We start from the raw sequence: 55213 nt of genomic DNA on the forward strand, positions 1-55213 counted from the left end.
CAGACACGCAACTTGTGAATGATCCGTTGCGCTGCTTTTGGAGTTTGTAACATGACCGAGATTCTGGGAGTCCCCGTGGCCGTGCTGTCTGGCCAGTTGATGCTCGGGGTGATCAATGGTGCCTTTTACGCTCTGCTGAGCCTCGGCCTGGCGGTAATATTTGGCCTGCTGAAAATCATCAACTTCGCCCACGGTGCCATGTACATGCTCGGTGCGATGTGTACCGTACTGATTTTTGATGCCTTCGGAGTCAACTACTGGGTAGCGCTCTTCGTCGCACCCGTGATTGTTGGCTGTTTCGGCATTCTGCTGGAGTACTTCCTGTTGCGCCGCATCGCGGGCCAGGATCACATCTACAGCCTGTTGTTGACCTTCGGGATTGCACTGATCCTTCAAGGTGTTCTGACCAATATTTACGGCGTTTCCGGCCTGCGTTATTCCATGCCGGAGGTGTTCAGAGGTGGTATGAACCTCGGGTTCATGTTCCTTCCCTACTATCGAGCCTGGGTGATCGTGGCTGCCTTGCTGGTGTGCTTCGCAACCTGGTTCATGATTGAGAAAACCCGGCTTGGCTCCTACCTGCGGGCCGGCACGGAAGATTCCCAGCTGATGCAGGGTTTTGGCATCAATGTGCCACTGCTGATCAGCCTCACTTACGGTTTTGGTGTCATGCTCGCCGCCTTCGCCGGTGCGCTTGCCGCACCCATATATTCGGTATCGCCGGTAATGGGCTCCAACATACTCATCGTGGTGTTTGCCGTGGTCGTCATCGGCGGCATGGGTTCTATCGCCGGAGCCGTCGTTACCGGCCTGATGATGGGGGTAGTAGAAGGGTTCACCAAAGTGTTCTACCCGGAAGGGTCGGCAGCCGTGATCTTCCTGGTGATGGTGGTTGTCCTGTTGATTCGCCCGTCGGGCCTGTTTGGTAAGGAGGCATAGTCATGGCGAACGCAACCACGCAGACAGATATCCAGCAAAGCATTATTCAGCAGCAGAAATCCGAGCAACGCAAGAAGCAGATTTTGAATCTTGTGCTGCTGGCGCTGCTCCTATTGGCACCGGCGGTGATGTACCCCGTGTTCCTGATGAAAATCCTGTGCTTCGCCCTGTTCGCAGTGGCGTTCAACCTCCTGCTGGGTTACACCGGCCTGCTGTCTTTCGGGCACGCTGCGTTCCTGGCGGCGGGCTCATACACTACCGGTTACCTGCTCTCGAATTTCTCCGGTCTGACGACCGAAATGGGGATTCTGGTGGGCACAGCGGCGGCAACGGTGTTGGGGCTCGGCTTCGGGGTTGTGGCCATTCGCCGCCAGGGAATCTATTTCGCGATGATCACCCTGGCGTTGGCGCAACTGGTCTACTTCTTCTTCGTACAGGCCCCGTTTACCGGTGGTGAGGACGGTATGCACGGCGTACCCCGCGGCCACCTGTTCGGCTTTGTTGACCTGAGTAACAACTACGCCATGTACTATTTCGTGCTGGCGGTCTTCCTGGGAGGCTATCTGGCGGTGCAGCGCATTGTCGGCTCGCCCTTCGGGCAGGTGCTCAAGGCGATCAAGCAGAACGAGCCCAGGGCGGTGTCCCTTGGCTACAACGTGGATCGCTACAAGCTCCTCGCATTCGTGATCTCCGCAGGCCTGGCCGGCCTGGCCGGATCGGTGAAAACCGTGGTGTTCCAGCTTGCGTCTCTCAACGACGCTCATTGGCACATGTCCGGCGAAGTCATCCTGATGACTCTGTTGGGTGGTACCGGCACGTTGCTGGGCCCGGTGGTCGGCGCCACTTTCGTGGTGAACCTGGAATATCAGCTGGCCCAGGGGCCGCTGGGTGACTGGGTAGATCCCATTCTTGGCGGTATCTTCGTGCTGACGGTGATGGCTTTCCGCTCGGGTATTGTGGGTGAGATCCAGAACTTCATGCGCAAGAACATGAGTTAATCGTCGCTGGCCGCCCAACTGCCATACCCCAACGCCATGACCCGGGCCACTTCGGCCTCGGGTATGGCTGTCAGGTCGCCCAGTTCCAAGGTGTCGTAGTGAAACACATAGAGGCGGGACGTGAATTCCGCCACGGGCAGGGACGCCTCACCCCGAATCTCTCCGTTTCCCCGGGTTGAGCAGGTGATGCCCTGGCCCCAGTCCTGGCCGCTGTCGTTATTGGGGTTGAAGAAGTACACCCGCATTTCGTTTCTGGGGCTCAGGGCCACTCTCAGGATAGTAATGGCATGTCGGCCGACGAAGCGGGCGGCGCTGTCGGTAACGGCGATACCGGCAGGCTGGTGGTGAATCACCGGAATGTTGCCGTTGTAGTAGGGGTGATAGCTGGCGTAGAAGTGCCGGATGAAATCGTCGTAGTCGGTGACTTCCCCAGTGTGGATATCGGCCACTACCTTGAAGCCGTGGCTGACCCACCAGCCATAGAACTCCGGGTTGATCCAGCGGTGGGCGTCGTCGTTACGGTCTTCGCAGCGCCGCCACATCTCACCGTATATCCGGTCCAGATGGGGAATCAGGATCAGTGAAACCGGATCCACATCCACCGGAGTATCTTTGACCAGGCCCGGCTCCAGGTTCTTGGATGACACTTCCCAACCTTCAAACCGACTCAGTACCTCGTTGTCGCGGGCTGCCCAGGTGAGTACCTGCAGCAGGTAATCAGCCTCGTTGGCCGCCCACATGGACAATCCTATGGCAGACTGGCAACTGGGGTTGTTGCCCTGGCCCACGCCCAGTGGCTGGCCCAGAAGGTTGAGCACGCCGGCCAGCAGGAACACTCTTGGTGGAACCTCATCGCCGAACGCTTCTGACAGAGCCTGCTCGGTTTCCGCCGATAATTTAAGCTTGATCTGCCGCCACAGTGCCTGGGCGACCGGTGGGGTGAACAGCGAACCCCGCTCCAGCATCATGGTCAGCCCGTAGACCGCCTGACAGGTTTCCGGATGGATGGCTTCATCAATCAAGGCATCCACAAGCTGGTTGTAGCAGTAGAGGTCATCCAGCCCGGTCATTGTCAGGCCCAGGGCCGTGGGGATAAGTTCGTCCTCGTCGCTGGTACGAAGGAAACGTAAGAACACGGCATGATAAGGGGACGCAAGCCCGGTGTCGTGCATGTTGCGGGCGAACTCGCTGGCTTCCGCGGACAGTTCAACGTCGTCCATCTGGGTCAGGCGTAGCTGGTAAACGTCCAATCCGGGGTCTTCGCGGCTGCCGGGTGTTGGTGCGAACAGGGCCCGTACCAGCCGGGTGGCGTCGGCCGTGCCGGTGGTTTTCAGTTCCGGGTCGTACAGGCATTTGGCGATCTGGCCGATCATGTCGCAGATGCTGTCCACCTGCACAGGGCCTTGTTCCAGTAGCCGCCACACCTCAGCCACCAGGCTGTCCAGCAGGTTCTCGTAGCCAAGGTGGGATATCAGGTATTGGTAAAGCCCCAGCACCAAGGGGCCGAGTTGCTTGGGCCGTTCGCGATCGGCCTCGGTGAGAGTGCCAGACAGCAGGTCCAGGTTCAGGGCCATCACCTGGGTGAGGAAATGCCGGGCCTGCTCGGAGGAAATGCCAGGGTGAAAATAGTCACCGCGCACCACCGCCAGCAGCCGTATTTCGCTGATCGCCTCGACAACGGTGGTAACCGCACCGGCTTCTCGCAGTGAGTGCTTGGCCAGGGCAGGTTGCAGTATGGCGGGCTTGGACCAGTCACTGGTGCCGAATATACCGGCGGATTCCAGAGCGCGAACCCGGCGGTACAGGACATCGAAACCTCCCGGCAGCGTCATTAGAAGGCGCGCACGCTCCAGCAGCCCCAGGCTGGAGGCTTGTGGTGACGCGCTGCGGGCGCGGGCAAAGTCTGCCAGAGCGGCATCGAATTGCAATGAAGCCTGGGCAAGATCCAAGGGTTAACTCCTTTTTCGTTTTTCCTCGCTCCGTCACTGGCAGTGTAGTCGGCCCCGGGCCAGAGACAAAGCTGGCGATGATCAGGTCGTCCAGCAGAAGTCGTGTCAATCGTTTATGGTGTAGGTACAGATATACGACTCTGTCTCGGAGGCCTGTTTGATCGACTATACCCTGCTGACATTGGCCATCGCCCTGCTCGCGGTGACCGTCCTCGGCAAAGTGCGCCTTCATGACTGGTGGATCCGTGCCTGTGAGTTCCCCCGTGTTCAGATTGTCAGCCTGGCGGTATTGGTGGCGTTCGCAGCGCTATGGCTGGAGAACGATGGCCTGCAAAAGTGGGTGCTTGCGATATTGGTGGTGGTGCTTGCGTTGCAGCTGTACCGCATTTTGCCGTGGACACGCTTATGGCCCCTGCAGGTGCAATCAGCGGAGTCCGGCCAGGAAGACCGCTGTGTCACATTGATGATTGCCAACGTACTGACGCCCAACCGCAACAGCGAGGGTCTGATTCGCCAGGTCCAGGAACACCGGCCAGATGTGTTGCTGACTCTGGAATCGGATCAGTGGTGGGGCGATCAGCTGGATGCGGCTTTTGGTGACTGGCCGACCATTATCCGCGTGCCGCTGGACAACCTCTATGGCATGCATCTGTATTCGAGGCTGCCGTTGGAAGAGGCCGAGGTGAGCTACCTGATTCAGGACGATATCCCTTCGATCCACGGCTGGTTGAGGTTACCCTCGGGTGATCGTGTGAAACTGCACGCCGTGCATCCGCGCCCACCGGCACCCAGTGAAAGTGAGGAGTCCCTGTGGCGGGATGCTGAACTGTTACTGATCGGCCAACAGATTCATAAAGATGGTTACCCCGCCATTGTCGCCGGTGACCTGAACGATGTGGCCTGGTCCCGCACCACGCGGCTGTTTTGCCGCGTCAGCGGCATGCTGGACCCGCGTCGGGGGCGGGGCATGTTCAACAGCTTTCACGCCGAACGCTGGTACCTGCGCTGGCCGCTGGACCACGTCTTCACCACCGAGCATTTTACGCTGGGCAGAATTGAAAGGCTCGCCCCCTTTGGTTCCGACCACTTTCCGATACTGACCACGCTGTGCTTCCGCCCCTCAAGAGCGGATGAGCACGAGGCTCCGGAAGCGGACCGCGACGAGCACCAGGAAGCCCGTGAGAACATCCGCGAAGGCAAGATTCGGGAGCAGGATGACTAGGCGCGCTGTGGTATGTCCCTATCTTGCAAATTGCCCCGGAAAGCAGGATAAAGGAGCCTTGAAAATCTCCTGTGCCGGCCCCTCGCCACAGGCCTGTTTGAGTTTTGAAAGGCTGACCTTATGGGTTCTGGTTTTGCGAGCGCTGACGCATTCCTTCAGGCACACCCCGAACTGCAGTTTATTGACCTGCTGATCCCGGATATGAACGGCATTGTCCGCGGTAAACGCGTGGACCCTTCAACCCTGCCCAAGGTGTTTGAGCGGGGCATCGCCATGCCGGCGTCCATCTTTGCCCTGAATATCCAGGGCACCACCGTGGAAGAGACCGGTCTGGGCCTGGATATTGGCGAGGCGGACCGAGTGTGTCTGCCCATCGACGGTACGCTCACCATGGAACCCTGGCAGAAGCGGCCCACTGGCCAACTGCTGCTGACCATGTATGAGCTGGATCGTGAGACACCCTTTTTTGCGGACCCGCGCGTGGTGCTGCAGAACATCGTCAAGCGGTTCGAGGAACTGGGCCTGACCCCGGTCGCCGCCTATGAGCTGGAGTTCTACCTGATCGACCAGGAAAACCTCGCCGGCCGACCCCAGCCTCCCAAGTCGCCCATTTCCGGCAAGCGCCCGGCGGGCACCCAGGCCTACTCCATTGACGACCTGGATGAATACGCGGAATTTCTGGCGGATGTGCTGGATGCGGCCCATGAGCAGGAGTTGCCGGCGGACGCCCTGGTGGCGGAATCCGCCCCTGGCCAGTTTGAGGTGAACCTGCATTACGTGGATGACGCCGTGCAGGCCTGCGACCACGCCACCCTGCTCAAACGCCTGATCAAGAATATGGCCTACGACCATGAGATGGACACCACCTTCATGGCCAAGCCGTATCACAACCAGGCGGGTAGCGGCATGCACCTGCATGTCAGCCTGATTGATGGGGAAGGGCGCAATGTATTTGCCGGCGACGCCGAGCAACCTAACGACATGCTGCGCTGGGCCGTTGGTGGGCTTGTGGCCACCATGAACGACGCCATGGCGCTGTTCTGCCCCAACATCAACTCCTACCGCCGGTTTAGCCCGGAGTATTACGTGCCCAGTGCGGCGACCTGGGGCGTGGATAACCGCACGGCCAGCCTGCGCCTGCCGGGTGGAGATCCCGAGGCGCTGAGGATTGAGCACCGCGTTGCGGGTGCTGATGCCAACCCGTACCTGCTGATGGCGGCGGTGTTGGCGGGCATTCACTACGGTATTTCCAACCGCATCGAGCCACCGCCCGTGACCGTGGGCAATGCCCACGAACAGCACGAAGCCAGTCTGGTGAATAACCTGCGGGATGCGTTGCGGGAGCTCGGTCAGTCGCCGGTGATGGCGGACTATCTGGGAAGGGAATTTCTGGATGTGTTCGTCGCCTGCAAGGAGCACGAACTGAACGAGTTCGAGATGACCATCTCAGATCTCGAATATCTCTGGTACCTGCATACGGTTTAATGGCTTCCCGTCATCCGATAACGGCGCCACAGGGCGCCGTTTTTCGTGGGAACTATTCAAGCACCAGCCAGGTGGCCTTCAGTTCCGTGTATTTATCGAATGCATGCAGGGACTTGTCGCGCCCGTTGCCGGACTGCTTGAAACCTCCGAACGGTGCAGTCATGTCGCCGCCGTCGTAGTGGTTGATCCACACACTGCCGGCCCGCAGTGCCTTGGCCACTTTGTGGGCGGTATTGATATTGGAGGTCCATACGGCTGCTGCGAGCCCATAGATGGAATCGTTGGCAATCTCGATGGCCTCCTCGGCGGTGGTGAAACCGATCACCGAGAGCACCGGCCCGAAGATTTCCTCCGAGGCAATGCGCATGCGGTTGTTCACGCCATCGAACACCGTGGGCTGCACGAACAGACCTCCGGTCTCTGCCATCACTCGTTGACCGCCTTCCACCAGTGTTGCCCCTTCCGACTGGCCAATGCCGATGTAGTCGATGATGCGATCAAGCTGAGCCTGGTCGACGATGGCGCCGCAGGTGGTGGCTGGGTCCAGCGGATGGCCGGGGCGCCAGGTTTTCAGGGCCTCGCGGATAAGCCCAACGAATTCGGTGCGGATGCTTTCCTCCACCAGCAAACGGCTACCGGCGGTGCAGACTTCGCCCTGGTTGAAGGCGATGGCACTGGCGGCTTCGGCGGCGGCTTTTTTCAGGTCCGGGGCATCCGCAAACACGATGTTGGGGCTCTTGCCGCCGGCCTCCAGCCACACCCGTTTCATGTTGGACTGGCCGGCGTAGACCATCAGTTGCTTGGCCACGTTGGTGGAACCGGTGAACACCAAGCAGTCCACGTCCATGTGCAAGGCCAGGGCCTTACCCACGGTATGGCCGAAACCGGGGAGTACGTTGAACACGCCGTCGGGTATGCCGGCTTCGGTGGCCAGTGCAGCCAGGCGAATGGCTGTGAGCGGCGATTTTTCCGAGGGTTTGAGGATCACTGAGTTCCCGGTGGCCAGCGCCGGCGCGATTTTCCAGGCCGCCATGATCATCGGGAAGTTCCAGGGCACGATGGCGGCCACCACACCCATAGGCTCCCGGGAAATCATGCCGATCTGGTTATGGGGCGTGGGGGCGAGTTCCCCATACACCTTGTCGATGGCTTCGGCGGTCCAGCGTATGGCGCGGGCGGTGGCCGGTACGTCCACCGTACGGGCATGGCTGATGGGTTTGCCCATATCCAGGGTATCCAGCAGGGCCAGTTCGTCGCCGTGGGCTTCGATCAATTCCGCAAAGCGAATCAGCACAGCTTTGCGTTTGGCCGGGGCCAGCTCACGCCAGTCGCCGCGCTCAAAGACTTTTCGGGCGATGGCTACGGCTTTGTCCGCATCGGCTTTGTCGCAACTGGCCACTTGGGCCAGTTCGCGGCCGTTTACCGGGCTGATCGACGGAAAGGTTTCACCGTTTACCGCCCAGCGATAACTGCCCTTTACATAGGCGCGGCCCTCTATGGCGAGGGTGTCGGCCATTGCCTGCCATTCGTTCTGGCTAGTGGGTGTTCCGGAAATGGCATTGGTGGATACAGGGTCAGACATGGCGGCCTCGAAGGCAAAGGAATGTCGTCATCATAGCAGGTGTTTGAGCCGCGTCGACGGCCTTCCATATAGGTACAAGAACGTGTCTTCCCGTGGGCTGAAAGCCGGCATAGACTGGGCTCGGCGGGCGACAGGATTGCCCTTTTCATCGCCTGCCAAAGAACCCTTTTTGATAACCCATTTGGCACAACTCCATGACCCATTATTCCCCGGTTCCATCCTATTACGCGGCATCGGCCAATCCGGCCCCGGCACGGCCGGCGCTTCAGGGCGTTTGCGAGGCTGATGTGTGCGTGGTCGGTGCTGGTTACACCGGGTTGTCTACCGCATTGTTCCTGGCCGAAGCCGGTTTCAGTGTGGTGGTGCTCGAAGCCGTTACCGTGGGTTGGGGTGCCTCCGGCCGCAACGGCGGCCAGATCGTCAACAGCTTCAGCCGTGACCTCGACGCAATCGAACGCCAGACCACAGCGGATCACCTGACCCACTTGGCGTCCATGGCGTTTGAAGGCAGCCAGATCATTCGTCAACGGGTACGGGATTACGGCATCCAGTGCGACCTGAAAGAGGGCGGCATTTTCGCGGCCCTGAACGCACGGCAGCTCGTCCATCTGGAGGATCAACAGGCACTCTGGCGGCGGTTCGGGTACTGGGACCTGGAACTGCTGGACCGGGAAGGAATTCGTGCCCGGGTTGGCACCGAGCGCTATGTCGGCGGTGCGATTGATCACACCGGCGGCCACATCCATCCCCTGAACCTGGCCCTGGGCGAGGCGGCTGCCCTGGAATCCCTCGGTGGCGTGATCCACGAACATTCAGCCGTTACTGACATTGTTCATGGCCAACTTGCCACGGTGAAAACCGATCAAGGCGAAGTGCGGGCAGGGTTTGTGGTGCTGGCGGGCAATGCCTATCTCGGCGGACTGGTGCCGGAACTGGGCGCCAAGTCCATGCCCTGCGGCTCTCAGATCGTCGCTACCGAACCGTTGGACGATGCCCTCGCCAGACAACTCCTGCCGCAGGACAACTGCGTGGAAGACTGCAACTACCTGCTGGATTATTTCCGCCTGTCCGGCGACAAGCGGCTGATCTACGGCGGTGGTGTGGTCTACGGTGCTCGCGACCCGGCCAACATCGAACGGCTGATTCGCCCCAATATGCTGAAAACGTTCCCGCAGCTGGCCGATGTGAAGATCGACTACGCCTGGACCGGCAACTTCCTGCTCACCCTGTCACGCCTGCCGCAAATGGGCCGGCTGCAGAACAACGTGTTTTATTCCCAGGGCTGCTCCGGCCATGGCGTAACCTTTACCCATGTTGCGGGCAAGGCGTTGGCAATGGCCATCCAGGGCCAGGCCGAACGTTTCGACGCCTTCGCCAGCCTGCCGCATTACCCGTTTCCGGGAGGGCGGGCGTTTCGGGTACCTTTGACGGCAATAGGGGCCTGGTATTACGCGTTGCGGGATCGGTTGGGGGTGTAAGGAAGCCGGCAGCCTATGTGTTGCTGTAAATCGACAGCTCCCGGGCGTGCCGCTCTGGTTTGGGGTCATCAATGGACTCCACGGCTTCGATCTGCGCAATGTAGTCCGCCGGCAAGCCGTTTTCCCGGGCGCCGATGAGCACGTGGTCCTTGTACCAGTGGAAGGGTTTAAGTGAGTTGTTGATGCGGGTGGCATAATACATCCAGGCGTGCAGGGTGCCTTGTTCGGTTTTCAGCTCAACCTGCTTCTCATCGTAGCCAAACCCCAATGCCTCATGCCGGTCCAGGTCTGGTTTCTCTGAATCATCAATTTCGTACACCACGCCGGTCACCCAGTCCCCCGGGTTGCCGGTCTCTTCCGCGTTGCATTTGGCGGAGCCGTCGCTGGCGGATTTGTGGAAGCGGAGCCGATGGGCTGTAAGCTCTGCGACAGCTATGAATCGGGCTGATGGAACCCGGGCCTGGAGTCGTCGTTGCGACATGTTGGAGCCATAGCTGAAGCAGAGCATGCAATGTCCTTGTTGGCGATTACATCGAGCCTACCAGTGATGACGACGTCATGGCAGGTGTCGCCTTGGTGAGTGTTTCCTGCAACGCCAGCACCAGTTCATCCACCTGTTGTTCTGCCTCGGCAACGGATTGCGCCAACACCTCGCCGCCTTCCTCCTGATTTTCAATGGCAATGCTGTGCACATTGGTGATGCCTATAAACTCAAGCACCGTGGTCAGGCCTGGTTCAAGGTGATTCATATGTGCCAGCCCCCCTCCAGGCTCGAATCCAGCCCCGCCACGGGAAGACAGGATGACCGCGTGGCGGGGGCGGTCTGCTAGCAGTGCTGTGAAGGGGGCTTCTGGGGTGGATGGGTCGTACTCCACGGTCCTGCCCATACGAACAACCAGGTCCACCCATGCTTTCAGAGCCGCTGGCATACCAAAATTATAGAGTGGCGCGCCAATGACCAGGATGTCCGAGGCGATCAGTTCATCGATCAGTTGGTCACTTTCTGCCAGGGTGTCGTTCATCCAGGGCTCGTGCTTTTCGGGTGGAGCAAAGGCCGCCTGTATCCATTGCTGATCAATGAAGGATGGGGGCGTGCCGCCGATATCTCGGTAGGTCACGGTATCGCCAGGGCGTTGAGCCTGCCACCGGGAAACTAACCGGTGTGTCAGGCTGCGGCTGTGGGAGCCGTGTTCGTGGATGCCGGCGCGGCCAGGGCGGGCAGAGGCGTCGAGTTGCAGGATATGAGTCATGCGGAGCTCCATTCGGTTGTATGAAAATTCATCTGTTGTTGACGGTGAATTAAGCCTAAAGTCATACTTAGAGGGCCACAAACGATGATTTCTTTCGCCTATAGATGAGGTGAGCTCATTCATGAATCCCCGCCGCTTGCCTTCGCTGTCCGCCCTGCGAGCCTTTGAGGCCGCCGCCCGCCATGAGAGTGCCAAACAGGCTGCCCAGGAACTTTCGGTGACCGCCACGGCGATCAGTCATCAGATTCGCGGGCTTGAAGAGGCGCTTGGGGTGGAGCTGTTCGTTCGTAAACCCCGGCAACTGTTGCTGACGCCTAAGGGGCGGGATTTACAGGAAGTGCTGGGAACCGCCTTCGACAACATCGGCAATGCCATCGAGCGATTGAAGGCAGTGCCGTCGCGACAGGCGGTGACCCTGTCGACCACGCCGGCTGTGGCGGTGCGCTGGTTGTTGTCCTGGGTGTGTATGTTGCGGGACAGCCATCCGGACATTGACCTGCGCATTCACGCCTCACACGAAGCCGTGGCCCTGGATGGGGTGACGGCGGACCTCGCCATTCGCTATGGAGATGGGCAATGGCCGGGCCTGGTTGCGGAGAAGCTGTTCGATAACACCTTTATTCCTGCCTGCAGTCCCCATCTTGGGCTGACGAGGATGGAGGATTTACCGAATCATCCGCTGATCCACTTCCGGCCGCAGCGAGTGTCGGTGAGCCCGGTAGACTGGGCAGGCTGGCAGAAGCAGGCGGGGCTATCCGGGCTGGATGTCAGTGCCGGTTTGGTGTTCTCGGACGAGACCCACACCATTTCCGCTGCCGTGGGTGGCCAGGGCGTGGCACTGATGAGCCGGCCGTTGATTGAGGATGAGTTGGCCGAAGGACGGCTGGTACAGCCCTTCGGTCCGGAGCTGGAAGGCAAACCATTTTACCTGGTGTACCCGGAAAGCCGCCGGCAGGACCCGACGATACAGGCCATCCGCGATTGGGTACTGAATGTACCCGGAGGATTATGCCCAGTATCGCCGGCTGCTACCGCCTGATCGTCAGGCTGTGACAGCTTTCATCGACTCCACCAGGGCATCATCCAGCTCATTGGCACGCTTGGCCGCTGGCCGGCTTTCCGTGCGTTGGATGTACTCCTGGAATACCTTGTTCGGCGGAATGTTTTTCTGCATGGTTTCCCACCACAGGTAACTGCTGACCAGCACATCCGCTGCGGTAAACGCGTCACCGCAAATGTAGGGACTCTTGCCCAACACTTTCTCCAGCGTGTTGATACTGTCTTCCACCCGGCCGCAACCGACGGCCTGCACGTTTGTGCTGTCGATCTTCCAGCCGTGGGCCAGCGCACTGGTAGCCATCTCGAAAGGGCCCGCCATGAAAAACAGCCAGCGGTAATAGGCGCCACGTTCCGGAGAGGCAGCCGGTGGGGCAAGCTTCTTGTCGGGGAACTGGTCCGCCAGGTAAGCGCAGATGGCCGCCACCTCGGTCACAATGGTGCTGCCGTGTTTGATGGCGGGCACCTTGCCCATGGGATTGATGGCCAGGTATTCCGGGGTTTTCATGTCCGGGCCGAAATCCATCGTCTCTACCGTGTAGGGGATACCGACTTCTTCCAACATCCAGCGTACAACGCGGCCACGTGACATGGGGTGGGTGTAAAAGGTGAGTTCCGACATGCTGATCTCCTTTTCGAGCCTGTTTTTTTCAGGGGTATGGGTTACTGCGAGATCAGATTAATGTGGAATTAGGCGAATATCTGTCCTAGATAAATGGGAAGATGCATTTTTAATGTAGAAAAGCCGAAAAGCTGCCAGGAGGTAGGCCACGATGTCTGGTCCCACGACCCGCGTGTTAACCGTGTTGGAATTGTTGCAGACCCACGGCCAGATTGGCGGTGCCGAACTGGCGGAGCGGCTGGGCGTGGATCGGCGAACCATCCGACGCTACATCACGGTGCTTGAAGAACTGGGCATTCCGGTGATGACCGAGCAGGGGCGCTATGGTGGATACCGGCTGGTGGCCGGCTTCAAGCTACCGCCGATGATGTTCACCGACGAGGAAACCCTGGCGGTCTCCCTCGGGCTGCTGGCCGCCCGACAGCTTGGGCTGGCGGATGCTGCGCCGGCCATTGCCAGCGTGCAGGCGAAGCTGGAACGGGTAATGCCGGCCAACCTGAAAAAGCGGGTACGCGGTGTCAGCGACACCACTCGGGTGATCCTTCCCCGGGGCGAACCCAGCCTGGACGACCGCGCCCTTCAAACCCTGACCGTTGCCACGGAAGCGATGCGCTCGGTGGGGTTTACCTACCACTCCCCGGACCACGGCGGGATCGACCGCAGCGTGGATCCCTACGGCCTGGTGTTCCGTCAGGGGCGCTGGTATCTAACTGGCTTTTGCCATCTCCGCCAGGCCATGCGCTCGTTCCGGCTGGACCGCATCAGCCATGTCCATCTGTTAACGGCCACTTTTCAGCGGCCACCGGATTTTGATGCGGCGGATTTCCTGAGTGAGAGCTTCCTGTCCTGGGGGCGTACCCACGAGGTGTCGCTGGTGCTCCATACGGACCGTGAGTCGGCCTCAGCCGTGTTTGGTTTTCATTCCTCCTGTGCGGAGGGATTCGAACAGCGTGAAGATGGCTTGTTGCTAACCACCCAAACCGACAGCTTTGAGTGGTTTTCCTGGTGGCTGGCACAGCTCCCGTTCCGGTTTACCATCCTCAAGCCGGATGGGCTCAAGGATGCGTTGCGGGAGCATGCCACGCGGTTGCTGGAATGTTGTGAGTGAGGATTTACCCCACAAACATCCTCTTCGCCAATGGCAACCCCTTCAGGCCACTGACCGCCACGGTGGCGAGCAGGCCGCCGATCATTGCCCCGGCCACACCGCAGGTCATCACATCCTGGCCGGTCAGGTACAGGCCGGGAATGCGGGTCTTGGGCTTCAGCCAGTCCTGTTCAAAGCGGCTGGGCGAATGGTTCAGGCCATAGATCTCGCCCTTGCTGTAGCGGCAGAAGTAATCGGTAGACAGCGGCGTCGACAGCTCGTAGTAATCCACCTTGCCTTCCAGATGCGGGAACTTCTCATACAGCTTCGCCAGTAGCCGCTGGGCGTAGGCTTCTTTCTTCGCCTCATACTCGTCACCCCGCTTGCCCCAGGTTTCGTCCGCCCAGTCTTCGTACCAGTCATAAGGCCCGGGGGCGACGATCTCGATCGTGGCGCGGCCGGGATAGCGCTCGGCAAAGCTTGGGTCTTTGGCGGAAGGGAACGAGATGTACGTCAGCGGAATGTCGTGTTCGTCCGGCGCGGCCACAAAGTCGCTGACCTGCTTCTCGTAGTTGGTGCCCGGATAGATCCAGTAGTTGGTTTTCGGCAACTTCAGGTTCTCAGCGGTATCTTCCAGGCCGATGTACAGGCAGTTGCTGGCCATCGAGCGTTCCACGGTTTTCAGCTTTTCCTGGTAATAGTCCCGGTGGGGTGAGGTTTCCGGCAGCAGTTTGTCGAACGTGTTGAATACGCCGGCATTGCTGATCACCAGCGGGGCACGAACGTCCTCGCCGTCTGCCATGCGCACACCCACGGCCTTGCCTTTTTCGATCAGAATTTCTTTTACGTCGGCATAGGTGAACACTTCCCCGCCACTCTGCTGGATGACCGGAATAATGGTCTTCGCCATTTCAGAGGCACCGCCGATGGGGTAGTAGCCGCCGTACAGGTAGTGGCGGGCAATCAGGGCGTGGATGATGAAACTGGATTCTGCTGGTGGCAGGCCGTTGTCGCCCCACTGGCCAGTGAGCACCGCGATCAGTTCCTGGTTGTTGGTCAGGCCTTCCAGAACTTCTCGAGTGGGCTTGTTGAGGAACGCAGGCGCGGTGCGGTCGACCAGCTTGCGTAGGGGGCCGGCGGCCAGGTCCGGAAGTACCTTGCCGATCACCAGCCCGGGCATGGCCTTGGCCACTTGCCGCAGATAACCCAGGTAGGTATCGATGGCTTGTTCCTCGCCGGGAAATTCCTTCTTCAACTCTGCTTTGAAGGCGTCCGGGCCGGCGACAAGATCCACGTGGCGGTTACCAATAAAGATGCGGTCAAAGTGGCTGTCCATAGGCGCCCACTTCAACTGGCCGTCGGTAATGTGGTCGAACAGGCGTTTGCTCAGGGTGTGGTCCGCGCCCACATCCCCAATGTAATGCACACCTACATCCCATTCGTAGCCGTTGCGATCGTAGCTGTGTGTAAAGCCCCCGGCGGTGTAATGCTGCTCGAACACCACCACTTTTTTACCCATTTTGCTCATACAGGCGGCGGTGGTGAGCCCGCCAATACCGGAGCCGATGACAATGGCGTCGTAGGGGCCATCAAGACGATTGGCGCGATAACGGCGCCCGACACGGATAGTACTGGGTTTGGGGCTACTCATGACGTGGTGTCCTTATTGTGTTGTTTGTTTTCGGCAATTGAGCCATCGAGCAGGAGTGTGACAACACCTTCGGTCAGGTGAGGTTCCGCCTTCGTGCTGGGCAGGTGCCCGTCGATAGACAACTGGGACAGGCCATGTACAAGGGACCAGGCGGCAGCTGTCATCAGTGACAACGGAATCGGTTTGACGTAACCGACCGCCTGCGCTTGTGCAATGGTGTCTTCCAGGACTTGGAAAGCTCCCTTTCCGGCGGTGTCCAGGCGCGGGTGAATACCTTTGGGCAGCACCCGCCCGCCAAACATCAGCCGGTACAAATTGGGTTCGTCCCGGGCGAACGACACGTAAACCAGGCCGATATCAATCAGTGCCCGCCTGGGGTCGCTTTGATCAACGGCGAGCAGTCGTTCCCGTAGTGCACTGAAACCGGTAATGGCGAGCTCTGCGAGCAGGCTGTCCCGGTCAACGAAGTGTCGATACAGCGCAGGTGCACTGACCCCGATCTGCTTGGCCAGGGCTCGCAGGCTGATCGCCGTATCGCCATGTTCCCGCAGAATTTCCAGGGCTAACTGATGCGCCTGTTGAGGCAGGTCACCATGGTGGTAATTGGTTTTGAGTGAGGTGGAGCTAACAGTCATAAGTTATCACCGATAACATTGTTACCGGTGATAACATCACAGGGAGCAGGAGATTGTCAACTGTATTCGGAAGTTGCTTGTTCGCTTTGCTTGTAGCTCCGGAAGGCCAGCAACCCATCCACAACAAGAAACACCCCAAGGCTGACGCCCATCACCGGCGCGAACCATCCTACTCCGACCGCAACTATCGCCATGGCCAGCATTGCCAGGGGAGGTGCCTTGAGCAATTCTGTCCACACCCGCTGGGCGGACCGATGATTGGATGCCCCTCGCGTCGGGCGCTTCTGCCACCACATTCGATAGCCCAACGCGATCATCACGCACAGACCCAAGGCGCAGGCCGCCACAAAGAGCTGGTTGGCCATGCCAAACAGAATGCCCATGTGGGCGTCGATACCCCAGCGGGTGAGTTTGGCGGCGATCGGGAAGGTTTCGAAATCCACCCGGTCGGTCACAGCCATGGACTTGGGATCGACCGCCACCATATCCACCTGTGTCGGCCAGCTGCGGTCGATTTCACGAACCACCCAGGCGCGGGTAGCGTCTGCCGACGGCTTGATTTCCACCATGCCGGCATCGATGCCCGCAGCCCGGGCACGTTCCAGTACGGCATCATAGGTGGCTGCGTTGTCTCTGCCCGTGGCCATTGGCATGGCCATTCCGTGCCCGGCGTGTTCCCCATGGCTGTGAGCCTGAGCGGCTGCTGAATCGGCGATCTGCGTGTTCAGCCCTGGTGTGCCCCAATCCAGTTGCGCGCGCAGTTCGGCAATATTGGCACCGGCCCACTTGGACCAGGTCAGGCCGGTCACCGAGAAGAACAGAAAGGCCATCAACAACACTACGCCAATACGACTATGCCACTTGCGAAGTGTACTTCGGTCTGTGTCCTTGCCGCTTCGGCGGGCTGAACGGCGTCGCCACCACAGGAACAGGCCCCCCAGTGCCACCAGCCAGAGCCAGGAGGCGGCCAGTTCGCTGTAGTAGCGACCAACCTCACCCAAATGCAAATGCCGGTGTACATAATCGATCCAGATGCGGAACGGCAAGGTGCCGCTGGTGCCGTAAACCACCAGGTCACCGCGAATCGCCAGGGAAACCGGGTCCACAAATACTGCCTGATGTTCGTAGGGTTGCAGGCCCTCCACCACAAACATGACCCGCGTGGTTTGTCCCGCTTCTGGTGCCGGGCGGACTGCAGCGAGGGCGGCGTCGTTGCCAATATGGCTCCGTGCAGCCCCGATCTGGTCGGCCAGTGGGTGAGTATTGCCAGTGAACTCGGTGGTCAGTTCGGTGTGGTAGAGCCAGCTTTCAATCTGTGGCGTCAGTGCGAACAGCGCGCCTGAAAGGGCGGCCACGAATATAAACGGGCCAACGAGAAGTCCTGCGTAGAAATGCAGGCGCAAAAGCAGAGTGTATCCCCAGCGCGCAGCGCCGGTGGATCGTGATTCGTTCATAGTCTTCCTCACTACGGATTTAAAGGGAAAGTGCGGAGGTCAGACGATGAGCGGTGGGGCGCGAACAGGCGCGTTGGGAAAACTTGGAATGCCCCGTGGGGCAGAGATCGAGGTCAGCGATGCAGGGTGACGGCTGCCAGTATGGTCTGAAGGCGCACCTTGGGCGCCCTGGGGTGACATGGCCGGCAGTTTGGTGAGCAAAACGCAGTAGCCACAGTCCCCATGGGCCAGGTGCTCGAACGGGTCAGAATGCTTGTCGGGAGCGTGCTCAGGTGGGTGGCCGTGGTGTTTGTGCTTGGCGTGATGGGAAGGCTCGGCCGAGTGATGCGTTGGTTCGGCGTGCTGGGGCAGCTGGGCTTTGGTGAGCAATGGCCCCAGATAGATGAGCAGCATGGATAGCAGGGCTATCCATACAGGCCATCGATTGTGCCGTTGTAGTGTCACATTCCACCCGTATCCATGGGGCTGGTCATCCCCGCATCCGTTTTGCTGCAGGAACTTTACCGTTATCGGTCAGTTCAGGGCAACGGAATTAGATACGGCAGCAAAGGTTCCGGGTTTCAGGCATTGCGAAAGATAAAGGAATCCATCGACAGCACACCATGCTCAATGCCGCCCTCGATGACCGAGCCGCGTGCGTCGGGGCCAGCGGCACCCAGTGCAACCAGCAACGGCAGAAAATGCTCCGTGGTGGGGTGCGCGCGCCGGGCATGGGGCGCGAGCGCCAGAGCGTTTATCAGGCGTGCCTGGTCATTTTCCAGAACCGCTTCACGAACCCATTGGCTAAAGGCCTTTGCGTACTCTGCACTGTTGTTATCCCTCCAGCGTACCTCGTAGAGGTTATGAGTCAGACTGCCCGAACCGACGATCAGCACACCTTCCTCTTGCAGCGGCGCCAGCACTTGGCCCAGTTGGTAGGCGGACTGGCTGTCGAGGTTTGCTGGCAGAGACACCTGGAACACCGGCACCGACGCGCCCGGGTACAGGTACGTCAGCGGCACCCAGGCACCATGGTCCAGGCCGCGATGGGCATCGGCGACGGGCTTCCATCCGTCGTTATCCAGTAGGGACAGTGCCTTCTTTGCGAGCGAGGGATGACCATGCGCCGGGTATTCCAGTTCGTACATGGCGGGCTCAAAGCCTCGAAAGTCATGGATGGTAGCCGGTACCTCTGACAGCCCCACCTGCACTTCCTGTGTCATCCAGTGGGGCGACACCACCAGCACCGCTGTTGGTCGGGGCAGTTGCGTTCCAAGCTGCGAGAGGGCCGGGCCTGCCAGGCCCGGCTCCAGTGCGAAGGTGGGAGCGCCGTGGGATACGAACAGACTGGTCATGGCGCGATACTCCTGTTTATTTCGTTGCCAAACGGTCTACGGAAGCGTGCCCGGCACCGCTAAACAGCAGGGACACTGAAGCCGCCAGTAGTGCCAGCGCGAATTCATAACCGTTGTTGCTCATGAACAGGCCATTCTGGAAATGCACGCTGAAGATGGCAATCAACATGGCGAAGGCCAGTGCTGCACTGGCGGGGCGAACCAGTAGCCCAATAATGAGAGCCAAGCCGCCCAGGAACTCGGTGCCACCGGCCAGAAGAGCCATGAGGTAACCCGGGCTCAGGCCGATGGAATCCAACCACTGCCCGGTGCCTTCCAGTCCGTAGCCACCGAACCAGCCAAACAGCTTCTGGGCGCCGTGAGCCACGAAAATGATGCCGACGGGAATGCGCAGGGCAAGCGCGCCCCAGCCAGCGTTGGTGTCGAGCAGTTTGTTGAGGAATGTATTGTTCATGATCCTGTTTCCTTGTGTATGAGATGTGCGTTGAGCATGGGGATACTTTACGAATATCTTATTTTGGGATAAACATGCTTTTATTGGATTAACTGTCTCAAAAATCGGAACAATAGAATGGATAGATTGCTGGAGATGCAGACCTTCTGCGCCGTTGTGGACGAGAGCAGTTTCGTGGCCGCCTCGGAGGCAATGGGGATGTCGAAAGCCGCCGTATCCCGCTACGTTGGTGAACTCGAATCCCGGCTTGGGGTGCGACTTCTTCACCGCACCACCCGGCGACTGTCGCTGACCGCGGAAGGGGAAGTGTTCTACGTGCGATGCCGGGAACTGCTGGCGGGAGTGGAAGAGGCGGAGGCAGAACTAACCTCACGTAGCGGCGTCGCCAAGGGAGTGTTGCGCATCAATGCCCCGGTGAGTTTTGGCATTCGCCACCTGGCGCCCGTGTGGGGGCAGTTTCATAGTGAATATCCGGATGTGGAACTCAACATCGACCTGTCCGACCGCATTGTGGATATTGTTGAGGAAGGCTTTGATCTGGCGATCCGAATTGCCAGCTTGAGAAATTCCACCCTGGTCAGCCGGCGTCTCACCACCACGCGGCTTGTTGTCTGCGCCTCTCCCGGATACCTCAGCGCCCACGGCACGCCAGAACATCCCGAGAATCTGATCCATCATAAGATCATCGCCTACAGCAACCTGGCCACGGGTAACGACTGGCATTTTGACGGCCCCGATGGATCAGTGAGCACACGGATACGCCCCTGGATGCATGCCAACAACGGCGAAACCTGCTGTGCCGCCGCCCTGGCCGGTCAAGGGGTGATCCACCAGCCCAGTTTCCTGGTGCAGGATGACCTGGACGCAGGCCGACTGGTGGAGCTGATGCCGGATTACCGCTCCGACGAACTGGGTGTGTACGCGGTCTACCCCACCCGCAAGTTCGTCACTCCCAAGGTGAGGGCGCTGGTGGATTTCCTAGTGTCGGCGTTTCCGGAGGTTGTGTAGGCGTAGCTGTGTTTCTACCCTCGCCGTGCCGCCTCAATAGCCGCAACATCGATCTTCCCCATCGTCATCATGGCCTCGAACACCCGTTTCGCGGTTGCGCGGTCCGGGTCGGCAATGGCGTCCGACAGCACCTGCGGCGTAATCTGCCAGGAAATACCCCACTTGTCCCGGCACCAGCCGCAGGCACTTTCCTCACCGCCGTTGCCCACAATCGCGTTCCAGTAGCGATCGGTTTCCTCCTGATCCGCGGTGGCCACCTGGAATGAAAACGCTTCGCTGTGTGTGAAGATGGGCCCGCCATTGAGCCCGAGGCAGGGAATGCCCAGCACGGTAAACTCCACCGTTAGTACATCCCCTTCCGAGCCTGATGGGTAGTCTGCCGGCGCATGATTTACAGCATCCACGGACGAATCCGGGAAGGTTCTGGCGTAGAAATTTGCCGCCTCCTCAGCATCGCCGTTGTACCAGAGGCATATGGTGTTTTTCGTTCGTTTGGTCATTGCATGGCTCCCGGTTGTTGTCATTTACTGGCACTGCTCAAGCCCGCTGCTGATCATCCACTGGACCCCAAATCGATCCTTGGTCATTCCGAAACGATGGGCCCAGAAGGTCTGTTCGAACGGCATGATCTCTGCGCCTCCTTCGGACAGTGCCCGGAAAACCCGCTCCGCCTGCTTGGTATCATCGTATTCAAGGTGGATCTGCGTACCCTGCGGCGCCTGATAACAGTCTCCCGCCATATCCGCCCCCATCAGCCGACGGCCACGGATGTTAAGGGAGGAATGAACAACGCGGTCGTGCATTTCCTTCGGCACATCCTCTGCCGCTGGCGTTTCGCCGTAGGTAATCACGGCTTCCAGAGTGCCGGCGGTGACCTCCGCATAGAATTCCATGGCTTCCCGGCAGTTGCCGCCAAACGCCACGTGCACGTTCATCTCCCGTGGCAGTTTTTCCTGCGAACGATGCTTCTCAAGTGCGGGGCTGGGCGCGAAATCCTCCAGCGTAAAGTAACGGCGTAACTCAAGGGTGACATTGCCGCCAGCATCCTCTTTTGGCCACTGTTTTGCCCAGGCGATGGCGTCTTCGAAGGAATCCACCTCAAGCACACTGTAGCCGGCCAGCAGTTCGCTGGTCTGCTCGAAGGGTCCGTTGACAACAGTTGGCTCACCGTTGCGGAACTGAATGCGGCAGCCTTCGCGGGTGGGCCACAAACCGTCGCCACCGGTAAACACCCCTGCCTGCGTCATACGCTCGTTATAGTCCGCCATCGCCTGCAAGAGGTCGTCCGTGGGCATTACGCCATTCTCGGTGTCCGCATCGGCCTTGCGCATCAGCATGTATTTCATGTCGTCGTTCTCCAGTGATTGTTGGTTGTTTCACTGGTTAGTCGCGTGGGGCGGGACGAAATCGACAGGGGAAGGAAAAATTTTCAGGAACGTCGTTTATTGTGCGTCTTTTGCCTGTTCCGCCGCTCGTTTGTTGTCCCGTGCGGTAAAGCCCCAGCCAACGGCGGCAAGGAGAATCAACCCGGTGATGATTGGTGACACCTCCCCGAACGAGACTACCGCGCCGATGACAGACGCCACGGCTGCAACGGCAGACAGTTTCCAGGAGTAGCCGCTGGTTCCGGACTGTTTTTGAGGTACTTCTGCCATACTAAATCCTCGTTGAGCCAACAGGGTTCTCTGTTGACGGGGTCACTTCCGGGCCACCAAAAACACTGACGACTTACCCGGCTGCCATTCATAATCGATGCTGAACCCTGCCTTGGCCAGCATCGCTACCAGTGATTGCCGGCTAAAGCGGTTCACGAACGGCGCCAACCCCACCGCCTGCATGGCTGGAATCAACAGCCGCCAGAGCACCATCAGTTCACCCACCAGAGCAGTGCTGGAAACAAAAACGCCACCGGGTTTCAGCAGTTCATGAACCCGGGCAATCGCCGTTTCGGGGTTGTCCAGCAGATGGAGAATATTGAGCCCCAGCACCGCATCAAAGGTTTCCGCCTCCAGCGCCAGGCTTTCCAGGGTGCCCTGCTGAAAGCGCACGTTCTCGACACCAGCATCGCGGGCTTTCTGCGTGGCGATGTCCAGCATTTTGCCGGATATGTCGGTCGCAAGAATTTCTTTTACATAGGGCGCATGAACCAGGGCAGTGCTGCCGGTTCCACAGCCGAACTCCAGTACCGACCAGTCTGGCCGGAAATATCCTTGGGTGATGTCGAGTTTTTTCCGGTAGGTTTCCTCGTCCCGCACCGGGCTTTTCGCATATCGGGGTGCGCTCTTGTCCCAGAATTCCTTTGAGGCCTTCATCGTGCAAACGCTCCTGTAAGCAGGCTGTCAGTAAAATCTGTCCCGGATTCACTTCGGTCCACAGCGAAACATTCGCATTGAATTAAGTTGCACAATAGGCGCCTAAACTAACGGTTCAGGAGGCTTTCAATGCCCATCGTTTGCGTCATTCGCTATCAGATAGACCCGTTCCAGAAAGAGCAGTTTAAAGTTTACGCCAAAAACTGGGGTGACATCATTCCACGTTGCGGCGGTGACTTGATCGGCTACTTCCTGCCCTCGGAAGGAACCAACGACATCGCCTGGGGCCTTATCGGGTTTGATTCTCTTGCAAGCTACGAATCGTATCGGTGTCGCCTGAAGGCGGATGAGGCCGGAAAAAGGAACTTTGCGCTCGCTGAATCCCAGCGCTTTATACTACGGGAAGAGCGCAGCTTTGTGGAAGCCGCCGAAGGCACCGTGAATGTACCTTCAACACGTCGTCGCTCCGACTCTGTGGAGGAGATCTAAAATGTTGGCAGTGATATTTGAGTTGGAACCACGCCCGGGTAAAACCGCCGAATATCTCGATGAAGCAGCCGCGTTGGCGCCGCTGTTAGAACAAATAGACGGCTTCATATCCATTGAGCGTTTCGAGAGCCTCACGCACCCTGGCCGGATACTGTCCCTGTCGTTCTGGCGGGATGAAGCCGCCATTGCGCAATGGCGGAACATGGAAGCCCATCGTCACGCCCAGGCAAAAGGACGGAGTGATATCTTTTCCGACTATCGGTTGAGAGTGGCGGACGTTGTCCGGGATTATGGGCTTTCTGATCGATCAGCAGCGCCTAACGATTCAAAGGCTCATCATAACTCGTGAACACGAACGAAATTGCCCGAATAGCGTCACTAGTGGGAGTTCCTGCCCGCGCTACCATGTTGCTGGCACTCATGGATGGCCGTGCGTATACCGCGCATGAGTTGGCGAGAATAGGAGGGGTTTCTCCTCAGACCGCCAGTGGTCACCTGTCGCTTCTGGTTGAGGCGGAGTTGTTGGTGTTGCTGAAACAAGGGCGGCATCGATACCATCGCCTGGCGTCAAGGGAGGTGGCGACAATGCTGGAGGGCATCATGCAGGTCGCCGCGTTGGGCCGGAAACCGCCCAGGGTCGATACCGGTCCACGCGATCCCGGCATGAGGCGGGCAAGGATGTGTTACGACCATCTTGGTGGTCGCCTGGGTGTTGCCGTTGCAGACTATTTGGTGGCAGAGCAAGCCATTGTGCTCGAACCTGATGGGGGCGCTCTAACAGACCGGCTGCAGGCAGCATTGGCGCCCATTGGATTGTCGTTCGGCCAGCCCCAATCTGTTAACTCCGTGTCTTTGTGTCGCCCATGTCTCGACTGGAGCGAGCGCCGGTTTCACATAGCCGGCCCTTTGGGACAGCAAATTTGCAACCACCTGCTCGATAATGACTATCTGCGACGGCGTGAGGCAGGTCGCGAATTAAAAGTGACTGCGAAAGGCGCCACAGCCTTGAGTCGCTGGTTGGGTGCGGAACGCTGGAGTGAGGTGTAATTGTGGCGAAGCGTTTCCGAAGACCGTGGACAATGCCCTTGTTGGCCCTCAGCCGCTGCTCTCCATCGCGGAGAACGCTTCAACGATGGTTGGCGGAGCTGTGGGACGGGAGTACATTGCCTTTAGATAGTCCCGCAACCGCGGAGTGCTCTCAAGCATCTCCTCTGTGTTGGCCCAGTCCAGTGTATATGCCGCGTTGAAATCCGCCACGCTTAGCCGGTCGCCAACCATGAACTCGCGTTCCGACATGTGCCGTTCAAGCACCTCTATCATTTCCAGGCATTCCTGTCTCGCCAGCTCGACATCCTGAGGTATTCGCTTCTCGTCCGGGTAAACGAACGTGTGGCGGGCGATGCGCCACAAAGGTTGTTCGACCTCGGTCACAAGGAAGAACATCCAGCGGTACATCTGTGCCCTGTCTTCCAATGTCTCGGGAATGAATCCGGCCTGAGGGTATTTTTCGGCCAGGTAGAGCTGGATTGCGGCTGATTCAGTTAACACAAGGTTTCCATCCACCAATACCGGCACCCTGGCGGCAGGGTTGAGAGAAAGAAAGTCCTGTTGGTGATGCTCATCCTGCATAAGGTCTACCGGGTGCAGTTCGTGCTCAAGGCCCAGTTCGTTAAGCAGCCAGACAACGCGCAAGGCGCGGGTTGGGGGTGTTCCGTATAATTTCAACATTTCCTGCTCCTCCGATGCGTGGGCACCGTTTGTTCGATGGGTTCTTAATTAAGTCGAACCGGAGCATGTGCAATCGACATCACATTGTAATTTTACCTTTGAGCAATGATTGAAGTTAACGAGTCACTTCCGGGCGATTAGGAAAACCGATCCAGAACCGACCAGTCTGGCCGGAAGTATCCCTGAGTGATCGCCAGTTTCTTACGGTAGGTTTCCTCGTCCCGCACCGGGCTCTTGGCGTAGCGGGGCGTTCCCGGCATCAGACACGAACTTGCCCCCCTTCAATATAGGAGCGCAGCTTTGTGGAGGCCGTCGAAGGCACCTTCGACACTTTGTCGCTCTGACTCTGCGGGTGGCGGTGATAAGGGAGGCATCGCACGGATTGAAATGCACCCCAGTCTAGATCAAAATATACCAATTATTGGTACCAGTGAGGTGTCACGATGCAAAAGAATACCAGCATCACTTTAGGCCAACACTTTGATGCGTTCATTACAGAACAGCTCAAAAATGGCCGATACAGCTCGACCAGCGAAGTTGTACGTGCAGGGTTGCGCTTGCTTGAAGAGTCTGAAACCCGTCTGACAACACTCCGAAAACTAATTAAGGAAGGAGAGGACAGTGGTTTTGAAGACTACTCCTACGATTCATTCATTCAGGAGCTGGATAGCGAAAAACGATAATGCCAAACTTCAAGCTTTCCAGGAAGGCCAAAGCTGATCTTAGATCGATTGCACTTTACACGGAACGTAAATGGGGTCGAGATCAACGAAATCATTACCTCCTTCAGTTCGACCGGTGTTTCCACCTCCTGGGCGAAAACCCGAACCTGGGGCGGGCCTGCCACGAAATCAGCCCTGGCTATCAGCAATACCCTCAGGGCGGCCATATCATTTTTTATCGGTTAGCTGCAGACGGTGCAACTGAAATTATCCGGATCCTTCATAAGCGCATGTTGCCCGAGGGACATTTGCTATAGGGCTTCGTCGCTCTGACTTACTGACGAAAACGCCGGATAAATGCCTCGGATTCCGCAATCGACTGCTCCATATTGCGAATCAGCGCATCCACGTCCTGGCGGATACCCACCAGCTCATTCTCCAGCGAGCCGATCGCCTGGGCGTTCAGATTGTGCTTGAGATACAGCACCTGATCCTGAAATGCCTCCAGTACCGGGTCCATGCGCTCCTCGGCATCGTGCATGCGGCTGATCAACTGGCTGTACTGGGTGCGGGTTTCATCAAGCTGTTGTTCGCTGCTGCGGCGCAGGGAGTCGCTTTCGTATTCACCGAGTTCGTCTTCCCATTCATCGAAGAGGGCTTCTGCAACGTCTTCCACCTTGTCGATACGGTCGCGGACATCTTCCGCGCTGGACTTGCTGTCTTCATAGGCATCGCTGATCTCGGCGTAGCGATCCTTGAGATCGGTATCCGGCGTGTCCACCACGCTCTGGAAGCGTTCAAGGGACGAGCGGAACGTCTCCTGGGCATCGTTCTGGCTGTCTCGGGCATTTTCCACGCGGTCCACCAGGATGTCGCGCTTTTCAAAGCCGAGCTTTTCCATGGTGTTGTAGTACAGCGAGGAGCATCCGCCCAGCAGCACCGCACTGAGCAATACCAGCCAAAGCCGCCGGGTCATGGATGGCATTATTGAACTGGCAGTGACTGGGTGTGGCATAACACATATCTCCGGTTGGGAGGTGGGTAAAAGTCAGGAAAGTGAAGCATGGCGGCGGCCTGCTGACAAGCAGCCACGGACACCTTCCGTGAGCACCGCCAATACTCCCGGGTCGAATATCACGCCTTCATATGCGCCCGATAATCCCCCTGTCGCTCCAGCATCCAGCCCGGATACTCCGTCGGTAGGCGGCTGACCTCATCCAGGGCTGCCAGTTCGTCGGCTGAGAACCGGACCTGCGCTGCCAGGAGATTGTCCCGCAACTGGTCTACCCGCTTGGCCCCGACAATCACACTGGTTACGGCGTTCTGGTGCAGCAGCCAGGCAAGCGCAATCTGAGCCACGCTAACGGGCTGGCCGTCGACCTTCTTGCCGGTGGCGATCTCCCGCATCACGGCGATGACAGCACTGCCACGCTCCCGGTTGACAGGCGGGAAATCAAACTTGGCGCGCCGGCTCTCCTCGGAGGCGTCCGGCCCTTCGTACTTGCCGGAGAGATAGCCGCCTGCCAGCGGGCTCCACACCATCAAGCCGATGTTTTCGGACTCCAGCATGGGGATCACTTCCCGTTCGAGATCCCGGCCCACGAGGGTGTAGTAAGCCTGCAGCGACAGAATCGGGCACAGGCGGCGGGCTCGGGTAATGCCAACGGCTTTCATCACCTGCCAGGCGGCCCAGTTCGACAGGCCAACGTAACGGACGTGGCCGTGCTGCACCAGAGTATTCAGCGCCTCCAAGGTCTCTTCTATCGGCGTGGCCGGGTCGAAGCCGTGGATCTGGTAAAGATCGATGTAGTCGGTTTGCAGTTGCCGCAGGCTGGCATTGCACTCGCTCATGATGTGGCCCCGGGAGGCGCCACGGGCGTTGGGACCTTCGCCCATCGGGCCGAGCACCTTGGTGGCCAGTACGACATCTTCGCGGCGAACGTCCAGATTCTTTAAGGACTGCCCCACGATGCGCTCACTGGCACCACCACCGTACACGTTGGCGGTATCGATAAAGTTGATGCCCGCCTCCAGGGCTGTCTTCATCAGCTCGTCGGCCTGTTCCTGCTGCAACTGGCCGATCAGCCCCCACATGTCGTCCCCGCCGCCGAAGGTCATGGTGCCCAGGCACAGTTCCGATACAAACAGCCCCGAGTTGCCCAGCGTCCGCAGGCGCAGGGGTGCGTCATGGGTGGATTGGGGTAAGTTGGGCGTTGTCATAGCCGATCACCTTTTCGTTATGGATGAACCTGCCGGAGCAGGGCCGTGGGTTCATACTAGGCGACACACGGCCAATCGAGCTGGCGGAAACTCTCAGAGGATTGCACAATCCTCGCAACCTGATATCAGCCCGGGGATGCCCCTGCTGAAGTTCGGCGCCGGACAGTCTATGATCCCATCAGAAAAGGAGATCACCATGACCGCCCAGCCCAACGTCATACCAATGCAACCGGACAACCCATCCCTGAGCCGGCTCCGTGATCTTGTTGAGCAGCAATGGCAGACCCATGGCCCGGAGAGCGCGATAGACGGTTTACGCCTGACCCGCGCCCTGGAGCCCAGCGGCACCATCCGGGCTCTTTATCAGACCTCGTTCTGCATCGTATTGCAGGGGGCCAAGGTAACGGCGGTTGGGGAGTCGGCTTTTCATTATCGCCAGGGCGAGTGCCTGCTGGCGTCCGTCAATGTGCCAGTGAACTCCCGGATCGTGCAGGCCTCCCCCGATAAGCCGTATCTGGCGCTGAGCCTGTCGATTGATCCGGCGATGATTTCCGCGCTGCTGGTGACCCATCCGGAAATGGCGTATCGGGGCCCAAAACAACCGGCACTGGTCACGGCCGGGATGCCGGATGAACTGTACGATCCTGTCATCCGCCTGCTCCGGTTGCTTGATCAACCGGATGACCATGAAGTTCTGGAGCCGCTTGTCCGTCGGGAAATCTGTTGGCGTATATTGCGTTCGCCGCTGGGGCCGGCCCTGCAGCAGATCGGCCTGAAGGACAGCGACACCGCCCGCATTGGCAGGGTAACCGCCTGGATGCAGGCGAACTACCAACAGCCCTTCCGGGTGGCTGAACTGGCGGCAATGGCGAGTATGAGCCCGGCGACCTTCCACCGGCATTTCAAGAGCATCACCCGGTTAACGCCTGTGCAATTCCAGAAGCTGGTGCGTCTGCAGGAAGCCCGGCGACTGCTGTTAAGCGATCAGGAAGTGGCGAGTGTTGGCTACCGGGTCGGCTATGAAAGCCCGTCCCAGTTCAGCCGCGATTACCGCAAACTGTTTGGCGCGCCACCGGGCCGGGACAAGGCCGTGATGCGTTCCAGCGTGGCGATTGAGAGTGGTGTATGAGGGGGTTGCCGGTCAAATACCGTACTCCCGCTCAACCTTCGCAATCCGCACCCGGAAACTGGAATACCATTGCTGATGGCCGAGCCGCTGGGCCTCCTGATGCTCCGCGTTCTGCTTCCAGTTGCGAATAGCCTCAAGGCTTTCCCAGTAGGACACCGTAATGCCCAGCCCCTCCCGGGCGGATTCCATACCCAGGTAGCCGGGTTGTTGTGCCGCTAGTTCAGCCATTCGCTTGGCCATTTCGCCGTAGCCGTTGTCGCCGTCTGTGCGATGGCTGCTGAAAATGACGGCATAGTAGGGAGGAGTAGGAGTGTTGGCGATTTCTGACATGGCGTGCTCCAGGATAAGTCCAGTACAAACGGGTGCTAATGGTTAGGCTTCTCTAATTCCCACTGCTCTCGTTGCAACCGGTAAAGCACATGTGGCCGCAACGGGCTACTCTCGGGCAAACTGGGATGTTCGAACTCGCCACTGTACGTCATGCCGATTCGCTTCATGACACTGCGTGATCGCAGATTGCCAACGGTGGTGAAGGAGACAATTTCAGAAAGCCCCAGCTGTTGAAACCCGACATCCAGGGCACCGCGAGCAGCTTCTGACGCATAGCCCTTTCCCCAGTGAGCGAACGATAGGCGCCAACCAATCTCCACACACGGAGAAAACGGCATCGCCGCAACGGGGACGTGCAGCCCGCAAAAGCCAATAAAGGGCTCGGCGCCCTTGACCTCTACCGCCCAGAACCCCCAGCCACGTTGTTGGATGAGCGAACGAATTTTATCCGCCATTTCGTTGCTTGCTTGCCTACTCAGCGGCTCGGGGAAGAACTCCATAACCTTTGGGTCCGCGTTTAGAGCGGCGAACGGCTCGAGATCACTGTCGCGCCATTGGCGCAAACGTAGTCGTTCGGTCTGAAATTCCAATAATTCTGCCATAACTGGATGAGCCTTACTTCTTACGACGAGCGTTAGAAACTACGAGCGTTGGGACTTGAGCCCAAGTAAGAGTGCTGCACCAATCATTCCCGCCCCTGAAGCTCTCTCGACCCATGCCTGTGTTTTGTTGCTCAATTTGGTCGCGAGCCAGCTCCCGCCTTTACCGTAAGCGCTGAGAAATATCCCGTCGATCACGATGTAGGAAAAACCCAACACGAGAATCTGCGGGAACAGGCTATGAGTAGAGCTTAAAAATTGTGGGAACAGGGCGGCAAAGAATACAACTGCCTTGGGATTGGCAGCGGATGTGATGAAACCACGAGCCCATAAAGCTTTCAAAGATGCCTTCTTGGCAGGTGTCGCTGAACCATGCGCTTTGAAAGAGTTAATGATCTGACGAGTACCTAACCAGACCAAGTAGCTCACGCCGAGCCATTTGATAATGGTGAACCCGTATTTGGAAGCGTTCAAAGCCGCCGCCAAACCAAGCCCCGCCAAGACTATTTGAATAGCATTTGCTGTTAAGTCACCTGCGGCCGTGGCAAGCGACCTCTTAAACCCATTCGACGTGCTTACAGAAAGCATGAGCAGATGGCTTGGCCCCGGTGTACACATGAACAGAAGTACGGTACCAACATACAGAGCCCATGTTTCAATAGTCATTTGAAGTTCCCTCTAATTCAAATATGGCGCGAATATCCTCGAGATCCACTGGACGTGATAGCGCAGATTTATACTGGACCAGATCGTCTTTCAGCATAAGGGGAAGCTCAAGACCCAGCAAAGGTAAGGTCGCGTAGCGAGAAAAATCTATGTCGAGTGGAACCCAGGCCCCGCTGCCTGCATCGAGAATTTTCGCACCGTCAGCGCTCCCTACCTCGACCTTGATACCTTCATACTTGAACTGCACGTAGGTTAGATCCCAGCCTTCCTCCTGCCGGTGAGCTGCGGCTTTGGATATAAACTCCTGGCCGGCTTGAACCACTGACGAAAAGTCCTCACCAGGGACGAAAAGGTCGATGTCATTCAGATCACGCCCAGAGCCATATCCCTTTGCGGCCAGTCCTCCGCAGATCAGAAAGGGGATCTTCCTATCTCTAAGTAACCCCACAATCCATTGGGTTGCTAACTGATGCACGCAGCCTCCGCTTCGCGGATCGCGGGGCAGTAGTCCATCGGACGGAGCTCGATCCCCCAGCCCAACTCCTCGCCCATACGCGCTGCCGGGTGCAGCGAGGCGAGCTTAACTGCTGCGTCGAAGTCCGGCGCTTCGATGATCACCACACCGCCCACGACTTCCTTGGTTTCCGCGAAGGGCCCGTCGGTGACTATCAGTTTGCCGTCCTTGAGGCGCATCGACTTTGAGTCCCAGCTCAGGCTCCCGCCCCATGTGACCTCGCCCGCCGCCTGCATCTCGGCGTCAAAGCTCTTGCACTTCTCCCCAACCTCGGCCAGCTCGTCTTTGCTCATCTGGTTGAATTTTTCTTCGTTTCCGTAGGCCAGCAGCATGTATTTCATGGTGTTTCTCCCAATCGTTGTTTCTTCGAAAACCGTTTATAGGCTTATCTGGTAGTCGCCCGAGTGTTGCGGTTTTCGACAATTGAGCGATTTTCGATGCTGTAAGGAATAAAAACTGTCCCGGTTTTCTCAGGCGCGTCATGGTTATGTAGTCGACGTGCGCTCATTAAACAGAACTCTGTTTGAAAACGGGTCTACCACCTCGAATATCCTGTCGCCCCATGGGGCTGTGGTGATTTCCGGGCGACTGTAGCGGTAGCCACGCGAGGTTATTTCATCGTACAGGCCCTCGAGATCATCCGTGTTCACGAACATTTTGGCGCCGGGCGTGCAGTCCCCTGAGTGCTCGCTGAGGTGAAAAACGAGGTCACCTCTGGAAACCTGCATATAGAGGGGAAAGCCTTCCTCGAAGCGGTGCTCCCAGTCCACCGACATGCCGAGGAACTCTAGATAGAATTCCCTGGCCTTTGCCTCATCAAAAATTCGGATGATTGGGATGGCTTGAAATTGCATTAATGCTCTCCTTGCAGATAATGCGTGCCAGCATGCACGGTTTTTATGGTAGGGAAACCCGGCGAGAAGAAGTCGCTTCTTAACTTTGCTGCATGGTCGACGTGAACGCAGCAGCGCCAAATAACGCGCCACCGCCCAGCTTGTTCAGCCGTTTTCGGGCCTGGAAGTTTTGAATCCTGTAACGCACAACGCCTGCGAAGAGCGCAAACGATGTGATGGTTATGGAGACCACACCCAGGAACGTCACCATCAAGATCAGCAGCTGCGGCATCGCCGCGACGTTGGGATTAACGAACTGGGGGAGGAAGGCCACGAAAAAGACGATATCTTTTGGGTTCAGAGCGGTCACCAGAAACGAGGACTTGAACAGATTCACTTTTGAAATATCCGGCACGGAGATCGGCGACAAACCATGCTCAGGCACTTCTCGCCATGTCTTGATGCCAAGGTAGATCAGATAACCAACACCGAACCATTTAAGAATCAGGAACAGCGTCGCGGACGTTGCCAGAACGGCACCCAGCCCGATCAACGACAACGTCATCGCCACAAAATCTCCGAGCAACACACCGGAAACCAATGGCATAACCGATCTTCTGCCGTGGCTGATGGCCTGGCCAAGCACCAAAATCACGGTTGGCCCGGGAATGATCGCAAAGATAAAAACAACAGATACAAAGGTCACCCATATTTCGAGAGTCATAACGTATCCTTGGGTTTCTGGCGGCAAAGAGACCGAACCGGCTCAATGCGACAAATGCGACCTCTTCGACAAACCGTAGTGCCAGAGCACAGAAACGAAGTGGGCGTTGTTGTTCATGATTAGAAAGTTATACGACCGGTGCGCGCGCGTCCAATCCACTGCTCGCTTCCTTAAGGCCGGTAAAGGCTATGTGGCTCAGGCGCTTGCCGTACGGCGTTTGCGGTAGATAAGAACGTCCCAGCCGCGGTACTTGGTACGGGTATCAATCCTGAACCCCACCTTCTCCGCCACACCAGCAGAAACCACATGGCGGGTTGCGATGATCGCTATGATCGAGTCAATGTGACAGTGCGAGAAGCCGTACTCCAACGCCGCCTCCGCAGCCTCTGACGCCAGGCCTTGCCCCCATACGCTTGGTGCAAGGCGATAGCCGACCTCTATTTCCTGAGCGCCATCAAGATCTACGTGGCTCAACCCGCAAAACCCAATAATCGCCCCGGAAAGACGATCAACAATGGCCCACTGACCAAAACCATGATCCCGGTAAGAGTCCAGGCACCAGTCGATAAACTGCCGGGTATCATCCTCGGTGCATGGCCCATTGGTCGAAAACTCCATGACCTTCGGATCACCAATAATCTCCGCGAGTGCGCCAACATCTTCCGATGAAAACTCGCGCAGTAACAATCTGGGTGTTTCAGCTATGACCATGCGTCTGTCCTTGATGCATTTTGTGTATGACGCCCGCAGCCAGAGAAGGCTCTCGTGCTGGGTTGGCCCGCGAGCACTTACATGTACTACCCGCAATGTTATGAAGTATCCAGCATGCTATATTCACGGACTGCTAGATATAGTTAAACACCGGGTAGCCAGGAGGCAACCTGTAAGAGAAAGGAATTCTCACCATGAGCAAGCTCATCACCGCCTGCGTAGGCGATACGCACGTTTGCCCGATCCCAGGGCACGGTTCTTCCCCCATCCTGCCAAATGGCTGCAGTATTTTCGCTGACGGCAAACCCGTTGCCCGAGTGGGCGATGCCACGGGCTGTGGCGCCATGATCACCCAGGGATACCCAATGGCCTTTGCCGATGGCATGCCCGTGGCGTATCTCAGAAGCCCCACCAACCACGGCGGTTCGATCGTGAGTGGTAATCCGAGGGTTATTCTTGGCGTTGCCACCACCGCCGCGCCAGTTGTGGATTTTGCGGTAGCGGGAGCCCTGGATGACAAGGGCCAACTTACGCCAACGGCAAAAGACCTGCTGGACAAAGACCCACAGGAATTTGTGCGCCGGGCAGCGCAGAAGGGCGCGTTGATTGACGAAGGGTTGCCTGACAAATCACCGGATGATTCGCCCGAAGAAGAGGGTCGTCCCAAAATTCGGGTGGAAGCAGGCATCTTTTTTGATGGCACCGGCAACAACCGCAACAACACCCAAACCTACCAACGACAAATGGATGAATGCCTGACGGCCAATGCTGCTGGAGCAATGTCGGAGGAAGAATGCAGTAGTGAGCTGTCGCAGATCATGGAGGGCAGTTATCTCAATGCCGAGACCAACGTCTCCAAGCTTGAGCGACTTTACCAGCAGGGCCAGTTCCAAAATGATGAATGGGAAAAAGTACACCAAACTGCCACTTATATATCCGGTGTAGGCACAAAAGCCGGAGACCCCGATGACGGCCCGAGTATGGGGCTGGGGCTTGGTGAGCAGGGCGTACTCAAGAAAATCGACAAGGGATGCGGAGAACTGGCGTTTGAAATCGGCAACTCCGTCGCGGACCTAATCGATGAATTGGTCCTTGATGTGTTTGGCTTCAGCCGTGGAGCCGCAACGGCGCGCCACTTCGTTAGCAGGGAGGTCGATGAGAATGGAGCACTGGCCAAAGCTTTCACGCGTGAGGGTATTCCCTGGCCGAAGAAAATCACTGTTCGATTCCTAGGCTTGTTCGATACCGTTGCAGGCGTTTCCGACCTGGGCAACCTCGACTTCTCGGCCCATGACGAGAGAACCGGCCGTATCAACGTCAATTTAAGGCCGGAACAAGTTCAGCGCGCGGTTCAGTTTGTGGCTCGCGATGAGCGACGGCACAATTTCTCCCTGAACAGCCTGCGGAGTAAATCCGGCAACCTGCCCGAACACTTCAGCGAGTGGGTATTGCCGGGGGTACATTCCGACATCGGTGGAGGCTATCCGGATCGTTTCCAGGAACGTATCGAAGTTCGCCCACCCCTAGTTGTCAGGGGTAAAGACCGTCGCAATCCAGAAGCGAGCTTCGAATTCTCGCGCATGTTGCAGGAACGCGCGCTCGTAAAAAATGAGGGATGGATTGGGCCTCTGAACCCACTTGCCACGCTGGAAATCGAAAAGGAGCGTCCACCTGGTCTGCCCGGAGGTGACATTACTCTGCGTCTATGGCTGAATCGTGAGGTCCGGGGAGAGTACTCGCGTATCCCCTTGTATCTGATGCATAAGCTGGCTGTGAATGAGGGGGTTCCCCTGCAGTCTATTAACCCTGATGTGGAAGGTCTTTCCTTGCCAGACGAATTAATGCCTATAGCCAGGAATCTTGCTGCTCACGTCTGGCATGGTAATGAGTTGCTGATGACGCAGGAGTCTAAAGCTTTACTAAAGCAACGGTACATCCATCATTCCGATCATTACCTGAGGATGGGCCCGCTGTACCCCTTCAGACCCGCCAAGAACGGTCGTCGCGCGATTCATCCGAACAAGGGACAGTGGATTGAAGGGGAATATCATGAGTATTAAGAATCTCGCAGTCAGCTTATGCCTCCTGATACTTCTGGGGTGTTCGGAGCAAACAGAATCGGAAGGGCCAATGCATGGCCCGAATTCCATTTATCGGAGTATCTCCATTGTCGTGCCGAAACACTATGATGCGTGGGTAGAGACCCTAATCCTCGAGTCTGTCTCAGGGGACATTGGTTGGCGTGCGCCCATTGGTATCGTTACATGCTGCTGGGAGGATCCGTCTGGCAAGAATGCAGAATGGCAGGCTATGCCAGGACTGCTACTAATAAAGTGGTTTTCGTTTGCGGAGCAACAATCCTATAGAGCGTTGATACGACTTGAAAATGCGCGCGAAATTGAAGAAAAAATGAAGGAAGTAGCATCTTTCGAGCGTTATGGCGAGATTGTTGACCGCCCCCGGTACAACCTTGTTTTTGGCTTGGCACCGGGCGGGGCTGTGGTTGTGTGGATCATGAACCGTGCGGAAAATGCTATTGAGGTTGGGCGGTACGAAGCCGAGCCTTACAACAACGAAGAGTCGGACTATTCTCAGTGGGTAGACGAATACATGGAGAGAGAGGGCGAGTATCTCAGAGAACATGGGATCAAACTGGACGGTTGGTAGGCATTACGTCTGACTTACCCCGGCGCCCGAGAATCACATCCGAAGATACCCCAGTAGCAATTACCATGCAGCTTAAAAACCAATTCGGTGATTACACGGAATCCGAGTTTCTTGGTCTGTTGAGCGACATAGTTGAGGTGAATGGACCGGAGGAGTATCAGGATCAGTTGCTGGAGCACTTTATCCAGGTTACGGAACACCCGCTAGGTTCTGATTTGATCTATTACCCAGAGAATCCGGCTGATGCAACGCCAGAGCGAATTCTCGAAATCGTCAAGGAATGGCGCACCCGGAACGGACTGTCCGGTTTCGAAGATCAAGACTGCCCGGCCATTTCCGTTATCTGAGTGATGGGTTAGGTCCCGTATTCACGCTCATCAGGTGACGAGAAGCACGGAGGGGGCGGGCCGCTAGCCAACTGCCTCGGTCCTTTTCGTTGGATGCCGGTTATCCATTACACCCCAAATACAGACGCACAGCCCCTATTTTCGGTCAGATAGTCTTGTTCTACAGGAGGCATCCCGATACCTTATTTGTTAGACTGAAAAAACCGTAAATTGGCGTGTTAATATATGACCACGTTTGCAGCACCATCTGAGGATTCCAATTGCCGCCTTACCCTCAAAACGCTTTAGCCGCCAAGCTCGCGCAACATTCAGCCCGTTCGAATCCGGCAGCATTAGACATTTGATGAAACCAAAAATAATGAGCATTGACGTTTTCGATTTTTTCTCGGGATGTGGGGGCACCAGCAAGGGGTTCGAGCTTGCTGGCATGCGGCCTGTTTTTGCACTGGACTTCGACGAAGGCTCTTCAAAGACCTTCATAGAAAACTTTCCAGAAGTCGAATTTAGCCTGTCTGACATCAAGAATTTTGACTCGGATATTGTCGGCGATCTGATTAATCGAGACAACGCAACACTGTTCTGTGGTTGTGCTCCTTGCCAGCCGTTCACAAAGCAAAATACACGAAAGCCAGAAGGCGCAACTGACCCAAGGCGCTCACTTCTTGCCAAGTTTGGTGATCTTGTTGAGGCTTATCTTCCAGACTATGTATTTGTAGAGAATGTGCCCGGCATGCAGAGAGTGTCGGGCAGCAGCACATTAAATCGGTTCTCGAACAAATTAAAGCGGCTTGGCTATGATGCCGAAATTGGAATTGTGGAATCCCAGAACTACGGAGTACCGCAGAGGCGTAGACGCTTGGTTCTTCTTGCCTCGAGGCATGGAAAAATTACATTCCCTAGTGCAAGCAACGGAGTTGAGCGTGGAAAACCGTATAGCACGGTTCGTGACTGGATTTCTGGCTTCCCGCCGATCGCTGCGGGAGAGACGCATCCAGATATACCAAACCATCAAGCCGCAAATCTGTCCGAATTGAACCTGAAACGGATTATGGCAACGCCGCCGGAAGGCTCCAGATCGGATTGGCCCGAGGAACTTCGTTTAGATTGCCACAAAGATGGCTACTCTGGACATACTGACGTATACGGTCGCATGAGGTGGGACGGACCAGCGACAGGGCTAACGACCCGTTGCATCAGCCTGTCGAACGGTCGATTTGGGCATCCGGTTCAACATCGAGCGATAAGTATCAGGGAAGCAGCCTCAATTCAGACTTTTCCAGAAGATTTCAAGTTTTTCGGCTCATTGGTCTCGCAAGCCAAACAAATCGGAAACGCGGTTCCCGTCCAGCTTGCAAAGGCATTCGGTAGTCAAATTGTTGCCCATGCCGGCCAACGTGTGGGGTAGAGTATGGCCAAATTCCAGACCAGAGCCCGAACCGTTGACATGCTCGGGCGCCAGCAGATTGCAAACGTCTCGACTGCTATCAGTGAACTCTTTAAGAATGCTCACGACGCTTATGCTGAAAATGCCGAAGTAGATTATTTCAGGTCGGACAATTTACTTGTAATTCGCGACAACGGCGTTGGGATGACCCCTGATGAGTTTGAAAGCAGGTGGCTCGTCCTGGGAACCGAGAGTAAATATGCTCCCCAAGGCTCGAAAGCCGACTCATACCGCCCCTCTGGCAAGCCTGAGCGCGCCATCATGGGTGAAAAGGGGATTGGGCGCTTGGCAATCGCGTTGCTTGGCCGCCAAGTGCTCATTCTTTCGCGTGCAGAACGTCACGGGAAACAGCACGACCTTGTAATGTGTTTCATACACTGGGAACTGTTCGAAATATCAGGTGTGAATCTTGAGGAAATTGAGATACCAACAAAGACTATCCCCGGCGGCCAGCTCCCCACATCGGATGATGTCGATGAGTTAATCGAACAGGTCAGAAACAACGTAACCACACTATCTCACAAGGCCGAGAAGGCCCAAATAGACAGAATAAATAGGGATATCTCGGACTTTCAAGTTGATCCCAGCGATTTAGAAGAGTTTCTCGGAGGACTTAGTCTCAACGACAATCAGCCAGGGACACATTTCTTTGTCGCGCCAGCCGACGAAGGTATTGCACTTGAGGTTGAACGCGAACGTAACCAAGGAAAGAAGGATTTCACCAAATTTCTTCTTGGGTTCTCGAACGATGTGTTTCGAGAGGTTCCCCCGCCTCCAATTGAAACCGCATTCCGCTATTGGCCAAGCGATAGCACGTATGACGATTTGATTGGCCATGGTGAATTTTTTACGCACGATGATCTTAACACTGCGGATCACAGGATCAGCGGACGGTTCGACGAATTCGGCCAGTTTAGAGGTGATATCCGAATATACGATGAAGAATTTACCGATCATGTCATTCCGTGGGCGTCAGGACAGGGGCAGTACACCAGATGTGGCCCTTTTGAAGTTGAGTTTGGTTATGTTATGGGCGTTCAGCGCGAGACAAGTCTGCCACCGGAAGAGTGGAGAAGAATAACATCTAAGCTCGACAAAATTGGTGGTGTATATGTATATCGAGACCGAATTCGCATCCTGCCGTATGGTAACTCAGACGTTGACTGGCTGAATATTGAAGAGCGTCGCACGAAAGGCGCTTCCTACTATTTCTTTTCCCATCGGAGAATATTTGGAGCAGTCAAACTCACAAGAGAAGAGAATGGTTTACTGCATGAGAAAGCAGGCCGTGAAGGCTTTCAACAGGACAAGGCATACAGGCAGTTAAAGGATATTCTCGAGAACCTATTTTTGCAGCTCGCAGCTGACTTTTTCAGGGAAAGCGGAGATTTCTCTGAATATTACAGTGACCAACGCGCTGAGTTGGAGCGGTTAGAACTTGCTCGTCGGAAAAGAGAGAAGCAAGTATCAACGAAGCGGAAGAACATTGCAGCTGATCTGGAAAGCTTTTTTGATCGGGTAAATGCCGGCCTGCCTGAAACTGAGTTGTCGAATCTGAAAGAGACTATCAACCAGCGTATGGAATCGGCGTCCAGGATGAAGGACCCCGACCTAGCGTCGTCTGCTCTGCTGGATGCAGAGAGAGAGGCAAACCGCCTGCTCGCGGAAATTCGTGAGAGCTATCGTTTGTCCAAGCCTCGGGGAGTTGGTCTCTCAAAGGCGCTTCAACGGGAGTGGAACGCCTACTCATCCGAAGTCCAAAGGCTCGACCAAGAGGTCTTCAGCCCATTTTCGCATGAGGTATCGCAGACTCTCGGCGCCGTGGCCAAAGAGGCAAAGCTTTATGTGGATCAGCGGAAAAGGCTGGGCGCTCTGATTAAGCAGCAGGCAGAAAGCGGCAAGAAATTGGTTACGCAGGAAGCAGGCGAAGTCAGAAGCTCAGCTGAAGAAACGCGCTCTTCGGCCTTAAAATTTGCCCGAAACGCGATCAGGGATATGCAAGATACTATTTCTGGCGTCGAAGTTGATTTTGCGCAGCGGGATCTTGTAGGGCTTTCCGAAAACGAACTCGAAAGGCTCCGTGATAGCTTCGAGGGACGAATCGAAGCTGTAGGCAGGAAAAATCGAGAGACGCTCTCCAAAATTCGTGACATGCTCACCGCGATTTCCAGTAATATTGCACACGGCGCAGATATCGCGGATTCCGATATGGTTGAAGCTATGGATCAAGAGCTTCAGGAACTGAGAGAGCAGTCAGACTCAGATGCGGATATGGTTCAACTTGGTCTTGCAGTAGCAATTATCAACCATGAATTTGAATCTGCAATCAAGGGCGTAAGAAGATCGCTGCGGGAACTTCGCCCATGGGCAAGCTCCAACGACGAGTTGGCTGGTCTTTACCAAGACATTCGTAATAACTTTGACCACTTGGATGGGCATCTCAATTTATTCACGCCACTACAGCGGCGACTTTATCGAAAAGCAATACCGATAAAGGGCTCTGACATAAGCCACTATCTACGAACACTCTTTGAAGTCCGCTTTAAACGACATGATATAGAGATGTCGGCGACTGAAGCATTTCTTTCCGCTGAAGTAACAAGCTTTCCGTCAACCCTATACCCCGTTTTTGTAAATATTATCGACAATGCAATATTCTGGCTAACAGATTTGAAAGGTGAAAAGCGTATTGAGCTTGACGCCAATGATCAAGGGTTTTTGATCAGGAACAACGGTCCCGCAATAGGTGAACGTGATCGGCTGGCTATCTTTGAGCAAGGCTTCACCAGAAAGCCAGGTGGTCGAGGTTTAGGGCTGTTTATCTCTAGAAAGGCCTTGCGGAAGGAAGGGATGGACATCGAGGTTTTACCTAACCCCGATAAAATCGGGGCGGTTATGATGATAAAGTGGCCGGAGGACGACGATGCTTCCTGAAAGCGTTGAAAGATATTCGAGGCACGCGGCAGAGATGTTTATTCAGACCGCAGTCTTCGTCGATGACAGAATCTACGAGCAACAATCGAAAACCTCTGGTGATACCAAGAAAGTCGTCACTCCTAAGACTCGTAAAAAAGCTATCAGAAGCGCGAACGAAGCAAAGCCAGTTCAGGAAGTGGAAGTTGGCGAAGCAGATAGCTTGCCAGACGCTCGTGATATCGTAACGAGCTTTGCGAAGAAGCAAATCGTTTGCTCTCTTTATCAGCCGAAGGAGGCGGCAAAATACTCGCCGGAGTCCGACATATTCCCGCTCTGTCGCGCAGCAGATGTCGTCATTCTAGACTGGGATCTTTTTGGTGATGGCGGGAAGCGGGCAATAGAGCTGGCTAACGGTTTGGTAACACAGGCAGCCAAAGATGTTCCCGAACAGCTTAGACTGATACTTGTATACACGCAGGAGACCAATCTTTTCGAGGTCGCGAACCAGCTCTACGAAAAAATTAACGCCAGTATCGGTGAGGCCATTGAACCTCGGCCCGAGGACGGTGGTCTGGCATTTCACACTGAGAATAGTCGAGTGGTCGTTTTAGGAAAGCCAGGTCGCACTCGCGCACAAGATCAAGAGGCCTTTGTCGTTAATGAACGTGATCTTGCGGATGCCGCAGTGAAGGAGTTTGCTAGACTGGCTTCCGGCCTTCTTCACGCGGCGACCTTGCTAGGTCTTTCAGAGATAAGAAACAATAGTCGAAAGATTCTCTCTAAGTTCAATAGTGAATTGGATCCGGGGTTCCTCACCCACCTTTCAATGTCTCTTCCCGAGGAGGATGCATCATCACATGTCATCCCGTTGCTTGTATCGGAAATCGAGTCTGTTCTTGAAGATGCGCTGCCCAAACCACTAGTACCCAAGAAACTGTTGCTGGACTGGTGTGAAAATGTTTGGGAACCCGGTGAGCACTTGGAGGGCATTTTCAACAAGAGAGGTGTGGATTATAGGAAGATAGCAAAACTGCTATGCACCAAGGGATTCAAGGAAGCCAGGGCTACGGAGGACTCAACGCCCAATCCCGACGCAGAGAAGAGAAAGAATAAGAACACTAGAAAGGCGGCACAGGTCTTTCTGCCTTCGGCGACTTCGGACGCTAACCAACGCTTCTCCCACCTGATGTCGAGTCGGACATTTTATGGCGATAAGGACAAAACCCTAAAACTGGGTAGTATCATTCACCAAAAAGAGGAAGATATCTATTTTCTCTGTATCCAGCCCATTTGCGATAGTGTGCGTTTGCGGAAGGAGCGAGTTTTCGTATTCGTTCGGATGGAACAAGGTGGCAGAGGTGATGGTGATGATGCATCCCACGTAATCATCCGGTCAGATGGTACTGTTCAGGAGCTCGTCTTCCAGCCTAAGTCCTACCTCTGCTTTACTTCCGTATTTTCACCGGACGGTACAGCCCAAGAAATCGTTGCGAAACCTGACGACCAAGGAGCCCCATTCTTTGAAAGCATAGACGGGAAAAGGTTCTACTGGGTTGACCAGCTTAGGACTTCTCACGCGCAGAGAGCCGTTGAACGCTTTGCAAGTGATTTGTCGCGGGTCGGTCTAACTGAAGCAGAATGGCTAAGGCGGTTGGACAGAAGTTAACGAGGTCCATGTCTGTCAAAAGCTGTGTCAAGGCCTAACCCAAAATTTCCAAATAGGAGAGTTGTTGCATTTTTCTATACTAAACTCGGGCCTACGGCACGGTTTGTAGGTATCCACTCTATGTTCTTCGTGCCTACAAGTTTTCCTATTAAACTTACTAATATCGATAATTCCTAGATTAGTTCAGCCGCATCCGCTCCCAAGCCCACATTATTTATATTATTCTGGGCTTATGGCACTTGTTATGTCATCTCACAGTTTGATATTGCAGTCTCAAGTAGCCGCTTCACGTTATCTTTGAAGTCCTTGACTCGTTCGGATGTTGCAAATGGGGGAACGGAGCGTTTTAAGATCGCCTCAATATCCGCCCTACGCAAAGATGTTGACCCACGTCCACTGTAACAATAAGCAGTATTCCAATCCTGATGAGGAACCTTGATAATTTCGTGACGTGCGAATTCGATTACCAATTTATTGAACTGCCTACGAATGCTATTTAAGCTTTCTCTTTTGAAGGTGTCGCTTACTTCTTGCTTCCAGGCTATAGGCTCAGCTATGAACCTCTCCATCTCCTCATTCAATTTTTCTTCAAAATCCGTTATCGGAGTAAACATCCTAAAGCCGTCAATACCCATATCCATTCTGAGATTGAAGGCCTCAACTGTTTTCCAGTGCTGCGCGGACAGCATATCGCGATACAGGTCATTAAATTTCTTAGTTGACTCAACAAGAAAGGCAGAAAGCATTTCGAAGTCATAGACTGGGGCCACAAAGGATCGCTGGAAGCGCGATATCTCATGCGCCTGATCGAAAACTCTGCTTACCTGCTGTTTCCCTGTTTCAGACATTCCTTCATTTTGAAGACTTCCAAGGAATAAAATCTTGTTTTCATCCGGTTCAACATCAAGACCATCATCACGCAAAGAAGCTAGTACATTTGCTAAGCCATCTCTGACATCCTCAACTCGATCCTCATCAGTAGGAGCTTCCGAATCGTATGGTTCGACTTCGTCGAGTTTAGTGAAAAGCAAAAACAGTTTATCGCCATAGCCACGTTGAAAAATGCTTTTCAGTGCGCTTTTCCCCCCTGCAATAAAAGGCTTCTTGCTCTCTTCTATTAAAAGAATTGCATCGGAATCATAAAAATAGTCGTAATGTCTAGAGTCTAATTGTCCCGCTTCTTTCGTATCGTGACCTATACCTTCACCATCAATAATAATTGCTTCTACACCTTCTCGTAGCCAAGGAGCCTTTAAGTTTCCGCGTATCCGAGCGTATTCAATGACAGGCGATATTGAGTCGATTTCGCTTGACAGCAACGCTTTGCATTTTTTTACGAAATGCTCTCTTTCCGTTGTTTCATACTTATGGAGCCTCCACTCTGGCCCCAAATTTTCGCCGTCGCATGATTCTGCGGTAACTCGTTGAATTTCTGATATTACGGCGTCGCGAATATCAGAATACGGGGCGCCAAGTTCTGATATTACAAATTCCGTGAAGATATCAGTTTCGTCTTTGTCTTCTGGAAAATCTTGTTGATAGGCGTGAACACCATTCTCTAAGGCTGGAAGCAAATTGGCTATTTGATCGGCTATATGTCCTGAAAGCTCTGTTGAAAGAAGATAATAAAGACGGAATCTTTGATCGCTGGTTTGGCGGATGTTTTTTATTATTTTATCTTCGGCCCGATCTTTGTAGAACTTACCAATCGCATCTTTGAGGATTTCATCTACGTAGCTCTCAATTTCTGAGATGGGCTTCAGTACTACCGTAAGATCAAAGCCTCTTCCATTGTGTATTACGTATTCAGTTGGTGCTACCGTTGTTCGTTTTTGACGGGTTGTTGGGAATTTGCTTTCTTCTGTGCCAAGAAGCTTTCTGATAACTGTGGTTTTACCGGCTCCGGTGTCACCAAGAAAATACAATTTTGGCAAATCAAGAGGAGCAGGGCTTACCATATTTAACTCGTTTTGAATTTCTTGGTAGCGGCTCATAGCTCTACGCTCCTTTTACGTTTTGATTATTCAGGCGTAACAGGGATTTCATGGCGGCTATACTCCTGAAACAAATTCGGCTGCTTCATTATTACGATTCCGCTTTTAAATGAATAACAAAAAACAGCAAAAATCAATATGTTGGAATGCGGCTGATCAGTATTCCTGTGATCTCGCCGCACAATAACGAAGCGCGCTTCATGGTTCCAGCCTCTTTGAGAGAGTATACGCAGCGTACACAAATAACAAACCCCAGCACATGGCTAGGGTTTGAGGTAGGAAAGGACTAGAAGAGGGGCGTTACCGCTTCAACCCCATCTCCTCAATAGAAATCTCCCGCATCTTGAACTTCTGAATCTTCCCGGTGACGGTCATCGGGAATTCATCCACGAACTTGTAGTTCCTGGGGATCTTGAAGTGGGCGATTTTGCCTTTGCAGAATTCCCGCAGTTCGTCGCTGGTCACCGGGTCTGCGTCCGGGTTGAGTTTCACCCAGGCGATGAGTTCTTCGCCGTATTTGTCGTCGGGAATGCCGGTGACCTGCACTTCCTCGATGGCGGGGTGGGTGTAGAGGAATTCCTCGATTTCTTTCGGGTAGATGTTCTCGCCGCCGCGGATGACCATGTCCTTGATGCGGCCGACGATCTGGATGTAGCCGTCTTCGTCCATGGTGGCCAGGTCGCCGGTGTGCATCCAGCCGGCGCTATCGATGGCTTCGCGGGTTTTCTCGTCGTTGTTCCAGTACTTCAGCATCACGCTGTAGCCACGGGTGCACAGCTCGCCGATTTCGCCGCGTGGGACCACGTTGCCGTTGCCGGGGTCGACGATCTTGGTTTCCAGGTGTGGCTGGGTGCGGCCCACGGTGGTGACCTGTTTCTCGAACGGGTCCAGGGAGCTGGTCTGGGTGGACACGGGGCTGGTTTCGGTCATGCCGTAGGCGATCTGCACTTCTTTCATGTTCATCTTGCCGTTGACCTTTTTCATCACCTCTGCCGGGCAGATGGAACCAGCCATGATGCCGGTGCGCAGGGTGGAGAGGTCGTAGGTCTCGAAGTCCGGCTCGGCCAGTTCGGCGATGAACATGGTGGGCACGCCGTACAGGGCGGTGGCTTTTTCCTGATGCACGGCCTGCAGTACGGATTGGGGCTCGAAGCCTTCACCCGGGTAGATCATGGTAGCGCCGTGGGTGATGCAGCCCAGGTTGCCCATCACCATGCCGAAGCAGTGGTACAGGGGCACGGGAATGACCAGGCGGTCTTTCTCGGTGAGCAGTTGGCTCTCCGCCACAAAGTATCCGTTGTTGAGGATGTTGTGGTGGGTGAGGGTGGCGCCCTTGGGGTTGCCCGTGGTGCCGGAAGTGAACTGGATGTTGATGGGGTCATCGAACTGCAGTTGGCCCTGTACCTTGTCCAGTTCTTCCTGGCTGACGTCGCTGGCGAAGCCGACGAACTCAGCCCAGGTCCACATGCCGTCGTGCTTGTCTTCGTCCAGGTTCACCACGGTGCGCAGCTCGGGCACTTTCTGGGCCTTGAGCTTGCCCGGGGCGGCGGCTTTCAGTTCGGGGGCCAGGTCGTAGACCATCTTGCGGTAGTCAGAGGCCTTGAAACTGTCTGCCGTGACCAGTACGGAGATACCGGACAGGTTCATGGCGTAGTCCAGCTCATGCACGCCGTAGGCCGGGTTGATGTTGACCAGAATGGCGCCCACTTTGGCGGTGGCGAACTGGGTGACGGTCCACTCGTAGCGGTTGGGGGACCAGATGCCTACGCGGTCGCCGCGTTTGACGCCGATGGCCATGAAGGCGCGGGCGGCTTCGTTGACCTTTTCCACGAACTCTTTATAGGTCCAGCGGATGTCCTGGTGCAGGGCAACCAGGGCTTCGGTATCCGGGTATTTCTCGGCGGTGCGGTCGAGCATTGCGCCGATGGTCATGCCCAGCAGGGGTACTTCGGAGGTACCGCTGGTGTAGCTGGGAAGAGTCATGCTCATGGTGTCTGCCTCCATTGTTTTTGTCGTCGAGGGCAAGCAGTGTGGAATCTGCTAGCGACTCTGGCTGTGATACTCAGGGTTCGGTTGCATATCGCTGGCGATGGCCACGCGATTGGACATGTTGTAGAAACCGATCAGGTTGCTCAGGTCCCAGATGGCACTGTCGCTGAGGCCTGCGTCCCGCAGGGCCTGGGTGTGCTCTTCGGTAACGGTGGCCGGGGAGCGGGTGAGGTGCGATGCGAAATCGAGCATGGCGCGCTGGCGCTTGTCGAGTTTGGCGCTGCGGTAGTTCATCACCATGTGTTCGCCCAGCACGGGGTCGCCACTCAGCACCCGCACGGCAGCACCGTGGGCCACCAGGCAGTAGAAGCACTTGTTTTCGGAGGACACCACAACAGCGACCATCTCGCGTTCCAGTTTGCTGAGTTCGCCTTCGCCGAGCATCAGTTCGTTGTAGAGCCGGGTAAAGCCCTCAAGCTGCTTCAGGTTCTGGCTGTACGCGGTCAGAACATTGGGGATCATGCCGAGTTTTTCCTGGCAGATCTGGAAGTACTTCTGGGTGTCTTCCGGCATGTCCTTGATCTCGGGGATCGGGAGATCCAGGGCGACGACGTTGTTGTGATGGCTCATGAGCAGTTTCCTCCGAGAGCTTGGCCGACTTTTGAGCCGTTATGGCGTTTGAGTTGTCCACTGATCCACTCGCCGGTGGTGACCAGTTTGTCCAGATCGACGCCGGTCTTGATGCCCAATCCGTTCAGAAGGTATAGCACGTCTTCCGTGGCGACGTTGCCGGAGGCGCCCTTGGCGTAAGGGCAGCCGCCGAGGCCGGCAACAGACGCATCAATCACCGAGATGCCTTCTTCCAGCACCGCGTACAGATTGGCCAGTGCTTGGCCGTAGGTGTCGTGGAAGTGGGCGGCCAGCTTTTCGATGGGCACTTCGGCGGCAACGGCTTCGAGCATGCGCTTGGCTTTCAAAGGGGTGCCCACGCCGATGGTGTCGCCCAGGGAGATTTCGTAGCAGCCGAGTTCGGCCAGGGCCTTGGCGACTTTGGCCACCTGCTCGGGGGCGATGTCGCCCTCGTAGGGGCAGCCGAGCACGGTGGAGACGTAACCCCGCACCGGGATGTGGTGCTGTTTGGCCGCTTCCATCACCGGCAGGAAGCGTTCAAGGCTTTCGGCGATGGAGCAGTTAATGTTTTTCTGGCTGAACGATTCCGACGCAGCCCCGAACACGGCGACTTCATCCACCCCGGCCGCCAGGGCGTTTTCGAAGCCCCTGAGGTTGGGGGTGAGCACGGAGTAGCGCACACCGGCTTTACGCTTGATGCCAGCCATCACCTCGGCGGCGTCACCCATCTGGGGCACCCATTTCGGGGACACGAAGCTGGCGGATTCGATGTGGTTGAGGCCACAGTCGGCCAGCCGGTCGATCAGGCCGGTCTTGATGGCGGTGTCGATCACCGGGCCGGGTTCGTTCTGAAGGCCGTCCCGGGGGCTCATTTCAACCAGTCTTACCTGGGTCGGAAAGGCCATTAGCTTGCCTCCTCGTCGTCGGTGACTTCGATGGCGATCAGTTCAGCGCCTTCGGACACCTGATCGCCTTCGGCGAAGAAGATGTCGGTCACCACACCGTCGGCCGGGGCCTTGATGGCGTGCTCCATTTTCATGGCTTCCATGATCACCAGGCTCTGGCCGGCGGTCACGGTGTCGCCTACCTTGGTCTGTACCGCCACGATGGCACCGTTCATGGGCGCGGCCAGGCTGCCTTCACCGGCCATTTCCTCGAAGCCGTAGGTTTCGCGGTAGAGGACGCACTGGAAGGTGTCACCTTCGTAGAAGAGCACCAACTGATCGTTGTGCAGGTTGCCGTGAACGCTGATGCGGTGGCCGTTGATGACCGCCTGCAGGTAGTCGTCGTCCAGCTTCGCCGTCAGGTTGTAGACACTGTCACCAACAAAAACCTGATAGCGGTCGTCCCGTTCCAGCACTTTGAGTTCGTGGATATCCTCACCCACCTGCAGTTGCAGGGGCTGGGCGTATTCCGAGTTCATGCGCCAACTGTTCTGGCGGCCAAACGGGGACCAGGGATCGGTGCTGATCACTTCCCGGGACTTGCGCTGTTCCAGCACGAAGCCGGCGGCCAGTACCAGGGCTTTGTGGGTGTCCAGTCGGGATTTCGGGAACAGCAGTTCGCGATGGTCCTCGATAAAGCCGGTGGTCAGATCCGCTTCCCGGAACGGCTGGGCGTCGGCCAGGGCGTGGAGGAAACGGATGTTGGTCTTCACGCCGGCAATGCGGTAGTGCTCCAGAGCCTGCACCATGCGGTTGATGGCCTGGTCTCGGGTTTCGTCCCACACGATCAGTTTGGCGATCATCGGGTCGTAGTGGATGCTGATGTCGTCGCCTTCGGTGACGCCAGTATCCACCCGTACATGGGCGCTTTCATCGGGCGTGCTCAGGTAGCGCAGGTTGCCGGTGGCGGGCAGGAAGTCCTGGTCCGGGTCTTCGGCGTAGATGCGCGCTTCCAGGGCGTGGCCCCGGGTTTTCACCTGGGCCTGTTCCAGCGGCAGCGCATCGCCCCAGGCGACTTTCAACTGCCATTCCACCAGGTCCTGGCCGGTGACCATCTCCGTCACGGGATGCTCCACCTGCAGGCGGGTGTTCATCTCCATAAAGAAGAAAGAACCGTCCACGTCGTAGAGGAATTCCACCGTGCCAGCGCCCACATAGTTGATGGCCTGGGCAGCTTTGACGGCCGCCTCGCCCATGGCTTTGCGGGTGTCGTCGCTCAGGCCGGGAGCGGGGGCTTCTTCCAATACTTTCTGATGGCGGCGCTGAACCGAACAGTCGCGCTCGGCCAGGTAGACGCCTTTGCCGCTCTTGTCGCAGAACACCTGAATTTCCACGTGGCGTGGCTGGGTCAGGTAGCGTTCGATGAGCATGTCGGGGTTGCCGAAGGCGTTCTTCGATTCCCGTTTGGCCGCTGCCAGGGCGTCGTCGAAGTCTTCCATGCGCTCGACCACGCGCATGCCTTTACCACCGCCGCCGGCGACGGCTTTCAGCAGCAGCGGGAAGCCGCACTTCTCGGCTTCTTTGCGCAGGGTCTCCGGCGACTGGTCGTCACCGTGGTAACCGGGCACCAGCGGCACACCGGCTTTTTCCATAATGGCCTTGGCGGCGGACTTGGAACCCATGGCCGCGATAGCGGAGGAGGGCGGGCCAATGAACACGATGTTGTTGGCTTCGCAGGCTTCGGCGAACTGGGTGTTCTCGGAGAGGAACCCGTAGCCCGGATGCACTGCCTGGGCGCCGCTTTCTTTCGCCACCTCAATGATCTTGTCGGCTTTCAGATAGCTCTCGGAGCTGGCTGCGGGGCCGATGTTGAAGGCTTCGTCAGCCATGGCGACATGGCGCGCGTCGGCGTCGGCGTCCGAGTAGACAGCGACAACGCGAATGCCCATGCGGTGGGCGGTCTGTATGATCCGGCAGGCGATTTCGCCCCGGTTGGCGATCAGGATTTTGCTGAACATGGTTATTCTTCCTCCGGAACCCAGTTGGCCTTGCGTTTGTTCAGGAAGGCACCAAGTCCCTCCTGCCCTTCGGCACCCACCCGGATGTCGGCAATGCGTTGTGCGGTATCGTCGATCACATCGGCGCTGATCGGCTTGTGGCTGACGGCAAACACCAGATCTTTAGCCGCTTTCATGGCTTCTGGGCCGTTGATGGCCAGTTGCTGCAGCATCTCGTTACAGCGTGCGTCCATGGCCTCAACATCGTCACAGACGATGTGCACCAAGCCGTATTCCTGCGCCTGCGTTGCGGTAAACACTTCGGCAGACAGGAAGTAACGGCGGGCCTGGCGCTCGCCAATGGCGCGTACCACGTAAGGGCTGATCACAGCGGGGATCAGGCCGAGTTTCACTTCGCTCAGGCAGAAGCTGGCCTTGTCGGTGGCCAACACGATGTCGCAGCAGGCGACCAGGCCGACAGCACCACCGAAGGCGGCGCCCTGCACCAGGCCGATCACCGGCTTGGACAGGTGGTTGAGCACGTTCATCAGCCGCGCCAGTTCCCGCGAGTCGTCCAGGTTTTCCTGGCGGCTGTTGTCCGCCATGCGGCGCATCCAGCCCAGGTCCGCCCCGGCGGAGAAGTGTTTGCCTTCGGAGCGCAGGATGACGACCTTCACGTTGTTGTCAGCGTCGACGTTCTCAAGCGCAGTAATCAGCTGCTGGATGATCACGTCGTCGAAGGCGTTGCGCTTGTCCGGGCGGTTGAGAACCACCTCGGCAATGCCGTCGGACCGGTGTCTGAGCAGGACTGCGGATTCGTTGTCTGTCATGTCAGTCTCCCCGATTACATCCGGAACACGCCGAAGCGTGTTGGCTTGGCCGGGCGGTTAAGGGTGGCGGACAGGCTGAGGGCAACCACTTCCCGGGTCTGGGCCGGGTCGATCACGCCGTCGTCCCACAGCCGCGCGCTGGCGTAGTAGGGGTGGCCCTGGTGTTCGTAGGAGTCGACGATGGGCTTCTTGAACTCAGCCTCTTCCTCGCTGCTCCATTCCTGGCCTTTGCGCTCCATGCCTTCACGCTTGACGGTGGCGAGTACGCCGGCGGCCTGTTCGCCGCCCATCACGGAGATGCGGGCGTTGGGCCACATCCACAGGAAATCGGGGCTGTAGGCGCGGCCGCACATGCCGTAGTTGCCGGCGCCAAAGCTGCCGCCGATCAGTACGGTGATCTTGGGCACCTCGGCGCAGGCCACGGCCATGACCATCTTGGCGCCGTGCTTGGCGATGCCTTCGGATTCGTGCTTCTGGCCCACCATGAAGCCGGTGATGTTCTGCAGGAACAGCAACGGGATGTTGCGCTGGCAGCACAGCTCAATGAAGTGCGCGCCTTTCTGGGCAGACTCGCTGAACAGGATGCCGTTGTTGGCGATGATGCCCACCGGGTAGCCGTGGATATGGGCAAAACCGGTCACCAGGGTCTGGCCGTAGTAGCGTTTGAATTCGTCGAATTCGGAGCCGTCGACGATGCGGGCGATGACGTCGCGCACGTCGAACTGTTTACGCAGGTCGGTGCCGACAATGCCGTAGATTTCTTCGGCGTTGTACAGCGGTGCCTTGGGTTTGCGGATCTCCACGTCGGCCGGTTTGCGGCGGTTGAGATTGGAGATGCAGCGACGGGCGATTTCCAGGGCGTGGGCGTCGTTCTCGGCGTAATGATCGGCCACCCCGGAGACTTTGCAGTGCACGTCGGCGCCGCCCAGGTCTTCGGCGCTGACGACTTCACCGGTAGCAGCTTTCACCAGTGGCGGGCCGGCCAGGAAGATGGTGCCCTGGTTGCGTACGATGATGGATTCGTCGGCCATGGCGGGTACGTAGGCACCGCCGGCGGTGCACAGGCCCATGACGACGGCGATCTGGGGGATGTCATCGGCAGACATGCGGGCCTGGTTGTAGAAGATGCGGCCGAAGTGGTCGCGGTCCGGGAAGACGTCGTCCTGTCGTGGCAGGTTGGCGCCGCCGGAGTCGACCAGGTAGATGCAGGGCAGGCGGTTCTGCAGGGCGATTTCCTGGGCGCGCAGGTGTTTCTTGACCGTGAGCGGGTAGTAGCTGCCGCCTTTAACGGTGGCGTCGTTGGCGATGATCATGCATTCGGTGCCGGAGACGCGGCCGACGCCGGCGACGACGCCTGCGGCCGGGACTTCTTCATCGTAGACGTTGTAGGCGGCGAACTGGCCGACTTCCAGGAAGGGGGAACCGTCGTCCAGCAGGCGGTTGATGCGCTCCCGGGGGAGCAGTTTGCCGCGGGCGATGTGGCGTTCCTGGTAGGAGGGGCCGCCGCCTTGCTGGATGGTGGTCACTTTGTCCCGCAGGTCGGCCACGGCCTTGGCCATGGATTCCTGGTTCGCCTGGAATTCTTCGGACCTTGGGTTAACTTTGCTTTGCAGTATCGTCATTTTCCTGGCCTCGAGTTACGGGGCTTCGGGACTGACAGGGTGTCTTTCCGGGACACGCTACGAGCACATCCATGTGCGCTTGACTCCGGCCATCCATGGCCGGAGACATTCCCGGAAAGACACCCCGCCAGTCCCTCGTCATACTTTGGGTGCTGGCCTCTTTAAAGCTGTAAGGACCAGTGGCTTTGAGCTGCTTTATCAGTTGTTCAGGTACAGCTCGCGACCGATCAGCATCCGGCGGATTTCGGACGTGCCAGCGCCGATTTCATACAGCTTGGCGTCCCGCAGCAAACGGCCTGTCGGGTACTCGTTGATGTAGCCGTTACCGCCCAGCAACTGGATGGCGTCGAGGGCCAGCTTGGTGGCCATTTCGGCGGAGTAGAGGATCGCGCCGGCGGCGTCTTTGCGGGTGGTGTTGCCGCGGTCGGCGGACATGGCGACCATGTAGACGTAGGACTTGGCGGTGTTCATCCAGGTGTACATGTCAGCCACTTTGCCCTGCACCAGCTCGAATTCACCGATGGCCTGGCCGAACTGCTTGCGCTCGCGGATGTAGGGTACGACCACGTCCATGGCGGCTTGCATGATGCCCAGCGGGCCGCCGGAGAGGACGAGGCGTTCGTAGTCGAGGCCGCTCATCAGGACTTTGGCGCCGTTGCCTTCGCCGCCCATGACGTTTTCCTTGGGTACCTTGGCGTCTTCGAACACCAGCTCACAGGTGTTGGAGCCGCGCATGCCGAGTTTGTCGAGCTTCTGGGCCTGGCTGAATCCCGGGGTGTCGCGTTCCACAATGAAGGCGGTGATGCCGCGCGGGCCGGCAGACGGATCGGTTTTGGCGTAGATCACATAGACGTGGGCGTCGGGGCCGTTGGTGATCCACATTTTGCTGCCGTTGAGCACATAGTGGTCGCCGGCGTCTTTGGCGCTGAGTTTCATGGAGACGACGTCGGAACCGGCGTTGGGTTCGGACATGGCCAGGGCGCCGATGTGTTCACCGCTGATGAGCTTGGGCAGGTACTTTGCTTTCTGCTCGTCGGAGCCGTTGCGGTTGATCTGGTTAACGCACAGGTTGGAGTGCGCGCCGTAAGAGAGTCCCACGGATGCAGAGGCACGGCTGATTTCCTCCATGGCGATGACGTGTGCGAGGTAGCCCATGCCGGAGCCGCCGTAGGCTTCGTCAACGGTAATACCCAGCAGGCCCATGTCACCGAACTTTTTCCACAGGTCGTTGGGGAACAGGTTGTCATGGTCGATGGCTTCGGCGCGGGGGGCGATTTCACTGGCGGCAAAGCCGTTGATCTGCTCGCGCAGCATGTCCAGGGTCTCGCCGAGGCCGAAGTTGAACTCTGAGTATTGTGATTTCATGGTTGGCTACCTTTTAATCTTGCTGTTATTTCTGCTCGGTGGACTCAGGCTCTTTGGTGGTGGCCTTTGTCTGTTTACGCTTTCGTTGTTGCAGGTCAGCAAGCGCCTCGCGGCATCTTGCTTCTGCGGTGTCCATTTCCATTTCTGCCTGGGCAATGTCGTTTTTCTGTTGCTCCAGTTGCGCCCGTTTGCGAGCCAGGGTGTCCAGCATCAGCAGGAGCTGTTTCTCGTTGCCGCTGAGGGTTTCGTCCCACAGGTCAAAAAGCTCCTTGGTTTCCGACAGGGAAAAGCCCATGCGTTTGCCCCGGAGGATCAGCTTCAGCCGCACCCGGTCCTTCGAGCTGAAGATCCGGGTCTGGCCGCGCCGGGTGGGGTGCAGTAGACCCTGATCTTCGTAGAAGCGTACGCTTCGTGTCGTCACGTCGAACTCTTTGGCCAGCTCGCTGATGCTGTAAGTTTTCTTGATGTCCATAGAGATTTCCTTTTTAGACTTAGGTTAGATAAAGTTTACGTAAACGTAAAGTATTTTTAAGGCCCGATTTCAACCAACAGATATGTGAAACAGGAGTGAATGATGGAATTCAAAAATGTGGCAGCGATTGTAACAGGCGGTGCATCCGGCTTGGGCGAGGGCTCAGCGCGTGCCCTGGCGGCGGCTGGGTGCCGTGTGGCGATTCTGGATGTTCAGGAGGAGCAGGGTAGAAAAGTGGCGGAAGACATTGGGGGCGTCTTTATTTACTGCGACGTGACGTCTTCTGAGAGTGCGGAAGCTGCGTTCAGCGAAGCCCGTAAGGCGCATGGGCCCTGCGGCGTGGCGGTCAGCTGCGCGGGTATTGCTCCGGCCGCAAAGATCCTGGGCCGGGACGGTGTGATGCCGCTTGAGGCATTCAGCAAGGTGGTTCAGGTCAACCTGATTGGCTCCTTCAATATTCTGCGGCTTGCTGCGGCCGATATGGCCCAGCGGGAGCCCAATGCGGATGGCGAACGGGGTGTGATTATCAACACGGCGTCTGTGGCGGCGTATGAAGGGCAGATTGGCCAGGCAGCCTACAGTGCGTCAAAGGGTGGCGTGGTATCGCTGACCCTTCAGGCCGCCCGCGAGCTTGCTCGGGAAGGTATTCGGGTCAACACTATTGCTCCGGGAATCTTTATGACGCCAATGATGGCGGGTATGCCACAGGAGGTGCAGGACAGTCTCGCGGCCACGCTGCCTTTCCCCAAGCGATTGGGCAAGGCTGAAGAGTTTGGCATGTTGGTGGATCAGATGGTGCGCAACCCGATCCTCAACGGTGAGGTTATCCGCCTGGACTGTGCACTGCGCATGGCGCCTAAATAAAGCAGCTGCGCGTTAACACGAATCTCGTCTCTTTGGTGAGGTTCAGTGGTGGAGCTCAGTCGGTGATCGGCTGAGTTTCACTGTCTTTGAGCGGTATTTTTCTCGATACGACCCTGTATAACGACGAAAGATTCAAATGGGTTCCATACGAAAAAATCGCGTTTGATTCGATTTTATAATATCGATTTTTATTTTTTTGCGATTACGAAATAGAAAAGCGCACTCCTTTCTCTCATATGTACCTTATCGGTGCATGCTCTGATGATTTCCTTTTTCATTTCTTCTGCGTTGTCAGGCGACTAGGTCTTTCCTGTATTCCAATTGTGCACACCAAAAATCAAGACATGTATCCCTTGCCTATAGTTGAAATTATCTTTTCGTAACAGGCATTTAACGTTTCGTTAC

The 55213-nt window shown here is 56.7% G+C and carries 57 protein-coding genes; 21 read left to right on the forward strand and 36 right to left on the reverse strand.

The features are described 5' to 3' along the window. Nucleotides 1–51: 51 nt before the first annotated feature. Together ACTRWH_RS04880 and ACTRWH_RS04885 are read left to right on the forward strand one after the other, a co-directional pair. Nucleotides 52–939, forward strand: coding sequence for a branched-chain amino acid ABC transporter permease (locus ACTRWH_RS04880; protein WP_075195407.1), 888 nt, complete (start codon nt 52–54; stop codon nt 937–939). Between the two features lie 2 nt (nt 940–941). Then, nucleotides 942–1937: a branched-chain amino acid ABC transporter permease gene (locus ACTRWH_RS04885; RefSeq protein ID WP_041333636.1), complete on the forward strand. Its 996-nt coding sequence runs from the start codon at nt 942–944 to the stop codon at nt 1935–1937. Here the strand turns inward: ACTRWH_RS04885 and ACTRWH_RS04890 are convergent. After that, nucleotides 1934–3886 carry a hypothetical protein gene (locus tag ACTRWH_RS04890; RefSeq protein WP_421858668.1) on the reverse strand — a complete coding sequence of 651 codons (1953 nt, stop codon included), beginning with the start codon at nt 3884–3886 and terminating at the stop codon, nt 1934–1936. The genes ACTRWH_RS04885 and ACTRWH_RS04890 overlap by 4 nt on opposite strands. A gap of 157 nt (nt 3887–4043) precedes the next feature. On the opposite strand from ACTRWH_RS04890, the gene ACTRWH_RS04895 reads away from it, so the two are divergent. Together ACTRWH_RS04895 and ACTRWH_RS04900 are read left to right on the forward strand one after the other, a co-directional pair. Further along, nucleotides 4044–5108 (forward strand): endonuclease/exonuclease/phosphatase family protein, encoded by a 1065-nt coding sequence (locus ACTRWH_RS04895; RefSeq protein ID WP_305936218.1) that lies wholly within the window; start codon nt 4044–4046, stop codon nt 5106–5108. Nucleotides 5109–5228: 120 nt separating this feature from the next. Continuing rightward, a complete protein-coding gene (locus tag ACTRWH_RS04900) occupies nt 5229–6593 on the forward strand; it encodes a glutamine synthetase family protein (protein ID WP_273622785.1) in 1365 nt (454 codons plus the stop codon). A gap of 52 nt (nt 6594–6645) precedes the next feature. On the opposite strand, the gene ACTRWH_RS04905 is transcribed toward ACTRWH_RS04900, so the two are convergent. After that, the gene (locus ACTRWH_RS04905) at nt 6646–8109 is read right to left on the reverse strand and encodes an aldehyde dehydrogenase (protein ID WP_379867383.1); all 1464 of its coding nucleotides are present in this window, start codon (nt 8107–8109) and stop codon (nt 6646–6648) included. Between the two features lie 260 nt (nt 8110–8369). Between ACTRWH_RS04905 and ACTRWH_RS04910 the strand changes: the two genes are divergently transcribed. Beyond that, nucleotides 8370–9653, forward strand: coding sequence for an FAD-dependent oxidoreductase (locus ACTRWH_RS04910; protein ID WP_462826000.1), 1284 nt, complete (start codon nt 8370–8372; stop codon nt 9651–9653). 13 nt (nt 9654–9666) lie between these two features. On the opposite strand, the gene ACTRWH_RS04915 is transcribed toward ACTRWH_RS04910, so the two are convergent. Both ACTRWH_RS04915 and ACTRWH_RS04920 read right to left on the reverse strand, forming a co-directional pair. Next, nucleotides 9667–10161 (reverse strand): gamma-glutamylcyclotransferase, encoded by a 495-nt coding sequence (locus tag ACTRWH_RS04915; RefSeq protein ID WP_462826001.1) that lies wholly within the window; start codon nt 10159–10161, stop codon nt 9667–9669. 19 nt (nt 10162–10180) lie between these two features. Beyond that, on the reverse strand, nt 10181–10903 hold the full coding sequence (locus ACTRWH_RS04920; RefSeq protein WP_462826003.1) for an NAD(P)H-dependent oxidoreductase: 723 nt from the start codon (nt 10901–10903) through the stop codon (nt 10181–10183). A gap of 121 nt (nt 10904–11024) precedes the next feature. Between ACTRWH_RS04920 and gcvA the strand changes: the two genes are divergently transcribed. Continuing rightward, complete coding sequence (gene gcvA / locus ACTRWH_RS04925) at nt 11025–11942, forward strand: transcriptional regulator GcvA (RefSeq protein ID WP_462826004.1); 918 nt, start codon at nt 11025–11027, stop codon at nt 11940–11942. Nucleotides 11943–11945: 3 nt separating this feature from the next. On the opposite strand, the gene ACTRWH_RS04930 is transcribed toward gcvA, so the two are convergent. After that, on the reverse strand, nt 11946–12581 hold the full coding sequence (locus ACTRWH_RS04930; RefSeq protein ID WP_075195398.1) for a glutathione S-transferase family protein: 636 nt from the start codon (nt 12579–12581) through the stop codon (nt 11946–11948). Nucleotides 12582–12732: 151 nt separating this feature from the next. On the opposite strand from ACTRWH_RS04930, the gene ACTRWH_RS04935 reads away from it, so the two are divergent. Next, a complete protein-coding gene (locus tag ACTRWH_RS04935) occupies nt 12733–13689 on the forward strand; it encodes a helix-turn-helix transcriptional regulator (protein ID WP_041334349.1) in 957 nt (318 codons plus the stop codon). A 4-nt stretch (nt 13690–13693) separates the two neighbouring features. On the opposite strand, the gene ACTRWH_RS04940 is transcribed toward ACTRWH_RS04935, so the two are convergent. From ACTRWH_RS04940 to ACTRWH_RS04965, 6 genes are all read right to left on the reverse strand, one after another. Next, a complete protein-coding gene (locus ACTRWH_RS04940; RefSeq protein WP_041334351.1) occupies nt 13694–15319 on the reverse strand; it encodes a phytoene desaturase family protein in 1626 nt (541 codons plus the stop codon). Beyond that, nucleotides 15316–15954, reverse strand: a complete 639-nt coding sequence (locus ACTRWH_RS04945) for a WHG domain-containing protein (RefSeq protein ID WP_462826005.1) — start codon at nt 15952–15954, stop codon at nt 15316–15318. Before ACTRWH_RS04945 ends, ACTRWH_RS04940 begins: the two co-directional genes overlap by 4 nt. A gap of 56 nt (nt 15955–16010) precedes the next feature. Continuing rightward, nucleotides 16011–17408: a PepSY domain-containing protein gene (locus ACTRWH_RS04950; RefSeq protein ID WP_462826006.1), complete on the reverse strand. Its 1398-nt coding sequence runs from the start codon at nt 17406–17408 to the stop codon at nt 16011–16013. A gap of 39 nt (nt 17409–17447) precedes the next feature. Next, nucleotides 17448–17852 (reverse strand): DUF2946 domain-containing protein, encoded by a 405-nt coding sequence (locus tag ACTRWH_RS04955; protein WP_305936211.1) that lies wholly within the window; start codon nt 17850–17852, stop codon nt 17448–17450. Between the two features lie 116 nt (nt 17853–17968). After that, nucleotides 17969–18742, reverse strand: coding sequence for a DODA-type extradiol aromatic ring-opening family dioxygenase (locus ACTRWH_RS04960; protein ID WP_462826007.1), 774 nt, complete (start codon nt 18740–18742; stop codon nt 17969–17971). 16 nt (nt 18743–18758) lie between these two features. Continuing rightward, nucleotides 18759–19196: a DoxX family protein gene (locus ACTRWH_RS04965; protein WP_305936209.1), complete on the reverse strand. Its 438-nt coding sequence runs from the start codon at nt 19194–19196 to the stop codon at nt 18759–18761. A 117-nt stretch (nt 19197–19313) separates the two neighbouring features. Here ACTRWH_RS04965 and ACTRWH_RS04970 point away from each other — a divergent pair, with 117 nt between their 5' ends. Further along, complete coding sequence (locus ACTRWH_RS04970) at nt 19314–20204, forward strand: LysR substrate-binding domain-containing protein (protein WP_462826008.1); 891 nt, start codon at nt 19314–19316, stop codon at nt 20202–20204. A gap of 14 nt (nt 20205–20218) precedes the next feature. Here the strand turns inward: ACTRWH_RS04970 and ACTRWH_RS04975 are convergent, their stop codons facing one another. The 4 genes from ACTRWH_RS04975 to ACTRWH_RS04990 form a co-directional block, all read right to left on the reverse strand. Then, nucleotides 20219–20704 (reverse strand): VOC family protein, encoded by a 486-nt coding sequence (locus ACTRWH_RS04975; protein WP_462826009.1) that lies wholly within the window; start codon nt 20702–20704, stop codon nt 20219–20221. Between the two features lie 24 nt (nt 20705–20728). Next, nucleotides 20729–21550: a YciI family protein gene (locus ACTRWH_RS04980; RefSeq protein ID WP_462826010.1), complete on the reverse strand. Its 822-nt coding sequence runs from the start codon at nt 21548–21550 to the stop codon at nt 20729–20731. A 96-nt stretch (nt 21551–21646) separates the two neighbouring features. Continuing rightward, nucleotides 21647–21859 carry a hypothetical protein gene (locus tag ACTRWH_RS04985; protein WP_036202542.1) on the reverse strand — a complete coding sequence of 71 codons (213 nt, stop codon included), beginning with the start codon at nt 21857–21859 and terminating at the stop codon, nt 21647–21649. A 42-nt stretch (nt 21860–21901) separates the two neighbouring features. Continuing rightward, entirely contained in the window at nt 21902–22516 is a 615-nt protein-coding gene (locus ACTRWH_RS04990) for a class I SAM-dependent methyltransferase (RefSeq protein ID WP_091643306.1), read from the reverse strand. Between the two features lie 129 nt (nt 22517–22645). On the opposite strand from ACTRWH_RS04990, the gene ACTRWH_RS04995 reads away from it, so the two are divergent. Genes ACTRWH_RS04995 through ACTRWH_RS05005 form a run of 3 tightly spaced genes read left to right on the forward strand, consistent with a single transcriptional unit; the run spans nt 22646 to nt 24052 of the window. Continuing rightward, nucleotides 22646–23005, forward strand: coding sequence for an NIPSNAP family protein (locus ACTRWH_RS04995; protein ID WP_462826011.1), 360 nt, complete (start codon nt 22646–22648; stop codon nt 23003–23005). Nucleotide 23006: 1 nt separating this feature from the next. Then, on the forward strand, nt 23007–23354 hold the full coding sequence (locus ACTRWH_RS05000; RefSeq protein WP_462826012.1) for an antibiotic biosynthesis monooxygenase: 348 nt from the start codon (nt 23007–23009) through the stop codon (nt 23352–23354). After that, nucleotides 23351–24052, forward strand: coding sequence for an ArsR/SmtB family transcription factor (locus ACTRWH_RS05005; protein WP_286811995.1), 702 nt, complete (start codon nt 23351–23353; stop codon nt 24050–24052). Before ACTRWH_RS05000 ends, ACTRWH_RS05005 begins: the two co-directional genes overlap by 4 nt. 48 nt (nt 24053–24100) lie before the next feature. On the opposite strand, the gene ACTRWH_RS05010 is transcribed toward ACTRWH_RS05005, so the two are convergent. Next, on the reverse strand, nt 24101–24733 hold the full coding sequence (locus ACTRWH_RS05010) for a glutathione S-transferase N-terminal domain-containing protein (protein ID WP_462826013.1): 633 nt from the start codon (nt 24731–24733) through the stop codon (nt 24101–24103). Between the two features lie 137 nt (nt 24734–24870). Further along, entirely contained in the window at nt 24871–24993 is a 123-nt protein-coding gene (locus ACTRWH_RS05015) for a hypothetical protein (protein ID WP_256713578.1), read from the reverse strand. Between the two features lie 183 nt (nt 24994–25176). Here ACTRWH_RS05015 and ACTRWH_RS05020 point away from each other — a divergent pair, with 183 nt between their 5' ends. Together ACTRWH_RS05020 and ACTRWH_RS05025 are read left to right on the forward strand one after the other, a co-directional pair. Then, nucleotides 25177–25416: a type II toxin-antitoxin system ParD family antitoxin gene (locus ACTRWH_RS05020; protein ID WP_462826015.1), complete on the forward strand. Its 240-nt coding sequence runs from the start codon at nt 25177–25179 to the stop codon at nt 25414–25416. After that, nucleotides 25416–25712: a type II toxin-antitoxin system RelE/ParE family toxin gene (locus tag ACTRWH_RS05025; protein ID WP_462826016.1), complete on the forward strand. Its 297-nt coding sequence runs from the start codon at nt 25416–25418 to the stop codon at nt 25710–25712. Before ACTRWH_RS05020 ends, ACTRWH_RS05025 begins: the two co-directional genes overlap by 1 nt. A 17-nt stretch (nt 25713–25729) precedes the next feature. Here the strand turns inward: ACTRWH_RS05025 and ACTRWH_RS05030 are convergent, their stop codons facing one another. Next, a complete protein-coding gene (locus tag ACTRWH_RS05030) occupies nt 25730–26371 on the reverse strand; it encodes a DUF2959 family protein (RefSeq protein ID WP_462826065.1) in 642 nt (213 codons plus the stop codon). 158 nt (nt 26372–26529) lie between these two features. Further along, nucleotides 26530–27615 (reverse strand): aldo/keto reductase, encoded by a 1086-nt coding sequence (locus ACTRWH_RS05035; RefSeq protein ID WP_462826017.1) that lies wholly within the window; start codon nt 27613–27615, stop codon nt 26530–26532. A gap of 169 nt (nt 27616–27784) precedes the next feature. On the opposite strand from ACTRWH_RS05035, the gene ACTRWH_RS05040 reads away from it, so the two are divergent. Then, nucleotides 27785–28744 carry an AraC family transcriptional regulator N-terminal domain-containing protein gene (locus ACTRWH_RS05040; protein WP_462826018.1) on the forward strand — a complete coding sequence of 320 codons (960 nt, stop codon included), beginning with the start codon at nt 27785–27787 and terminating at the stop codon, nt 28742–28744. Between the two features lie 12 nt (nt 28745–28756). On the opposite strand, the gene ACTRWH_RS05045 is transcribed toward ACTRWH_RS05040, so the two are convergent. The 8 genes from ACTRWH_RS05045 to ACTRWH_RS05080 form a co-directional block, all read right to left on the reverse strand. Continuing rightward, nucleotides 28757–29074, reverse strand: a complete 318-nt coding sequence (locus ACTRWH_RS05045) for an antibiotic biosynthesis monooxygenase (RefSeq protein ID WP_462826019.1) — start codon at nt 29072–29074, stop codon at nt 28757–28759. A 35-nt stretch (nt 29075–29109) separates the two neighbouring features. Then, on the reverse strand, nt 29110–29676 hold the full coding sequence (locus tag ACTRWH_RS05050) for a GNAT family N-acetyltransferase (RefSeq protein WP_462826020.1): 567 nt from the start codon (nt 29674–29676) through the stop codon (nt 29110–29112). 39 nt (nt 29677–29715) lie between these two features. Next, nucleotides 29716–30339: a LysE family transporter gene (locus tag ACTRWH_RS05055; RefSeq protein ID WP_462826021.1), complete on the reverse strand. Its 624-nt coding sequence runs from the start codon at nt 30337–30339 to the stop codon at nt 29716–29718. After that, nucleotides 30329–30814 (reverse strand): hypothetical protein, encoded by a 486-nt coding sequence (locus tag ACTRWH_RS05060; protein ID WP_462826022.1) that lies wholly within the window; start codon nt 30812–30814, stop codon nt 30329–30331. Before ACTRWH_RS05060 ends, ACTRWH_RS05055 begins: the two co-directional genes overlap by 11 nt. Beyond that, entirely contained in the window at nt 30802–31194 is a 393-nt protein-coding gene (locus ACTRWH_RS05065) for a YciI family protein (RefSeq protein WP_462826023.1), read from the reverse strand. Before ACTRWH_RS05065 ends, ACTRWH_RS05060 begins: the two co-directional genes overlap by 13 nt. Nucleotides 31195–31338: 144 nt before the next feature. Further along, a complete protein-coding gene (locus tag ACTRWH_RS05070) occupies nt 31339–31707 on the reverse strand; it encodes a glyoxalase superfamily protein (RefSeq protein WP_462826024.1) in 369 nt (122 codons plus the stop codon). 79 nt (nt 31708–31786) lie between these two features. After that, on the reverse strand, nt 31787–32437 hold the full coding sequence (locus ACTRWH_RS05075; RefSeq protein WP_462826025.1) for a LysE family transporter: 651 nt from the start codon (nt 32435–32437) through the stop codon (nt 31787–31789). 168 nt (nt 32438–32605) lie between these two features. Then, nucleotides 32606–33121 (reverse strand): GNAT family N-acetyltransferase, encoded by a 516-nt coding sequence (locus ACTRWH_RS05080; RefSeq protein ID WP_462826026.1) that lies wholly within the window; start codon nt 33119–33121, stop codon nt 32606–32608. A gap of 194 nt (nt 33122–33315) precedes the next feature. Between ACTRWH_RS05080 and ACTRWH_RS05085 the strand changes: the two genes are divergently transcribed. The 6 genes from ACTRWH_RS05085 (at nt 33316) to ACTRWH_RS05110 (ending at nt 42161) form a co-directional block, all read left to right on the forward strand. After that, the gene (locus ACTRWH_RS05085) at nt 33316–35181 is read left to right on the forward strand and encodes a phospholipase effector Tle1 domain-containing protein (protein WP_462826027.1); all 1866 of its coding nucleotides are present in this window, start codon (nt 33316–33318) and stop codon (nt 35179–35181) included. Beyond that, complete coding sequence (locus ACTRWH_RS05090; RefSeq protein ID WP_462826028.1) at nt 35171–35788, forward strand: DUF2931 family protein; 618 nt, start codon at nt 35171–35173, stop codon at nt 35786–35788. Before ACTRWH_RS05085 ends, ACTRWH_RS05090 begins: the two co-directional genes overlap by 11 nt. A gap of 65 nt (nt 35789–35853) precedes the next feature. Beyond that, a complete protein-coding gene (locus tag ACTRWH_RS05095; protein ID WP_462826029.1) occupies nt 35854–36135 on the forward strand; it encodes a bacteriocin immunity protein in 282 nt (93 codons plus the stop codon). Between the two features lie 358 nt (nt 36136–36493). Then, complete coding sequence (locus ACTRWH_RS05100) at nt 36494–37540, forward strand: DNA (cytosine-5-)-methyltransferase (protein WP_462826030.1); 1047 nt, start codon at nt 36494–36496, stop codon at nt 37538–37540. Between the two features lie 3 nt (nt 37541–37543). Next, nucleotides 37544–40513, forward strand: a complete 2970-nt coding sequence (locus tag ACTRWH_RS05105; RefSeq protein WP_462826031.1) for an ATP-binding protein — start codon at nt 37544–37546, stop codon at nt 40511–40513. Next, entirely contained in the window at nt 40503–42161 is a 1659-nt protein-coding gene (locus tag ACTRWH_RS05110) for a response regulator receiver domain (RefSeq protein WP_462826032.1), read from the forward strand. The genes ACTRWH_RS05105 and ACTRWH_RS05110 overlap by 11 nt, the downstream gene beginning before the upstream one ends. Before the next feature lie 242 nt (nt 42162–42403). Here ACTRWH_RS05110 and ACTRWH_RS05115 read toward each other — a convergent pair whose 3' ends face one another. The 9 genes from ACTRWH_RS05115 to ACTRWH_RS05155 form a co-directional block, all read right to left on the reverse strand. Then, nucleotides 42404–44155 (reverse strand): hypothetical protein, encoded by a 1752-nt coding sequence (locus ACTRWH_RS05115; protein WP_462826033.1) that lies wholly within the window; start codon nt 44153–44155, stop codon nt 42404–42406. Between the two features lie 300 nt (nt 44156–44455). Further along, nucleotides 44456–46138 (reverse strand): fatty acid CoA ligase family protein, encoded by a 1683-nt coding sequence (locus ACTRWH_RS05120; RefSeq protein ID WP_462826066.1) that lies wholly within the window; start codon nt 46136–46138, stop codon nt 44456–44458. Nucleotides 46139–46195: 57 nt separating this feature from the next. Beyond that, the gene (locus ACTRWH_RS05125) at nt 46196–46774 is read right to left on the reverse strand and encodes a peroxidase-related enzyme (protein ID WP_462826034.1); all 579 of its coding nucleotides are present in this window, start codon (nt 46772–46774) and stop codon (nt 46196–46198) included. Further along, nucleotides 46771–47679 carry a hydroxymethylglutaryl-CoA lyase gene (locus tag ACTRWH_RS05130; RefSeq protein ID WP_075195368.1) on the reverse strand — a complete coding sequence of 303 codons (909 nt, stop codon included), beginning with the start codon at nt 47677–47679 and terminating at the stop codon, nt 46771–46773. Before ACTRWH_RS05130 ends, ACTRWH_RS05125 begins: the two co-directional genes overlap by 4 nt. Then, nucleotides 47679–49676, reverse strand: a complete 1998-nt coding sequence (locus ACTRWH_RS05135; RefSeq protein WP_462826035.1) for an acetyl-CoA carboxylase biotin carboxylase subunit — start codon at nt 49674–49676, stop codon at nt 47679–47681. The genes ACTRWH_RS05130 and ACTRWH_RS05135 overlap by 1 nt, the downstream gene beginning before the upstream one ends. 2 nt (nt 49677–49678) lie before the next feature. Further along, nucleotides 49679–50485: an enoyl-CoA hydratase-related protein gene (locus ACTRWH_RS05140; RefSeq protein WP_462826036.1), complete on the reverse strand. Its 807-nt coding sequence runs from the start codon at nt 50483–50485 to the stop codon at nt 49679–49681. 14 nt (nt 50486–50499) lie between these two features. Then, nucleotides 50500–52107 carry a carboxyl transferase domain-containing protein gene (locus tag ACTRWH_RS05145; protein WP_126810722.1) on the reverse strand — a complete coding sequence of 536 codons (1608 nt, stop codon included), beginning with the start codon at nt 52105–52107 and terminating at the stop codon, nt 50500–50502. Between the two features lie 198 nt (nt 52108–52305). Then, nucleotides 52306–53472: an acyl-CoA dehydrogenase family protein gene (locus ACTRWH_RS05150; RefSeq protein ID WP_462826037.1), complete on the reverse strand. Its 1167-nt coding sequence runs from the start codon at nt 53470–53472 to the stop codon at nt 52306–52308. A 25-nt stretch (nt 53473–53497) separates the two neighbouring features. Then, nucleotides 53498–53944: a MerR family transcriptional regulator gene (locus ACTRWH_RS05155; protein ID WP_127402279.1), complete on the reverse strand. Its 447-nt coding sequence runs from the start codon at nt 53942–53944 to the stop codon at nt 53498–53500. 102 nt (nt 53945–54046) lie between these two features. Here ACTRWH_RS05155 and ACTRWH_RS05160 point away from each other — a divergent pair, with 102 nt between their 5' ends. Beyond that, nucleotides 54047–54808, forward strand: a complete 762-nt coding sequence (locus ACTRWH_RS05160; protein ID WP_007153315.1) for an SDR family NAD(P)-dependent oxidoreductase — start codon at nt 54047–54049, stop codon at nt 54806–54808. Nucleotides 54809–55213: the final 405 nt, after the last annotated feature.

The sequence above is a fragment of the Marinobacter sp. G5_S1_61_S3 genome (genome assembly GCF_054968585.1).

What these genes read in the sequence shown, in the direction of transcription:
- ACTRWH_RS04880 (WP_075195407.1), top strand. Translation starts at nt 52, where the DNA reads ATGACCGAGATTCTGGGAGTCCCCGTGGCCGTGCTGTCTGGCCAGTTG.
- ACTRWH_RS04885 (WP_041333636.1), top strand. Translation starts at nt 942, where the DNA reads ATGGCGAACGCAACCACGCAGACAGATATCCAGCAAAGCATTATTCAG.
- ACTRWH_RS04900 (WP_273622785.1), top strand. Translation starts at nt 5,229, where the DNA reads ATGGGTTCTGGTTTTGCGAGCGCTGACGCATTCCTTCAGGCACACCCC.
- ACTRWH_RS04905 (WP_379867383.1), bottom strand. Translation starts at nt 8,109, where the DNA reads ATGGCCGACACCCTCGCCATAGAGGGCCGCGCCTATGTAAAGGGCAGT.
- ACTRWH_RS04910 (WP_462826000.1), top strand. Translation starts at nt 8,370, where the DNA reads ATGACCCATTATTCCCCGGTTCCATCCTATTACGCGGCATCGGCCAAT.
- ACTRWH_RS04915 (WP_462826001.1), bottom strand. Translation starts at nt 10,161, where the DNA reads ATGCTCTGCTTCAGCTATGGCTCCAACATGTCGCAACGACGACTCCAG.
- ACTRWH_RS04920 (WP_462826003.1), bottom strand. Translation starts at nt 10,903, where the DNA reads ATGACTCATATCCTGCAACTCGACGCCTCTGCCCGCCCTGGCCGCGCC.
- gcvA (WP_462826004.1), top strand. Translation starts at nt 11,025, where the DNA reads ATGAATCCCCGCCGCTTGCCTTCGCTGTCCGCCCTGCGAGCCTTTGAG.
- ACTRWH_RS04930 (WP_075195398.1), bottom strand. Translation starts at nt 12,581, where the DNA reads ATGTCGGAACTCACCTTTTACACCCACCCCATGTCACGTGGCCGCGTT.
- ACTRWH_RS04935 (WP_041334349.1), top strand. Translation starts at nt 12,733, where the DNA reads ATGTCTGGTCCCACGACCCGCGTGTTAACCGTGTTGGAATTGTTGCAG.
- ACTRWH_RS04940 (WP_041334351.1), bottom strand. Translation starts at nt 15,319, where the DNA reads ATGAGTAGCCCCAAACCCAGTACTATCCGTGTCGGGCGCCGTTATCGC.
- ACTRWH_RS04945 (WP_462826005.1), bottom strand. Translation starts at nt 15,954, where the DNA reads ATGACTGTTAGCTCCACCTCACTCAAAACCAATTACCACCATGGTGAC.
- ACTRWH_RS04950 (WP_462826006.1), bottom strand. Translation starts at nt 17,408, where the DNA reads ATGAACGAATCACGATCCACCGGCGCTGCGCGCTGGGGATACACTCTG.
- ACTRWH_RS04960 (WP_462826007.1), bottom strand. Translation starts at nt 18,742, where the DNA reads ATGACCAGTCTGTTCGTATCCCACGGCGCTCCCACCTTCGCACTGGAG.
- ACTRWH_RS04965 (WP_305936209.1), bottom strand. Translation starts at nt 19,196, where the DNA reads ATGAACAATACATTCCTCAACAAACTGCTCGACACCAACGCTGGCTGG.
- ACTRWH_RS04970 (WP_462826008.1), top strand. Translation starts at nt 19,314, where the DNA reads ATGGATAGATTGCTGGAGATGCAGACCTTCTGCGCCGTTGTGGACGAG.
- ACTRWH_RS04975 (WP_462826009.1), bottom strand. Translation starts at nt 20,704, where the DNA reads ATGACCAAACGAACGAAAAACACCATATGCCTCTGGTACAACGGCGAT.
- ACTRWH_RS04980 (WP_462826010.1), bottom strand. Translation starts at nt 21,550, where the DNA reads ATGAAATACATGCTGATGCGCAAGGCCGATGCGGACACCGAGAATGGC.
- ACTRWH_RS04985 (WP_036202542.1), bottom strand. Translation starts at nt 21,859, where the DNA reads ATGGCAGAAGTACCTCAAAAACAGTCCGGAACCAGCGGCTACTCCTGG.
- ACTRWH_RS04990 (WP_091643306.1), bottom strand. Translation starts at nt 22,516, where the DNA reads ATGAAGGCCTCAAAGGAATTCTGGGACAAGAGCGCACCCCGATATGCG.
- ACTRWH_RS04995 (WP_462826011.1), top strand. Translation starts at nt 22,646, where the DNA reads ATGCCCATCGTTTGCGTCATTCGCTATCAGATAGACCCGTTCCAGAAA.
- ACTRWH_RS05000 (WP_462826012.1), top strand. Translation starts at nt 23,007, where the DNA reads ATGTTGGCAGTGATATTTGAGTTGGAACCACGCCCGGGTAAAACCGCC.
- ACTRWH_RS05010 (WP_462826013.1), bottom strand. Translation starts at nt 24,733, where the DNA reads ATGTTGAAATTATACGGAACACCCCCAACCCGCGCCTTGCGCGTTGTC.
- ACTRWH_RS05015 (WP_256713578.1), bottom strand. Translation starts at nt 24,993, where the DNA reads ATGCCGGGAACGCCCCGCTACGCCAAGAGCCCGGTGCGGGACGAGGAA.
- ACTRWH_RS05020 (WP_462826015.1), top strand. Translation starts at nt 25,177, where the DNA reads ATGCAAAAGAATACCAGCATCACTTTAGGCCAACACTTTGATGCGTTC.
- ACTRWH_RS05025 (WP_462826016.1), top strand. Translation starts at nt 25,416, where the DNA reads ATGCCAAACTTCAAGCTTTCCAGGAAGGCCAAAGCTGATCTTAGATCG.
- ACTRWH_RS05030 (WP_462826065.1), bottom strand. Translation starts at nt 26,371, where the DNA reads ATGACCCGGCGGCTTTGGCTGGTATTGCTCAGTGCGGTGCTGCTGGGC.
- ACTRWH_RS05035 (WP_462826017.1), bottom strand. Translation starts at nt 27,615, where the DNA reads ATGACAACGCCCAACTTACCCCAATCCACCCATGACGCACCCCTGCGC.
- ACTRWH_RS05040 (WP_462826018.1), top strand. Translation starts at nt 27,785, where the DNA reads ATGATCCCATCAGAAAAGGAGATCACCATGACCGCCCAGCCCAACGTC.
- ACTRWH_RS05045 (WP_462826019.1), bottom strand. Translation starts at nt 29,074, where the DNA reads ATGTCAGAAATCGCCAACACTCCTACTCCTCCCTACTATGCCGTCATT.
- ACTRWH_RS05050 (WP_462826020.1), bottom strand. Translation starts at nt 29,676, where the DNA reads ATGGCAGAATTATTGGAATTTCAGACCGAACGACTACGTTTGCGCCAA.
- ACTRWH_RS05055 (WP_462826021.1), bottom strand. Translation starts at nt 30,339, where the DNA reads ATGACTATTGAAACATGGGCTCTGTATGTTGGTACCGTACTTCTGTTC.
- ACTRWH_RS05065 (WP_462826023.1), bottom strand. Translation starts at nt 31,194, where the DNA reads ATGAAATACATGCTGCTGGCCTACGGAAACGAAGAAAAATTCAACCAG.
- ACTRWH_RS05070 (WP_462826024.1), bottom strand. Translation starts at nt 31,707, where the DNA reads ATGCAATTTCAAGCCATCCCAATCATCCGAATTTTTGATGAGGCAAAG.
- ACTRWH_RS05080 (WP_462826026.1), bottom strand. Translation starts at nt 33,121, where the DNA reads ATGGTCATAGCTGAAACACCCAGATTGTTACTGCGCGAGTTTTCATCG.
- ACTRWH_RS05085 (WP_462826027.1), top strand. Translation starts at nt 33,316, where the DNA reads ATGAGCAAGCTCATCACCGCCTGCGTAGGCGATACGCACGTTTGCCCG.
- ACTRWH_RS05090 (WP_462826028.1), top strand. Translation starts at nt 35,171, where the DNA reads ATGAGTATTAAGAATCTCGCAGTCAGCTTATGCCTCCTGATACTTCTG.
- ACTRWH_RS05095 (WP_462826029.1), top strand. Translation starts at nt 35,854, where the DNA reads ATGCAGCTTAAAAACCAATTCGGTGATTACACGGAATCCGAGTTTCTT.
- ACTRWH_RS05100 (WP_462826030.1), top strand. Translation starts at nt 36,494, where the DNA reads ATGAGCATTGACGTTTTCGATTTTTTCTCGGGATGTGGGGGCACCAGC.
- ACTRWH_RS05105 (WP_462826031.1), top strand. Translation starts at nt 37,544, where the DNA reads ATGGCCAAATTCCAGACCAGAGCCCGAACCGTTGACATGCTCGGGCGC.
- ACTRWH_RS05110 (WP_462826032.1), top strand. Translation starts at nt 40,503, where the DNA reads ATGCTTCCTGAAAGCGTTGAAAGATATTCGAGGCACGCGGCAGAGATG.
- ACTRWH_RS05115 (WP_462826033.1), bottom strand. Translation starts at nt 44,155, where the DNA reads ATGAGCCGCTACCAAGAAATTCAAAACGAGTTAAATATGGTAAGCCCT.
- ACTRWH_RS05120 (WP_462826066.1), bottom strand. Translation starts at nt 46,138, where the DNA reads ATGACTCTTCCCAGCTACACCAGCGGTACCTCCGAAGTACCCCTGCTG.
- ACTRWH_RS05125 (WP_462826034.1), bottom strand. Translation starts at nt 46,774, where the DNA reads ATGAGCCATCACAACAACGTCGTCGCCCTGGATCTCCCGATCCCCGAG.
- ACTRWH_RS05130 (WP_075195368.1), bottom strand. Translation starts at nt 47,679, where the DNA reads ATGGCCTTTCCGACCCAGGTAAGACTGGTTGAAATGAGCCCCCGGGAC.
- ACTRWH_RS05135 (WP_462826035.1), bottom strand. Translation starts at nt 49,676, where the DNA reads ATGTTCAGCAAAATCCTGATCGCCAACCGGGGCGAAATCGCCTGCCGG.
- ACTRWH_RS05140 (WP_462826036.1), bottom strand. Translation starts at nt 50,485, where the DNA reads ATGACAGACAACGAATCCGCAGTCCTGCTCAGACACCGGTCCGACGGC.
- ACTRWH_RS05145 (WP_126810722.1), bottom strand. Translation starts at nt 52,107, where the DNA reads ATGACGATACTGCAAAGCAAAGTTAACCCAAGGTCCGAAGAATTCCAG.
- ACTRWH_RS05150 (WP_462826037.1), bottom strand. Translation starts at nt 53,472, where the DNA reads ATGAAATCACAATACTCAGAGTTCAACTTCGGCCTCGGCGAGACCCTG.
- ACTRWH_RS05155 (WP_127402279.1), bottom strand. Translation starts at nt 53,944, where the DNA reads ATGGACATCAAGAAAACTTACAGCATCAGCGAGCTGGCCAAAGAGTTC.
- ACTRWH_RS05160 (WP_007153315.1), top strand. Translation starts at nt 54,047, where the DNA reads ATGGAATTCAAAAATGTGGCAGCGATTGTAACAGGCGGTGCATCCGGC.